Origin of the sequence: Variovorax sp. E3, assembly GCF_016082275.1 — a bacterium.
In the GTDB taxonomy this organism is placed as follows: domain Bacteria; phylum Pseudomonadota; class Gammaproteobacteria; order Burkholderiales; family Burkholderiaceae_C; genus Variovorax.
This window is the reverse complement of the sequence record NZ_MOWM01000010.1, coordinates 55,446-107,218: the sequence shown is the minus strand read 5'-3', so window position 1 is coordinate 107,218 and position 51,773 is coordinate 55,446. Positions and strand designations below refer to the sequence as shown.

49 protein-coding genes and 4 pseudogenes (1 of these 53 only partly in view) are annotated in these 51,773 nt (G+C 68.8%); 27 read left to right on the top strand and 26 right to left on the bottom strand.

The genetic code is table 11. The features are described from left to right. Together BMG07_RS06360 and BMG07_RS06355 are read right to left on the bottom strand one after the other, a co-directional pair. Window positions 1-981: HD domain-containing phosphohydrolase (locus BMG07_RS06360; RefSeq protein WP_198083847.1), on the bottom strand; the 981-nt coding region annotated here is incomplete at its 3' end. 69 nt (window positions 982-1,050) lie between these two features. Then, window positions 1,051-1,819 (bottom strand): annotated as a pseudogene (locus BMG07_RS06355) (alpha/beta fold hydrolase). A gap of 193 nt (window positions 1,820-2,012) precedes the next feature. On the opposite strand from BMG07_RS06355, the gene BMG07_RS06350 reads away from it, so the two are divergent. After that, complete coding sequence (locus BMG07_RS06350; RefSeq protein WP_198083846.1) at window positions 2,013-2,390, top strand: hypothetical protein; 378 nt, start codon at window positions 2,013-2,015, stop codon at window positions 2,388-2,390. Window positions 2,391-2,427: 37 nt separating this feature from the next. Here BMG07_RS06350 and BMG07_RS06345 read toward each other — a convergent pair whose 3' ends face one another. Together BMG07_RS06345 and BMG07_RS41620 are read right to left on the bottom strand one after the other, a co-directional pair. Beyond that, a complete protein-coding gene (locus BMG07_RS06345; RefSeq protein ID WP_198083845.1) occupies window positions 2,428-3,210 on the bottom strand; it encodes a Crp/Fnr family transcriptional regulator in 783 nt (260 codons plus the stop codon). Window positions 3,211-3,395: 185 nt separating this feature from the next. After that, the gene (locus BMG07_RS41620; RefSeq protein ID WP_269758710.1) at window positions 3,396-4,874 is read right to left on the bottom strand and encodes a hypothetical protein; all 1,479 of its coding nucleotides are present in this window, start codon (window positions 4,872-4,874) and stop codon (window positions 3,396-3,398) included. A 54-nt stretch (window positions 4,875-4,928) separates the two neighbouring features. On the opposite strand from BMG07_RS41620, the gene BMG07_RS41615 reads away from it, so the two are divergent. Continuing rightward, a complete protein-coding gene (locus BMG07_RS41615; protein ID WP_269758709.1) occupies window positions 4,929-5,060 on the top strand; it encodes a hypothetical protein in 132 nt (43 codons plus the stop codon). A 52-nt stretch (window positions 5,061-5,112) separates the two neighbouring features. Here the strand turns inward: BMG07_RS41615 and BMG07_RS41610 are convergent, their stop codons facing one another. From BMG07_RS41610 to BMG07_RS06305, 8 genes are all read right to left on the bottom strand, one after another. After that, complete coding sequence (locus BMG07_RS41610; RefSeq protein WP_269758708.1) at window positions 5,113-6,861, bottom strand: hypothetical protein; 1,749 nt, start codon at window positions 6,859-6,861, stop codon at window positions 5,113-5,115. Between the two features lie 1,328 nt (window positions 6,862-8,189). Beyond that, window positions 8,190-9,599: a CsgG/HfaB family protein gene (locus BMG07_RS06335; protein ID WP_198083844.1), complete on the bottom strand. Its 1,410-nt coding sequence runs from the start codon at window positions 9,597-9,599 to the stop codon at window positions 8,190-8,192. Between the two features lie 16 nt (window positions 9,600-9,615). Further along, a complete protein-coding gene (locus BMG07_RS06330; protein ID WP_307866881.1) occupies window positions 9,616-10,125 on the bottom strand; it encodes a hypothetical protein in 510 nt (169 codons plus the stop codon). A 131-nt stretch (window positions 10,126-10,256) separates the two neighbouring features. Beyond that, window positions 10,257-10,460, bottom strand: coding sequence for a hypothetical protein (locus BMG07_RS06325; protein ID WP_198083842.1), 204 nt, complete (start codon window positions 10,458-10,460; stop codon window positions 10,257-10,259). Beyond that, window positions 10,457-11,893 carry an EAL domain-containing protein gene (locus BMG07_RS06320; RefSeq protein WP_198083841.1) on the bottom strand — a complete coding sequence of 479 codons (1,437 nt, stop codon included), beginning with the start codon at window positions 11,891-11,893 and terminating at the stop codon, window positions 10,457-10,459. Before BMG07_RS06320 ends, BMG07_RS06325 begins: the two co-directional genes overlap by 4 nt. A 1,134-nt stretch (window positions 11,894-13,027) precedes the next feature. Beyond that, window positions 13,028-13,291 (bottom strand): hypothetical protein, encoded by a 264-nt coding sequence (locus BMG07_RS06315; protein WP_198083840.1) that lies wholly within the window; start codon window positions 13,289-13,291, stop codon window positions 13,028-13,030. 83 nt (window positions 13,292-13,374) lie between these two features. Then, window positions 13,375-14,064, bottom strand: coding sequence for a Crp/Fnr family transcriptional regulator (locus tag BMG07_RS06310; protein ID WP_198083839.1), 690 nt, complete (start codon window positions 14,062-14,064; stop codon window positions 13,375-13,377). Window positions 14,065-14,342: 278 nt separating this feature from the next. Next, window positions 14,343-14,714: a hypothetical protein gene (locus BMG07_RS06305; protein ID WP_198083838.1), complete on the bottom strand. Its 372-nt coding sequence runs from the start codon at window positions 14,712-14,714 to the stop codon at window positions 14,343-14,345. Window positions 14,715-15,294: 580 nt separating this feature from the next. On the opposite strand from BMG07_RS06305, the gene BMG07_RS06295 reads away from it, so the two are divergent. After that, window positions 15,295-15,654 (top strand): hypothetical protein, encoded by a 360-nt coding sequence (locus BMG07_RS06295; protein WP_198083837.1) that lies wholly within the window; start codon window positions 15,295-15,297, stop codon window positions 15,652-15,654. A 60-nt stretch (window positions 15,655-15,714) separates the two neighbouring features. Here BMG07_RS06295 and BMG07_RS06290 read toward each other — a convergent pair whose 3' ends face one another. From BMG07_RS06290 to BMG07_RS06270, 5 genes are all read right to left on the bottom strand, one after another. Further along, window positions 15,715-16,701 carry a YCF48-related protein gene (locus tag BMG07_RS06290; protein ID WP_198083836.1) on the bottom strand — a complete coding sequence of 329 codons (987 nt, stop codon included), beginning with the start codon at window positions 16,699-16,701 and terminating at the stop codon, window positions 15,715-15,717. Between the two features lie 8 nt (window positions 16,702-16,709). Further along, window positions 16,710-19,067, bottom strand: coding sequence for an RND family transporter (locus BMG07_RS06285; RefSeq protein ID WP_198083835.1), 2,358 nt, complete (start codon window positions 19,065-19,067; stop codon window positions 16,710-16,712). A gap of 12 nt (window positions 19,068-19,079) precedes the next feature. Next, a complete protein-coding gene (locus tag BMG07_RS06280) occupies window positions 19,080-20,726 on the bottom strand; it encodes a DUF1302 domain-containing protein (RefSeq protein WP_198083834.1) in 1,647 nt (548 codons plus the stop codon). A 12-nt stretch (window positions 20,727-20,738) separates the two neighbouring features. After that, window positions 20,739-22,106 carry a DUF1329 domain-containing protein gene (locus BMG07_RS06275; RefSeq protein ID WP_198083833.1) on the bottom strand — a complete coding sequence of 456 codons (1,368 nt, stop codon included), beginning with the start codon at window positions 22,104-22,106 and terminating at the stop codon, window positions 20,739-20,741. Window positions 22,107-22,304: 198 nt separating this feature from the next. Then, on the bottom strand, window positions 22,305-23,228 hold the full coding sequence (locus BMG07_RS06270; protein WP_198083832.1) for a LysR family transcriptional regulator: 924 nt from the start codon (window positions 23,226-23,228) through the stop codon (window positions 22,305-22,307). 245 nt (window positions 23,229-23,473) lie between these two features. Between BMG07_RS06270 and speB the strand changes: the two are divergent. The 6 genes and pseudogenes from speB (at window position 23,474) to BMG07_RS06240 (ending at window position 29,107) form a co-directional block, all read left to right on the top strand. Beyond that, window positions 23,474-24,360: pseudogene (gene speB, locus BMG07_RS06265) on the top strand (agmatinase). After that, the gene (locus BMG07_RS06260; RefSeq protein WP_198083831.1) at window positions 24,357-25,850 is read left to right on the top strand and encodes an aldehyde dehydrogenase family protein; all 1,494 of its coding nucleotides are present in this window, start codon (window positions 24,357-24,359) and stop codon (window positions 25,848-25,850) included. The pseudogene speB and the gene BMG07_RS06260 overlap by 4 nt, the downstream one beginning before the upstream one ends. 31 nt (window positions 25,851-25,881) lie before the next feature. Next, window positions 25,882-26,244 (top strand): cupin domain-containing protein, encoded by a 363-nt coding sequence (locus BMG07_RS06255; protein WP_198083830.1) that lies wholly within the window; start codon window positions 25,882-25,884, stop codon window positions 26,242-26,244. A 58-nt stretch (window positions 26,245-26,302) separates the two neighbouring features. Next, the gene (locus BMG07_RS06250; protein WP_198083829.1) at window positions 26,303-27,556 is read left to right on the top strand and encodes an MFS transporter; all 1,254 of its coding nucleotides are present in this window, start codon (window positions 26,303-26,305) and stop codon (window positions 27,554-27,556) included. After that, the gene (locus BMG07_RS06245; protein WP_198083828.1) at window positions 27,498-28,325 is read left to right on the top strand and encodes a N,N-dimethylformamidase beta subunit family domain-containing protein; all 828 of its coding nucleotides are present in this window, start codon (window positions 27,498-27,500) and stop codon (window positions 28,323-28,325) included. The genes BMG07_RS06250 and BMG07_RS06245 overlap by 59 nt, the downstream gene beginning before the upstream one ends. Further along, window positions 28,232-29,107: a N,N-dimethylformamidase beta subunit family domain-containing protein gene (locus BMG07_RS06240; RefSeq protein ID WP_198083827.1), complete on the top strand. Its 876-nt coding sequence runs from the start codon at window positions 28,232-28,234 to the stop codon at window positions 29,105-29,107. Before BMG07_RS06245 ends, BMG07_RS06240 begins: the two co-directional genes overlap by 94 nt. Here the strand turns inward: BMG07_RS06240 and phnN are convergent. The 3 genes from phnN to phnF are packed head-to-tail and all read right to left on the bottom strand — an operon-like array spanning window position 29,104 to window position 31,161. Continuing rightward, window positions 29,104-29,679 carry a phosphonate metabolism protein/1,5-bisphosphokinase (PRPP-forming) PhnN gene (gene phnN / locus BMG07_RS06235; protein ID WP_198083826.1) on the bottom strand — a complete coding sequence of 192 codons (576 nt, stop codon included), beginning with the start codon at window positions 29,677-29,679 and terminating at the stop codon, window positions 29,104-29,106. The two genes, BMG07_RS06240 and phnN, sit on opposite strands and share 4 nt — an antisense overlap. Further along, entirely contained in the window at window positions 29,676-30,401 is a 726-nt protein-coding gene (locus BMG07_RS06230; RefSeq protein ID WP_198083825.1) for a DUF1045 domain-containing protein, read from the bottom strand. The genes phnN and BMG07_RS06230 overlap by 4 nt, the downstream gene beginning before the upstream one ends. Continuing rightward, on the bottom strand, window positions 30,394-31,161 hold the full coding sequence (phnF, locus tag BMG07_RS06225; RefSeq protein WP_198083824.1) for a phosphonate metabolism transcriptional regulator PhnF: 768 nt from the start codon (window positions 31,159-31,161) through the stop codon (window positions 30,394-30,396). Before phnF ends, BMG07_RS06230 begins: the two co-directional genes overlap by 8 nt. Before the next feature lie 76 nt (window positions 31,162-31,237). On the opposite strand from phnF, the gene phnG reads away from it, so the two are divergent. The 10 genes from phnG (at window position 31,238) to phnE (ending at window position 39,917) form a co-directional block, all read left to right on the top strand. After that, window positions 31,238-31,747 carry a phosphonate C-P lyase system protein PhnG gene (gene phnG / locus BMG07_RS06220; RefSeq protein WP_198083823.1) on the top strand — a complete coding sequence of 170 codons (510 nt, stop codon included), beginning with the start codon at window positions 31,238-31,240 and terminating at the stop codon, window positions 31,745-31,747. Then, window positions 31,744-32,376: a phosphonate C-P lyase system protein PhnH gene (gene phnH / locus BMG07_RS06215; RefSeq protein WP_198083822.1), complete on the top strand. Its 633-nt coding sequence runs from the start codon at window positions 31,744-31,746 to the stop codon at window positions 32,374-32,376. Before phnG ends, phnH begins: the two co-directional genes overlap by 4 nt. 45 nt (window positions 32,377-32,421) lie before the next feature. Then, the gene (locus BMG07_RS06210; protein ID WP_198083821.1) at window positions 32,422-33,507 is read left to right on the top strand and encodes a carbon-phosphorus lyase complex subunit PhnI; all 1,086 of its coding nucleotides are present in this window, start codon (window positions 32,422-32,424) and stop codon (window positions 33,505-33,507) included. After that, complete coding sequence (locus BMG07_RS06205; protein ID WP_198083820.1) at window positions 33,504-34,394, top strand: alpha-D-ribose 1-methylphosphonate 5-phosphate C-P-lyase PhnJ; 891 nt, start codon at window positions 33,504-33,506, stop codon at window positions 34,392-34,394. The genes BMG07_RS06210 and BMG07_RS06205 overlap by 4 nt, the downstream gene beginning before the upstream one ends. After that, window positions 34,391-35,197, top strand: a complete 807-nt coding sequence (phnK, locus tag BMG07_RS06200) for a phosphonate C-P lyase system protein PhnK (RefSeq protein ID WP_198083819.1) — start codon at window positions 34,391-34,393, stop codon at window positions 35,195-35,197. Before BMG07_RS06205 ends, phnK begins: the two co-directional genes overlap by 4 nt. Continuing rightward, complete coding sequence (gene phnL / locus BMG07_RS06195; RefSeq protein WP_269758707.1) at window positions 35,194-35,934, top strand: phosphonate C-P lyase system protein PhnL; 741 nt, start codon at window positions 35,194-35,196, stop codon at window positions 35,932-35,934. The genes phnK and phnL overlap by 4 nt, the downstream gene beginning before the upstream one ends. Then, window positions 35,931-37,094 (top strand): alpha-D-ribose 1-methylphosphonate 5-triphosphate diphosphatase, encoded by a 1,164-nt coding sequence (locus tag BMG07_RS06190; protein ID WP_198083818.1) that lies wholly within the window; start codon window positions 35,931-35,933, stop codon window positions 37,092-37,094. The genes phnL and BMG07_RS06190 overlap by 4 nt, the downstream gene beginning before the upstream one ends. A 108-nt stretch (window positions 37,095-37,202) precedes the next feature. Further along, entirely contained in the window at window positions 37,203-38,072 is an 870-nt protein-coding gene (phnC, locus tag BMG07_RS06185) for a phosphonate ABC transporter ATP-binding protein (RefSeq protein ID WP_198083817.1), read from the top strand. A gap of 68 nt (window positions 38,073-38,140) precedes the next feature. Continuing rightward, entirely contained in the window at window positions 38,141-39,085 is a 945-nt protein-coding gene (gene phnD, locus BMG07_RS06180; protein ID WP_198083816.1) for a phosphonate ABC transporter substrate-binding protein, read from the top strand. A gap of 19 nt (window positions 39,086-39,104) precedes the next feature. Next, window positions 39,105-39,917 carry a phosphonate ABC transporter, permease protein PhnE gene (gene phnE, locus BMG07_RS06175; protein ID WP_198083815.1) on the top strand — a complete coding sequence of 271 codons (813 nt, stop codon included), beginning with the start codon at window positions 39,105-39,107 and terminating at the stop codon, window positions 39,915-39,917. Here the strand turns inward: phnE and BMG07_RS41605 are convergent. Further along, window positions 39,914-40,402: a M24 family metallopeptidase gene (locus tag BMG07_RS41605; protein WP_307866880.1), complete on the bottom strand. Its 489-nt coding sequence runs from the start codon at window positions 40,400-40,402 to the stop codon at window positions 39,914-39,916. The two genes, phnE and BMG07_RS41605, sit on opposite strands and share 4 nt — an antisense overlap. A gap of 350 nt (window positions 40,403-40,752) precedes the next feature. Further along, window positions 40,753-41,619, bottom strand: a pseudogene (locus BMG07_RS41600) (2Fe-2S iron-sulfur cluster-binding protein); the annotation flags it as partial. Between the two features lie 53 nt (window positions 41,620-41,672). Between BMG07_RS41600 and BMG07_RS41595 the strand changes: the two are divergent. After that, entirely contained in the window at window positions 41,673-42,578 is a 906-nt protein-coding gene (locus BMG07_RS41595; RefSeq protein ID WP_269758705.1) for a PLP-dependent aminotransferase family protein, read from the top strand. Then, a complete protein-coding gene (locus BMG07_RS41590) occupies window positions 42,518-43,159 on the top strand; it encodes a PLP-dependent aminotransferase family protein (protein WP_269758716.1) in 642 nt (213 codons plus the stop codon). The genes BMG07_RS41595 and BMG07_RS41590 overlap by 61 nt, the downstream gene beginning before the upstream one ends. Before the next feature lie 27 nt (window positions 43,160-43,186). Here the strand turns inward: BMG07_RS41590 and BMG07_RS06160 are convergent, their stop codons facing one another. Then, entirely contained in the window at window positions 43,187-43,381 is a 195-nt protein-coding gene (locus tag BMG07_RS06160; RefSeq protein WP_269758704.1) for a hypothetical protein, read from the bottom strand. 344 nt (window positions 43,382-43,725) lie between these two features. Here BMG07_RS06160 and BMG07_RS06155 point away from each other — a divergent pair, with 344 nt between their 5' ends. Further along, window positions 43,726-44,421 (top strand): response regulator, encoded by a 696-nt coding sequence (locus BMG07_RS06155; RefSeq protein WP_198083813.1) that lies wholly within the window; start codon window positions 43,726-43,728, stop codon window positions 44,419-44,421. Between the two features lie 41 nt (window positions 44,422-44,462). Beyond that, window positions 44,463-45,599 (top strand): ATP-binding protein, encoded by a 1,137-nt coding sequence (locus BMG07_RS06150; RefSeq protein WP_198083812.1) that lies wholly within the window; start codon window positions 44,463-44,465, stop codon window positions 45,597-45,599. Between the two features lie 22 nt (window positions 45,600-45,621). Here the strand turns inward: BMG07_RS06150 and BMG07_RS06145 are convergent, their stop codons facing one another. The 3 genes from BMG07_RS06145 to BMG07_RS44710 are packed head-to-tail and all read right to left on the bottom strand — an operon-like array spanning window position 45,622 to window position 48,604. Beyond that, the gene (locus BMG07_RS06145) at window positions 45,622-46,827 is read right to left on the bottom strand and encodes a CaiB/BaiF CoA-transferase family protein (protein ID WP_198083811.1); all 1,206 of its coding nucleotides are present in this window, start codon (window positions 46,825-46,827) and stop codon (window positions 45,622-45,624) included. After that, the gene (locus BMG07_RS06140) at window positions 46,824-47,798 is read right to left on the bottom strand and encodes a tripartite tricarboxylate transporter substrate binding protein (RefSeq protein ID WP_198083810.1); all 975 of its coding nucleotides are present in this window, start codon (window positions 47,796-47,798) and stop codon (window positions 46,824-46,826) included. Before BMG07_RS06140 ends, BMG07_RS06145 begins: the two co-directional genes overlap by 4 nt. Before the next feature lie 26 nt (window positions 47,799-47,824). Next, on the bottom strand, window positions 47,825-48,604 hold the full coding sequence (locus BMG07_RS44710) for an enoyl-CoA hydratase-related protein (RefSeq protein WP_374221242.1): 780 nt from the start codon (window positions 48,602-48,604) through the stop codon (window positions 47,825-47,827). A gap of 96 nt (window positions 48,605-48,700) precedes the next feature. Here BMG07_RS44710 and BMG07_RS44705 point away from each other — a divergent pair. From BMG07_RS44705 to BMG07_RS06120, 4 genes and pseudogenes are all read left to right on the top strand, one after another. Further along, window positions 48,701-49,519: pseudogene (locus BMG07_RS44705) on the top strand (LysR family transcriptional regulator); the annotation flags it as partial. A 166-nt stretch (window positions 49,520-49,685) separates the two neighbouring features. Beyond that, window positions 49,686-50,579 carry a LysR family transcriptional regulator gene (locus BMG07_RS06130; RefSeq protein ID WP_198083808.1) on the top strand — a complete coding sequence of 298 codons (894 nt, stop codon included), beginning with the start codon at window positions 49,686-49,688 and terminating at the stop codon, window positions 50,577-50,579. Between the two features lie 99 nt (window positions 50,580-50,678). Next, on the top strand, window positions 50,679-51,659 hold the full coding sequence (locus BMG07_RS06125) for a tripartite tricarboxylate transporter substrate binding protein (RefSeq protein ID WP_198083807.1): 981 nt from the start codon (window positions 50,679-50,681) through the stop codon (window positions 51,657-51,659). Further along, a protein-coding gene (locus BMG07_RS06120; RefSeq protein ID WP_198083806.1) for a succinylglutamate desuccinylase/aspartoacylase family protein crosses the window boundary here: on the top strand, window positions 51,656-51,773 show its 5' portion. Its footprint extends 860 nt past the window's final position; only the first 118 of its 978 coding nucleotides appear in the window; it begins with the start codon at window positions 51,656-51,658; its stop codon lies off the right edge, out of view. Before BMG07_RS06125 ends, BMG07_RS06120 begins: the two co-directional genes overlap by 4 nt.

Below are 51,773 nucleotides of genomic sequence, written 5' to 3'. Positions count from 1 at the left end.
GGCCTCGGCGCGCAGGGTGGCGATGCGCCGCGCCGCGCGCTCGGTCCAGTAGGGCACGAGGCGCAGCCGCTCGGCGTCGGCCTCGCTGCGCGCATCGGGCGTGTCCCACACCGTGTTCGGCACCGACGCGCGGCCGATGCCGTGGATCAGCCCCGCGCGGTACACGCGCTGGCGCTGCGCCTCGTCCAATCCCATGGCGGCGGCGCAGCGCAACGCGGCGTCGGCCACGCGGCGCGAGAAGCCGGTCATCCAGGGCAGCTTGAGATCGATCACGTCGGCGATCAGCTCGAGCGGCGTGGTCGTGGCCTGCAGGGCCGCGGGCGGCAGTTGCGGCTCGGCCGCCGCGCCCTGCTGCTCCATCACGTGGAGCCAGTCGACCGCATGGCGGCGGACCGCGTCGACCAGCGCGGCCGGGTAGCGCGCGTCGGCCCGCTCGGCGATGTAGCGCAGCGCGTTGTTCAGGCCGTGCACACGGGCAAAGATCTCCAGGTCGCCGGCGATGGTGACCAGGAACACCTCGTGCGGAATGCGCGAGGCGTCGAGCCCCTCGGGCTTGCCCTGCCCGTCATAGGTTTCGAAGATGTGGCGCAGCGCCAGCTCCACCGGGGCCGGCATGCCGAGCGTGCGCGCGATGTCGCCGGACACCTCGCAATGGATCTGCGCGAGCGGGCTCACCGAGCTGGCAAAGTCGGCCGCCGCGCGCGCCGACGTGGTCGACAGCATGCTGCGGCGCCCGCCCACGTCGTCGCCCAGCAGGTCGGCGAACTCGGGGGCGTTGGCCGTGCAGCCCGACCAGCGCAGCAAGGCCACGCAGGCCACATGCCCCTGCGTGGCCGCGTCGAGGCCGGTGGCCTCGGCAAGCCGCGCGGCCAGCCACGCGGTGCGCGACGAATGGTCGATGGGCTGCCCCATGCTGAGATCGCCGACAAAGGCCAGCGCGCGGATGGCGTCGAAGACTTGAATGGGGGAAGCAGGCTGCACGTGAAGCGAGAAAAAGTGGCGGATAGGCGCGCCGGTGAAGCGGCGAGCCCCCCGCCGGCACGCGGCACCTTACTTGGATTGGCGCACAGCGTCCAGAATCACTTCGGCCACCTTGGCGGGCTGCGACTGCTGCGGCACGTGGCTGGAGTTGACATGCACCAGGTGCGCGCCGATCTTCTTCGCCATCTCGAGCTGCTGCGCCGGCTGGATCATGTGGTCGCGTCGGTGGTCAGGTACCACGAAGGCTTGGTCTTCCAGGCCGCGTTGCCCAGCTTCTGCTCGAAGGACTTGCCCAGAATCGGGCCCTGCGTCGCCGTCATCACGGCGGTGGTGGCGGCCGGCAGGTCTTGCGCGAAGTGCTTGCTCATGCCCTCCTTGGTGAGCGACAGGAAGCCCGAGGCGTCGGCCACGATGTGCGCGAAGCCGGGCGCGGGCGGGAAGCCCTTGCCGGTTTCGGCGGCGCTTTGCCCGGCGTCGGGCGCGAAGGCGGCAACATAGACCAGCGAGCTGACCTTGTCGTTGGCACCCGCTTCGGTAATGACCGCGCCACCCCACGAGTGGCGACCAGCACGACCTTGCCGGGCTGCGCGTCGATCGCGCGCTTGGCGGCGGCCACGTCGTCCTCGAGCGAGCTCAGCGGGTTCTGCACGGCCACCACGTGCAGGCCCTTGGCCTGCAGCAGCGGAATCACCTTGGCCCAGTCGGAACCGTCGGCGAAGGCGCCGTGGACGATCACGACGCTGGGCTTGCCGGCGTCGGCGGTGGCGGCCACGGCGGAGAACGAGAGGCCGATGGCGGCGGCAGCGGCGGCGAGCTTGAAGCGTTGGATGGTTTTCATTGGGAGTCCGTTTGACACAGGAGGGTTGGGAGAACCCGTACTGTCCGCTTCGGGCGCCGAAGCCGCCATTGGACGAATGTCCGATCCGCGATGTCCGATGGCGGGTTGCCGTCTTTGCGCTGACTTGTGCCCGCCCTAGACTGACCGGTTCGCCGCCGCAACGGCAGGCGACCAGAACCATGGAGGTGCGAGGATGCGCATGAGTTTTCTGTACGGCGTCGCGGCCCTGGCGGCGTGCGGCTTCTGCGGCGTGGCCTCGGCGCAGCCGCAGCCCGGGGCTGAAGCGAGGACGGCCGCGGACAGTTGCGTGGAGGTGGTGGTCAACGGCGAGCGCACGCCTTCCTATGCCTGCCTGACGCAGAAGCTGCAGCCCACCGCGCCGCCGCGCGGGGCCGACGGTGCGCAACCGGGCCTCGCCTCCGAGGCCATCACGCAGCGCCCGTCGAACCAGCTGGGCCTGTTCAACCAGGCCGCGACGAGCCATCGCATGGGCAACACCTTCGGCACGTCGGTCTATCCGCAGCGGCCGCCGGTGGTGGCGCCCTCCTCGCCGCTGATTCCCCGGCCCTGAGCTTCTTCATTCTCCGGGGACGGGCGCCCCGCGAAACTCAAGGCCGGCCGGACTTCCCCGCACCGCCGCGCAAGTCACGCGGCGGCTCGAGCATGTCGGGCGCGAACATCGGCCCTGCCTGGCGCGGCGCGATGTGCGAGAGGTTTTCCTCGATCGGCAGCAGCCCGCCGAAGTCCGTGGTCGCGAAGTCGGCGGCCACGTGCACGCCGTGCTCGTCGCGCCGCACCAGCCCCCGGTTCTCCATGTCGCGCATGGTCTTGTTGACCACCTCGCGCGACAGGCCCGAGTAAGAGGCGATCACCGACTGGGTGATGCGCTTGTCGTAGCCGCCGGTCACGGCCGGGGCCAGTTGCGTCAGCTGGTGCAGCACGCGGCTCACCAGGTCTTCGGACGACAGCGCGGAAATGCGTCGCAGCTGCCCGCGAATGACCGCCATGCGCTTCATGGCCAGGCCCAGCAGGCCGATGGCCACCTCCGGGTACACGCTGCACAGCTTGCGCACGGCCGCCACGGGCACCAGGTACACCGACGAAGGCAGCGCCGCGATGAGCGTCTGCATGGCCTGGTAGCGGTCTTCGGCGAAAGAGGGGCCGAGAAAGAAATCGTCCTGGCGAATGAAGTCGGTGGTGACGTCGCCGCCGTCTTCGCGGCCGTGCGCGACCACGCGCAAGAGACCGCTGGCCACGCAGTAGATGTGATCGGTCCAGTCGTCGGCCATGACCACGATGTCGTTGCGCCGGTACGAGCGAAGCTCGCTGCACTGGACCAGCGCCGCGCGTTCGGCGGGCGGCACGTTGGCAATAAGGGGATGCAGATACATGGCTCTGGTGTTTTTCCTGGCGAGAGGGCAAGCCGGTGGTGTTGCATATCCGTCACCGGCGCTCGACATGCCCAACCCGGCACGGCCCCGCCCCGGGGGCCTGCAACGCCGGACCGCGCGAGCGGCCCGGGCGGAGAAAAAAAGCCCCGGCGAAAAACCGTTCGCCGGGGCTGGAGCCTCGACCCTTAGCGGGCCGAAGCGATCGTCGACACGGCGGAGTTGCCCACCGCCGTGGCGGTGATCTGGTTACCCGCGGCGCGCAGCGTGCTGCCGTTGGTCGCACCCGTCACGCCCACGCCGTAGCTCACGCCAGAAGCCGTGGCGACGATGGCGCCGCTGTTGGTCTGGTAGTTGCCCACAGCGGCGGTCGGACGGCCGACGGCCGGCGCGGCCACGGTCAGCGTGTTGTTCGCGCTGTTGCCGTAGGCCTGCGCGGCCACGGTGTTGCCCGTGACAGCCGCCGTGCCGTTGGTCAGGCCCGCAACGACGCCCACGCTTTGACCGTTGAGCGCGACCTGGTAGGTCCCCGTGGCGTTCGCCGTCACCGCACCCGAGTTGCCCTGGGTGTTCAGCACGGCGGCCGTGGCCTGCGTACCGGCCAGCGTGCTGCCGGCCGTTGCCGCGGTCGAGGCGCCGTAGCTGGCACCGGCCGCAACGTTCAGGGCGTTGTTGGCCGTGTTCCCGCGTGCCAGTGCCGTGGTGCTGTTGCCGTCGATCGTCACGCCGCTGTTCAGCGCCGCCGGAGCCAGCGGGGAGCCGTTCAGCTGGAACGTGGCCGAGGTGCTGGCGTTGGCCGTCACCGCCGCGCTGCTGCTCTGCGTGTTGGCCAGGCCGGCGTTGGCGCCTTGCAGCGCCGCGCCGTTCAGGGCCACGCTGTTGTCGGCGCGGTTGGCGGAGGCTTCGGCCGTCGTGGTGTTGCCGGTGACGCTCACGCTGCTGTTCGCCAGGCCCGTGGTGGCGGTGGCCACCTGGTCCTGGTTGTACAGGCGCGTGTTCGCCGTGCTGCTCACGCTGGTCGAGGCAGTCTGCACGTTGTTCAGCACGTGGTCGCCGGTGGCGGTGCCTGCCACCAGGTTCGCGTTCGCCGCAATGCCGACGGGCGACACGTTGGTGCCGCTCACGGCCAGCGAGTTGGTCACGTCGTTGATCACGCCGAGCGACACGTTCTTGTTGCCCGACAGCGCGACCGACGAATTGGCCACCGCGCCCGGTGCGTACAGCTCCAGGTTCGAGCTGGCCGCGACCGAAGCCGCGCTCGACTGCTGCGACGCCAGGGCCGTGGTGGTCGACACGCTGTTGCCGCTCACCGCGACGCTGTTGACCGCCGTGTTGGCGACGGCGCTGCCGCGCTGGCTGTTGTTCGACACGCTCAGGGTCGCGCCCGAGATGGCGGCGCCCGGTGCGGTGTCGATGGCGTAGGTGCCGAACACGCTGGTCGTGAGACTTGCGCCTTCGTTCACTTGCTGCACGTTCGACAGTGCGTGGTCGGCCTGCGCGCCCGTGCCGGCGATCAGCGTGCCCGCGGTGGCCACGGTGTTGCCGCTGCCCGCGGTGATGTTGCCGCCGGTGACGGCCACGCTGTTGGTCGCGCTGTTGCCGGTGACCGCGCCGTTGGCGGTGTTGCCGTTGACGCTGACCTGCGAGTTGGTGACCGCGCCGCCCACGGCGACAGTGACGCCGCCTGGTTGGGAACTGCCGCCGTTGCGGGCGTGCCGGGGATGATGGCCGAGAAGGAAGCCGCGCCGCCGCCGTTGATCGCGGTGAAAGTCGACAGCGGAATCGTGCCGAGCAACGTGGCCGACCCACTGATGTTGCCACCGGCGGTCGTCCAGCCGTTGGCCACGAGGTAGTCGATCTGCGCGGTCGTAAGGGTCGACGTGGCCACGGTCAGCGTACCGCCCGTCAGGGTGACCTGGCTGTCCGCGATGTTCCCGGCCAGGCCTGTGCCTGTTGCGTTGAAGGTGAACGGCGTGGTCGGCGTCCGGGGCTGCCCGGCGTACCGGCCAGCCCGATCAGCGCATTCACATCAGCACTGGTGGCCTGCGAGTTCTGCAGCGCGCTGGAGCTGGCGATCGCGTTGCCCGCGAGCGTCAGGCCGTTGGTGGCGCTGTTGCTCGTGGCGACGGCGCTGGAGCTGTTGCCGTTCGACACCACGGTGGAACCCGTGACCGAACCGCCGATGGCCGTGCGCACCTGCGCGGCCGTGAGGGCACCCGGGGCGCCTTCCAGCTGGCTGGCCGTGACGGAGCCCGAACCGGTCTGCACGTTCTGCACGCTGAAAGCGGCGTCGGTCATCAGCACCGGGCCGTTCGACGAGGCGCCCTGGCGCGGGACGCCGGTGTTCACGTTGGACAGCGTGTTGCCCGTCACCGCCAGCGTGTTGCCGCCCGCGCGGTTGCCGTTGGCCAATGCCTGGATCTGGTTGTTCGACGTGGACACCGACGACGCCGCGAGGTTGTCCTCGATGTTCGTGCGCACCACCGAACCGCCCGAGGCCGATGCCGAGATGTCGCCCGCCACGTTCTGCAAGTTGGTCACGTTCGCCACCGACGAGAAGCCCGCCGTGGTCACGCCGCTGCCCAGCGCGAGCTTCGCGCCGTTGGTCACGTCGTTGCCGTACGCCGCGCCGACGAAGGCATTGCCTTCGTTGGTGACGGTGCCGCGGGTCACGTTGCCTTCGACCAGCACCTGCAGCGCGCCGACCGGCAGGGCGGAGCCCGATGCCGAAGCCGTCACGTCGCCGAGCGCCGTCTGGTTGCTCAGCACGCCGTAGCCCGCGACCACAGTGCCGCCGCCGGGCACCACCGTCGAAGCGGGCACGCCCACCGCGGCAACGTTGGCGCTGTTGGCCGCCACGTTCAGCGTGTTGGACGCCGAGTTGCCATAGCCGACCGCGCGTTGCAGGTTGTTGGTGAGCGACACGGTGCTGTCGGTCGTGTGCGTGCCGAGGTACGCGGTGGCCGTCGAGCCGAGCAGTTGCGCCTGCACCGGCGAGTTGCCGTCGACGACCTGCACGTTGGCCACGCCCGCGCCCGAACCCACCGTGGTGCCGGTGAGCGACAGCGCATTGCCCGCGCTGTTGCTGACCGCGACCGCTTCCTGCGTATTGCCGGTGACGGTGAAGGTGCTGGCCTTGATGGTGTCGCCACCGGTGCCGCGCGAGTCGGCGGCGATGCCGACGATCGAGCCGGCGTTCGCTGCGCTGACGGCGCCCGCGTAGTTGCCCTGCAGGTTGGAGATGCTCGCCGCGCCGCTCGCCAGGACGTTGCCGTCGGGCGTGCTGCCGCCGGCCAGCACCACCACGCCGCCGCTCAGGGGCAGCGCATTGGCTTCGAGCGACAGGCTCTGGGAAACGCTGCTGCCGTAGGCGGTGGCCGCGGTGCGGTTGCCGCCCACGGTCACGGTGCTGTCGTTGTTGGTGCCGTTCTCGGTGCCCGAGATCACGCCGACCACCGACGGGCCGGTGATGGCCTGCACGGTCGAGCCGTAGTTGCTTTGCTGGCTGGCCAGCGCCGCGGTGGCGTTGAAGGCGGCTGCGTTCTTGCCACTGGCAATGGCGCTGGAAGCCGCATTGCCGGTGGCCGCCGAGGTGATGCTGTTGCCCGACAGGTTGACCGAGCCGCCGTCGATCGACTGCGCCTGCGCGCCCACGCTCGCGCCCTGCGTGGCGCTGGAGAGCGAGACGCGACGTTGCCCTGGCTGTTCAGAATGGCCAGGTCGGCCATGACCGTGCTCGACAGGTTGCCGCCGTTGAAGCTCGCGTTGTTGTTGATCAATCCGCCCGCGCCGGCGACCGACATGCCGTCGCCCAGCACGATGCGGTTGCCCGCCACGCCCGCGGCGCCCAGCGATTCATTGCCGGTGGCCGCGCTGGAGATGGTGTTGCCCTGCACCGAGACGCCGCCGTTCAGCGTGTTGGTCAAGCCCGGGGTGCCGCTGCTGATGGACGCGCCGATGGCCGTGCCGTTGTTGACCGCGCTGTGCACCACGCCGGGTGCGCCGGCCTGGTTCAGTTGCAGGTTCGAGACCACGGCCGAACCGGCGAAGGTGGGCGCGCCGCCGGCCTGGATGCTGGCGGTGCTGGTCGCGGCGTTGCCCTTGAGCGTGGCCGAGACGGTGTTGTTGTCCAGCGCCGGCGAGGAGTTCACCGCGTTGGTGACCGGCGAGGTCAGGGTCAGCGTGACCTGGTTGCCTTGGGCGGTGGCATTGGAGCTGGCGCCCGTGCCGGTTTGCGCCGACGTGATGACGATGCTGCCTTGCGCGTCGGCGGACCGGCTGCCCGGCGTGTAGGCGATGCCGGTGCTGCCGGGCACGGTCGAGGTGTAGTCGTTGGGCACGGTGCCCGCGATCGACGAGGAGCCGCTGTTCAGCGTGGTGCTGGCTGCGATGGTGTTGGCCGTGTTGGCCGCGCCGCCGCTGGTGAAGCCGTTCAGGTCGACCTTCACGACGTTGTTGTTGGCGGTGCTGGACACCACGCCGCTGTTGGTCTGCAGGCCGAGCGAAGCCGAGCCTTCGGGGCCCACGTCGCCGGCGGCGCCGGTCAGCGACAGGTCGATCGAATTGCTGAAGCTGTTGCCGGTGGCGGTGGGCTTGACCAGGTTGTTGGTCGTCGTGTTGCTGCTGCCGGCCTCGGGGCCGACCACGGTGACGCCGGTGGTCGTGTTCGACGTGGCGGCGGAAACGCCCACGATGTTGCCCTGCACGCTCTGCACGGTCTTGTGGCCCGTGGTCGTGACGCTGGGAATCGGCAGGGTGCCGAAGCCCACGTCGGCGGCTTGCGCGCCGCCGCCCATCAGGGTGGCGAGCACGGCAAGGCCGACGCTGCCGAGAACGGGGGTGCCGGCGCTGCGGCCGATGCTCTTGCGGTTCTTTTTCATGAGTGTTCCTTGTTGGATCGGATGACTGTCTTGATTGCGAACGAAATCGATCTGGCGATGTGATGCGTTGTGGTGGTGGTGCGGTGTCGGACTCGGTGTCGGTTACTTCCCTCCGGTTGCGTTCTCCTCGCGGACCGTGCGCGACGGTCCACCCCTCCCCGCGCCCTGCACGCGGAGCTTGGCGATCTCCTGCAGGCCGGGACCGTCGCGATGAATCGACGTGTCCGCCTTGTCAGGCCGCCATGTGACGCTGATGCCGCCGGGCGCGAGCCCGCGCGATGCGAGCGCGGACGTGACCACGCCGATGCGCTGGTCGGTCAGCATGTCGCGCTTGCCGGCGTCCCAGTTCTCGGTGTCGCGCGCCACCAGCACGACCTCGGTCGCGCCCTTGGCGGCGGCTGCCGCGATCTGGTCGAGCAGGTTCAGCGTGCCGCCCGTGAGCGCGGCGGCGCCGAACTCGAACGGGATCTGCACGCTCGAGCCCGACAGGCTGGCGCCGGTCTGGCTGGCGGCATTGACGGCCTCGCCCTGCTGCACCGGCGCACCGGCCGAATCGATCAGCGGGTTGGCGACCTTGCGCATCTTTTCCGCCGGCACGAGCGGCAGCTGGTCGAACATGCGCATGCCCAGGCAGGGGTCGGGATCGACCTTGGTGACGGCGGCCACCAGGCGCACCACGCCCTCTTCGAGCGCGGCGCGCACGCCCATCTGCACCGGCTCCTGGCCCTTGGCGCCGACATCGATGTCGTACAGCTTGCTGCCGAAGAAGCGGAAGACGTTGAAGCCGACTTCGTAGCCGTTGAACTGCTTGGTCAGGCTGATGGTCTTGATGATCATCAGCGTCTTGGTGTCGACGATGCGCAGGTCCACCCCGACCGACTGGCTGAAGGTGCGCGCCTTCACGCCCACCTGGTTCACCGCCACTTCGGCGCCGCCCGAGTTGATGTTGTAGTTCAGCTCGGTGATGCCGCCCACGATGAAGTAGTCGGACTTGTTGATCGAGCCGCCGAAGTACGGCAGCCACGGCACGTTCTGCCCGCCGTTGGGGCCGGCCAGCTGGTGCGTGCGGCCGTCGCCGAGCTGGCGGCGATCGGCGTAGCCCAGTTCGCGCTCGGCGATGACGGGGTCGAAGCGCTCTGCCACCTGCACCGCGCCGCCCAACTTGCCCAGCGCCGAATACACCATCAGCGCGCCGCCCTGCGTGATGGCGTTGCCTTCGTTGATGCTGTACTTGCCGGTGTAGTCCTTCACGTCGCCCACGGTGACGACGATGGGCGGGCGCTGCGTGGCGGCCACGTGGTCGCCGAAGCAGGCGAGCACGGCCTCCATGGGCGTGACGTTCTCGCGCACGGCGGGGCCCAGGACGATGGGTGCCTCCTTCGGCGCCATCTGCTGCTGCGGCGCGGTCACGCAACCGGCCAGGCTCATGACGGCTGCCGCCGCCAGCAGGCCGCGCGACGCGGCCGTTTTCTTGACGCGCGGCAATGCGCGGATCGACTCGAACGTGATCATTCTTTTTTCTTCCCTGTCAGTTGAGCGCGCCGAAGGCACAGGCCGAGCTGCCGCTGATGCTGGCGCTCTGGTTGCCGGTGTTGCTCTGGTTGGAGTTGAGGGCCTGGCTGGACATGCCCTGCACGTTGCTGGCGGTGGAGCCGTTCACGAAGGAGCCCACGGTGCCGGTGTTGGCCTGCCCCGTGGTCACGGTGCCCGCGCCGCCGTAGCCGGTGTTGGCATTGCCCGTGGAGTTGGCGGCCGCGCCGCTGGTGCTGGGCGAGTTGGCGACCGTGCTGTTGGTGCCCTGGTTGCCCTGCGCGGTGGACGTCACGTCGCAGTTGTATTGCTTGCCGACGTAGTTGTTGGTGGTGTAGTTGGCCGCGCCGTAGCTGCCGGCCTTCTTGCGCTGGACCATGTCCTGCACCGCGGCCTGGTTGGCCTTGTCGGCCGAGGTCTGGAACTGCCACGCGCTGTTCTCGCCCACGTTGTTGGCGAAGGCGCCGACGGCCGCGACCACGAAGAACGCATGCACGCCCAACCGCACGCACTGCCGAATCGAAGCAAAGGACAGAAGGCGACGCGGCCGGGATGCAAGCGCGCCAAGGGGAACCTGGACAAGTTGGGTAGGCATAGGATTTCTGCGGGAGAGAGGGAACGTTGAAAGAAGAAGCGGGGTCATGCGCGCGTCACCCGGGCTTCGGGCAAGCGCAGCGCGGCCTCGAGCGCGAGGTACTGGGCCTTGGCGACGATGTCGTCCGGGCTGGCGTCGTCGGACGACAGGCTGCATTGCTGCATCAGCTCGTGCACTGCGCGTTGCAGCTGGATCAGCTCGGTGTTCAACCGGGCCAGGCGAAGTTGCAGATCCGTCGGCATGTTCATGGGCAGTCCACCTGTTGACGCGGCACCGCGGGCGCCGCGGCGGGGCCTTGCGGCTCGCTGCCGCGAACGCTGTAGCCCTGCAGCCACTGGGCACCGGCGCCCAGCGCCACGTGCACGTCGTCCTCGCGCTCGACACCGTCGACCACGACGTGCGTGGCGAAGTGCGCGCACAGCGACAACATGCCGCGCAGGCACTCGCGCCCGAAAGCGCTGTCGCGCGCACGGCGCAGGAAGGACGCGTCGAGCTTCACGATGTCGGGGCGGCAGGCCTGCACGGCGGCCAGGTTGTCGCCGCCCGCGCCGAAGTCGCGCAGCGCGATGCGGCAGCCGCGCAGTTGCAGTTGCATGCAGAAGTCGCGCGCCGCCTCGAGGTCGGGCAGCCCGGTGCCGCCGTTGATCTCGATCACCAGGCGCGAGGCCAGCGTGGGCTCCGCGTCGAGCATCGACAGCAGCGACGCCCACCAGTGGTCGGACTTGACGCTCTGCGCGCTGATGCCCACGCCGATGTGCGCCGAGGGGCGCAGCCGCAGCGCCTCCATCGCGCGCCGCACCGCGAGGCGGTCGAAGGCGCGCGACAGCCCCAGGCGTTGCAGGCACGGCGTGAACACCTCGGCCGTGAGCGACGCGGGCTCGTCGCGGCTGCGCGCGATGCGGGGCCGGCCCTCGCGGTAGAAGATGGTGGCGATGCCGCCCGCCTGCACCACGGGCTGCCATGCGAAGTTCAGCCCTTCGGCCAGCACGGCCTCGTTGACGCGCACGGCAACGTCCATGTCGGCGCGGTAGCGCTGGCGCCATCCGTCCGCCCTGCTCTCGCCGGAATCGGGGAACGGCTGCGCGGTCCACAGCGTGAGCGCGATCTCGGCCGCGCCGAGCTGCTCGGGCGGGCGCACCTCGATCCAGTCGGCATGCAGTTGCACCATGGCGGCGATGCCCTTGGCGCGCACCGGCTCGGCGCCGAGCACCGAGAGCAGCGTTTCCAGTTCGCGGCTCATCGATGCGCCGGCTTGCGGATCGGCCGCGGCGAAGGCGTCGTTGGCCCAGAGCAGGAAGCAGTCGTCGCGCAGGCGGGCGAGATCGGTCTCGCTGGTGCGCAGGAAGCCGGCGCACAGGCGGCGCTGGATCTCGCAGCTCGCGCTCGACGCGAAGTCCTGTCCGTAGGCTTCGGCCAGGTGCGGCAGGTTGGCGATGAAGATGTAGGCGCAGGCTCGGCGCTGCGGCTGGCGCATGAAGAGCTCGGCGGGCACGGTCGAGATGAACGGCACCGCGTCGGCATGGGGAATGCGCGCGTCGTTCGCATCGCGGGGCGCGTCGCGAGGCACGTCACGCGGTGCGAGATCGTTGGCCGCGATGCTCGCCGCCGACGCACGCGGCGCCCATTCGGCGGGCATCTGCGCGTCGAGCGGCCAGGTTGTCAGTGGAGAGAGAGCGGGCATTGCATCCTCGGTCGAAAATTTCTGCGTCGAATTCACACAAGAAGAAAGAGAGGGCTGCCGCGTTTTCTTGCGGCAACAGTCCGCCACCCCGCGTCGCAACGCGGGTTCGAACCGGTGACTGAAAAGTCGACGCGCACGCGACGGCCGTCACGCGTCGTGGCCTCCTTTTCGGAGGGCCTCGCGATCGGCTATCGGGTCACGGCGAAGGGGCGCGCGTCAGGCGAAGAAGGCCTGCGCTGGCGCTGTGGCGGCTAGGAGTGCGGCATGGACGTGGCCCTCGACTCGTCGGCGCCACGCGTTCGTGAGGCAGACCCGCGCGCGGCGTGCCGCGGCTTGTGCGTTCGGAAGAACGAGGATCTTTGAACCATCACGTTGCAAGCTCCGTAGGACATGTTTTGAAACAAAAGGAATACTACGGATTACGGTGGGCCTTGGCATGTGCTTTCAGGCCGCGGATGTGTTCCAGGTCACATTTGTAAACAATGTTTGACCGAACACGGTGAGGTCGACATCGTTTTGCGCGGCGGCACATGGCGTGCGCGCGTGAGTCCACGATGGCCGTACACGCATTTGAATGGCTCCAGCAGACCATCTTTTGCATATTCGATCAGTCGCATCGGCAAAAATGCATGGCCTCATCCCATGAACAGGGGATGCCGCTCGGGTCGAGCAAGAAGTTGAGCAAACGCTCATGAACGCCGGGCGCGCGCAAGCCGATGGGCCGCGCGATGTTTCAGAGCCCGCGCGCTCAAAGATGCTGGGTAACGATCACCACCGCGCCCGCGAGCGAGATGGCGGCGCCGATGATTTTTCTGAGTGTCTTCATGCGTCCATGGTGCCGCGTTTGCCGCCGCCCGTGGGTTGGCAATCTTCATGCGCGGGATAGGAAAAGCCCAAGCCTGCGGGAGCCCGGGAGGGAGCTGCGCGAACTCTGCTATAATCGCTGCTTCGTCCGAATTTTCTTCGGACGTTGCCTGGCCAGGCAAGCCGAATCTCACACCGGCGCGTCGAAGTCACAGCGACGAGAAAAACAACAGGTGGCTTCCGCAAGTGAAAATTTGCCGTAACCGTGGACCGCGTGAGAGTTCACGACCACATTCCAAAGCCCGCCTTGCGCGGGCTTTTTCGTTTCCGTCAGTTCAACAGCATGCGCGATTGCGCGTCCAGCAGCGACAGCCGCTCGCGCGCGAACTGGCTGGCCCGCAGCCGCACCCGTGCAAGCGCGGCCTCCAGCGACGGCTGCTGCATGAACACCAGCACGCCCCACTTGAGCCCGCGCAGGCTCAATTCCGCCACGCCCGCATAGCGGCCGTTGGTGGTTTGCTTGATCTCGATCCGGCTCGTCCAGCCGTCCGCCAGCTCGACCAGAAGTTGTTGATGTTGCAGCGTTGAACTCATGGCCTCGAGAATAGGCCGGGCGGCAGGATCAACCCAGGAACTAGTTCCTTGGTATTCAAAATTGTTTAACTAATGTAAGCAACTTAGGCACTCTGGCCACAATCCTGCGCCTTGCCGCGCCCGGCATGCGGCGCGCCGAATTCCGGCGGCACATGAATGCCCTCCGCGTCGCGGCGCACGAGCCCCCTGCTCTCCATGTCGCGCATGGTCTTGTTGACCACCTCGCGCGACAGGCCCGAGTAAGAGGCGATCACCGACTGGGTGATGCGCTTGTCGAAGCCGTCGGCGCCCGCCGGGGCCAGCTGCGTGAGCTGGCGCAGCACACCGCTCACCACGTCTTCGGACGACAGCGCGGAAACGCGCCGCAGTTGCCCGCGAATGCCGGACATGCGCTTCATCGACAGCCCCAGCAGGCCCAGCGCCACTTCGGGGCGCTTGGCGCACAGCGCGCGCAATGCCGCGACGGGCACCAGGTACACCGACGAAGGCAGCGCCGCGACCAGCGTCTGGGTGGCCTGGTAGCGGTCCTGGCTGAGCGAGGGGCCGAGAAAGAAATCGTCCTGGCGGATGAAGTCGGTGGTGATGTCGGCGGTGTCGTCCCGGCCACGGGCCACGACGCGCAACAGGCCGCTCGCCACGCAGTAGATGTGCTCGGTCCAGTCGCCGGCGACCAGAACGGGGGCGTTTCGGCGGAAGGAACGCAGTTCGCTTTGCTGGACCAGCGCCTCGCGCTCGGCCGGCGGCAATTGGGAAAGAAGGGGATGCAGGTACATGGCGGAAACACTCTTTTCGGGGGTTCGCAGCGAGCGTGGCGTCGCAGGCGTCGAGAGTGCTGGCTCGTCAGGGCGGGACTTGACCGCGCGTCTCAGTCTCCGCACCGGCCATGCCCGGATCCGGTACTTTTTGGCATTTTTGCCAAATTTGTAATCCAAAAGATTGCAAACCGGGGTGCAAGGCAGGCGCTGAAGCCCGCAAAAGAGAAAACGGGCTGCGGCCCGAAAGCTGCAACCCGTCGATCCGCCGTCCGGGCGAAATGCCCGCAGCGCCGCGCTCAGTCCCGGTCTTCGTGGTAGCGGCGATAGTGCTCGCGGCGCTCCCATTCGCGGCGGCGCCATTCACGGCGCTGGGCCCGCTCCTCGTCCCAGCGGGACGCGGGGGCGTAGTACACGGGCGCGGGCTCGTAGTAGGCCGGCGGCGTGTAGCGCGGGGGCGGCGGCGGTTGGTAATACACCGGGGCGGGCTGCGAATAGACAGGCGCCGGGGCGTAGTAGGTGGGCGCCGGTTCGCTGCCCACCACCACACCGGGCACATTCACGCCGATGGACCAGCTGGTGCCGGCGTTGGCCGACACGGCGGCGCACAGCGCGCCCAGGGCCAGCACGCCCGCGGCGGCCAGCTTGAAAATGTTTCGTTGAACGGTCACTTCGTCTCCTGAAGAGCGGGAACAGTCCCGACAGGAAGACAACGCCCGAGCTTCAGCAACCGCGCACATCGCGTTCGTGAAGATCGTTCCCAAATGTGAACGAACAGGTATGGATTGCAACCCGTGCCGGTTCAGTCGCGGGCGCTGGACATCCACTCGCGCACGAAGTGCGCGGCGCGCACGCAGGCGCGTTCGAAGGCGCCGTCCCAGGTCAGTTGCTGGGTGATGACGAGCGCGCACTTCTGCACCCCGGCGAGGCTCAGCCTGGCAATGCCGGCGTAGGAGCATGAAGGGTGCGGACGATTTCGAAATCCGCGGTCCAGCCATCGGGGAGGTCGAGAACGTGGGCAGGTGCTTTCATCATGGCTCGAAGGATAGGAGGAGCCGCGCCACAGGTACAGGAACTAGTTCACAAGTGTTAATTTGTCTTTCCAAAACGCATCAGATCATTAACGTTTGTGAAATACGTCTCGACCGGAACCACTCGTCACATGTCCGCCGATACATCCGTCAACCCGCGTCCGGCCGGCGCGTTGGCAGCAGCATGCACGTGTTTTCGTGTGACCCTCGAGGTGCAATCTTGAAAAAAGCCCTGATCCTGTTGGCCGCTGGTACCGTTTTCACCGCGTCGGTTTTTGCCCAGAAGCCCGCCGCCGCGCCGGCAGCGGCACCGAGCCCTGCCCCCGCCGCGCAAGCCGCACCCGCCGCCCCTGCGGCCGCCCCGGCAGCAGCACCTGCCGCCATGGCCGCCCCCGCCGCCAAGCCGGCAGCCACCACGACCACGGCAGCAGCCCCCACCGCCGGCCAGGTCTGGGTCAACGGCAAGGTCTACCACTGCGCGAGCGACAAGTACTACGGCAAGACCAAGCACGGCTCGTACATGTCGGAAGCCGATGCCAAGGCCAAGGGCGCGCACGTCGCCCATGGCAAGGCCTGCTGATCGCAAGGCAGACTGCGCCCGCAGCAACGAAGCCCTCCTTGCGAGGGCTTTTTCATGCCCTCAGCGGGCCCCGGCCACCGGCCCCGCGCGCGAGAACAGCACCCATGCGCCATCAGCGCCCGGCAGCACCGCCGTCAGCGCGGTGCGCTGCGCCAGCGTCTCGACCTTGAAGGTCGCGCCGCCGTCGGTGCTCGACGCCCTGACCCCGTCGAGCCCCACCGCGACCACATCGCGCCCCGAACTCGCGAGCGCCGTGATCGACCCCTTGCTCGGAATCGGGATCGCCGACCACTGCTCGCCGCCGTCGGTGCTGCGGTACAGCGCCCCGCGCAGGCCGCCGACCAGCAAGGTCTCGTTGCCGTTGGCGTCGACCAGCGCCGTTCCGGCCCACAGGGTGCCCGCCGCACCCGTGCGCAAGTAGCGCCAGTGGCGCCCACGGTCCGTGGAGGCCAGCACGTAGCCTCGCTCACCGCAGGCGTAGAGCGTGCCCTTCGCATCCGCGAACAGGCCGAGCAGGTTCAGGTCGGCCTTTTTCGCGCCCGGCGGCGGCTCCATCGTCACCGGGGTCCATGTGGCGCCGCCGTCGCTGGTGCGCAGGACCAGCGACCACAGCCCCACCGCCACCCCTTCGTTGCGATCGAAGAAATGCACGGCGAACAAGGGCCGGTCTTCCTGCGCCGCGTCGCGTTGCAGCGTCCACGTCTCGCCACGGTCGCGCGTCTGAATAATCGCCCCCCGATGGCCGACGGCCCAGCCGAAGCGGTCGTCGACGAAGCTGACACCGGTCAGCATCGCATCGACGGGCACCTCGCGGGCCTGCCGGTAGTGCCGGCCCCCGCTATCCGACAGCAGCACGACACCGTTGTCCCCCACCGCAACGATCCGCCCGCCCGCTTGCGCCGCGGCAAGAAGGGACGTGTCCACCGAGGCCGGCGTGATGTCGGCCGCGCGCGGCGCGGGCACGCCCGGCTCGCCGGCCTGCGCCAGCCTCAGCGCGCAGCAGGCGAGCACCGCGACCGTCATGGCCACGCGAAAAAAGAAAGTCATCGGGGTCCTCAATGCGTGATGACGCCCAGGGCACGCACCGGCGTCCTGCGCGGAAAGATCTTCTCGAGCCACAGCGCGAGCGCGGGCAGCGCGGTCATCGCCATCACCATGTTCACCATGAACATGAAGGCGAGCAGCTTGCCCATGTCGGCCTGGAACTTCAGCGCCGAGAACGACCATGTCGCCACGCCCACCGCCAGCGTGATGGCCGTGAAGATGGTGGCAGCGCCGACCTCGACGATCGCGTTCTCCAGCGCGGCGGCCATGCCCTGCCCCTGCGCGCGGTTCAGCTGCAGCCGGCTGTAGATGTAGAACGCATAGTCGACGCCGATGCCCACCGCCAGCACCATCACGGGCAAGGTGGCCACGGTCAGGCCGATCTGCTGTTCCTTCATGAACCAGTAGCCGATGAAGGTGCTCACCGTCAGCGGCAGGCAGCAAGCCACCACCGCGCGAATGTCGCGGTACACCACCAGCACCAGCAGCGCGATGGTGGCGTAGACGTACAGCATCATCGGCAGTTCGCTGTGCTCGACCTCTTCGTTGATGGCGGCCAGCACGCCCGCGTTGCCGGCCGCGAGCCGCACCGAGACGCCCTCCTCGCGGTCGCTCGCGCGAAACGCCTTGGCCGCGTCCACCACGCCCTGGATCGTCGTGGCCTTGTGGTCGGCCAGGAACAGGTGCACGGCCGTCATGCTGCAGTCCTTGCGCATCATGCCGGGCAGGCGGCCGATCTCGGTGCTCAGGGCGGCGTAGTTGGCCGCGTCGAGCGGCACCACCGACATCTTCGGGTTGCCTTCGTTGTAGCCCTCGTTGTATTGCCGCAGCCGCCCTGCATAGGACTCGACCGAGGTCACGCCCGGCGTGGTCGCCATGCGGCGCACGAAGCGGTCCTGGTACCAGCCGATCTTCACGTTGCCGCAGGAGTCGGCCGGTGCCTCGAACACCACGGTGAGCCAGTCGAGCCCGGTGTCGAAATTCGCGGCAATCGACGTGGCGTCGGTGTTGAAGCGCGCGCTTTCGCGCAGTTCGGGCGCGCCGGCCTGCAGCGTGCCGACCACGCGGTCCCTGCTCTGCCAGGCGCTGGCTGCAAAGATCATCGCCACAACCCCCAGCGTGAGCAGCGCGGGCACCGGCCGCGCCACGCGCGCCAGCGAGCGCAGCCAGCGGCCGCGCTGCGCGTTGCGGCGCATGGCGGCTTCGGCATAGGCCGCGTCCACGCGCAGGTACGACGCCGCCAGCGGCAGCATCACGAGGTTGGTCGCGATCTTGAACGCCACGCCGAGCGACGCCGTGATGGCCAGTTCGCGCACCATCGGAATCGGGATCAGCACCAGCGTCACGAACGATACGAACGCCGTCACCAGCGCCAGCGTGCCGGGCAGCAGCAGGTCGCGAAAGCTGGCCCGCGCGGCCTCGTCGCTGGAGTGGCCCGCGCAGATCTCGCGCACGATGAAGTTGATCTGCTGCACGCCGTGCGACACGCCGATGGCGAACACCAGGAACGGCACCAGCACCGCCATCGGGTCGAGCCCGAAGCCCATCAGGTGCAGCGCGCCGAACTGCCACACCAGCGACACCAGCGAGCAGAAGATCACCAGCGCCGTGAAGCGCGCCGAGCGGCAGTACCAGTACACCGCGCCCGCCGTGAGCAGCATCGCCACGAGGCAATAGAGCAGCACCGCCGAAGCGCCCTCGGCCACGTCGCCGATCTGCTTGGCGAAGCCGATGATCTGCACCTCGAAGCCGGTGTCCTCGAAGCGCGCGCGCAGTTGCTCCTCGAGCAGGCGGTTGAACTTCACGTAGTCGATCTGCTGGCCGTCGGGCCCGCGCTCTTCGAGCTCGGCCGTGACCATCGCGCCGCTCTCGTTGCGCGACACCAGCAGGCCGACGTAGCCGCCCTGCCGCGTGCTGCGCGCGATGTCGCCGATGACGCGGTCGTCCAGCTTGTCGGGCGTCACCGTGCCGGGTATGACCGGGTCGGCGCGAAAGCCGTCTTCGGTGATTTCGTTGACGTAGGTGTTCGGCGTCCACAGCGACTGCACCGAACCGCGCGAGACGAAAGGCAGCACCGACACCGCCTGCGTCACGTCATGCACGCGCCGCAGGCCCTCGGCCGTCCAGATGACGCCCTTGCGGGCCCGCACCACGACCGTGAGCCGGTTGGCGCCCAGCAGGTCGTCGCGGTACTTCTTGAAGGTGGCGATGTACTCGTGCTGCTGCGGCATCTGCTTCTCGAAGCCCGCGTCCATGCGCAACTGGAGCGCGAAGCAGCCGAGGAACAGCGTGAGCACCGCATAGGCGGCCAGCACGGGAAGGCGCAGCTTGAAGACCCACGCCTCCAGCCCGCGAAGGGAAATGATCATTGCAGCGCCGGCCTAGAAGTTGCGGGAGGCATACATGCCCACGAAATCGCGGTTGCGGTACGGCTGCTGGAACACGCTGTCGCCGCCCCAGAACTTGGCGTAGTTGACGCCGAACTGCCACTTCGCCGGGTTCTGCACGAACGACACCGTGAGGTTCGCCGACTTGGCGCCCTTCATGAACGTGCCCGCGCTCGTCGGCGTGTTGCCGCTCACCGCCTGGAAATAGTAGATCTCGGGAATCACCTGCCAGCCCGGAATCAGCGAGCCGTCGTAGGTCCAGCTGAAGTCCAGGTTGTAGCCCCACGAGTTGCGCGAGCCCTTGGCCATCGGCGCGGCCGTGGGGTCGGTCAGTTGGCCCCAGCCGTAGCCGCCCGCCGCGACGGGGTCGCCGCCGTAGCTGCTCTTCAGGCCCGGGAAGCGGATGGCCACGGCCTCGACCAGCAGCGTGCCGCTGGAGGCGCCCAGCAGTTGCAGCACCTCGCGGCCCGTGCCGCTGGGCTGCAGGTTCAGCGTGCCCGTCAGGGCCCACTGATAGCGCTTCTGGTCGACCCAGCAGTTGCCGCCCTGGCTCGCGCACCCGGACACGGCGGGGTTCAACGCCACCGCCTCCCGGGGCCGGTAAGACAGCTCCGAGCCGATCGCCCAGTCGCCCAGCGGCAGGTTCACGCTGGCGCCGTACATGCGCCGGTTCTCCGGGTACACGAAGCTGGGCGCCAGGCTGCTCTGGTCGAGCCGCAGCTGCGGCGACTTGTCGTGGTAGTTGATCGTGTACAGGCCGAAGTTCAGGCTGGTGCTCTCGGGCTGCATCTTCAGCGCAAGGCCCCATTGCCCCGCGTTGCGCGCCTTCACGTCGGCAATGCCGTACTGCTGGTGGCCCTTGCCCAGGCCGTTGGAGGCCGACCAGTAGCTGCCGGTGGGCGGAAAGTAGTTTTCGTTCCACGCGGCCTGCACGTAGCCCTCGACGTTCATGCCGTGGCCCAGGCCCGAGGCGAAGCTGATCATCGGCGCGGGCAGCACCGCCTCCTTCAGCTGCGTTCCGGGCTGCGACAGCCGCATGAGGTCCAGCGCGTTCGTGGCGTTGATGCCGCCCGGAATGAACAGGCTCTCGCCCCACGAGACGACCTGGTTGCCCACCCGCACCCGCGCCTGCTGGTCGCCGAGGGTGAAGGTCTTGCTGACCCACAGGTCGAGCACGCGCGCCTTGAAGCGCAGGTCGTCGCGCGCGTCCGATGTGAGCCCGCCGTTCAGCGTGAGGTACGGCGGCGTGCCGGCGCTGGTGTAGCCCGTGGTGTTGGTGGCCGCGAAGTCGCGAAGCCAGCTCACGCGCGCCATGGCGCGGATGCCGTCGGGCAGCTGCAGCAGCAACTCGTGGCTTCCCTTGAGGTAGGCGGTGAAGAAGTCGCCGCGCCCGTAGTTCAGGTTGCCCTGGTCGCCGTAGCCCGAAGTCACGGCGAGCGTGCCCATCGGCGCGCCGACGCCGGTCGCGCCGCTGAGCACCGTGCCCGCGCCGGGGCTCTGGGTGCGCACGCCGAAGCCGGCGCTGATGGTCGAGTCGAAGCTGCCCGAGAGGTTCTCGGTCTCGAAGGTGACGGCGTGCGCGCTGGCGGCGCAGGCGGTCAGCGCGGCGGCAAAGGCCCGCGCCTTGAAAGTGATCGTCATGGCGGCCTCCGTTCAGCGTTCGCTCAGGGCGCGCAGGTTGTCGGCGGTGTAGTAGCTCTGCTTGAAGCGCGCCTCGTCGCTTTCCACGAACCACTTGATCTCCGACTTCACGGGCAGCATGTCGGCCAGGTAGCGCCCGGCGATCAGGTCGTACTGCGCGAACGGGTAGAAGTCGCAGCTGCCGGTTTCGTACACGGGGATCGGATAGCTCTCGCGGAACTTCCAGAGCTTGTTCTGTGCGTCGTAGTCTTCGGCGAGCAGCATGATCCAGCTGTCCTCGTCGAAGTAGAAGACGCGCTTGGGCGACGCATGCCGCAGCCCCGGCTTGAGCGTGCCCTCGACCACCCACACGCGGTGCTTCTCGTAGCGACGCTTGTCGGCGTTCACGAACTCGGGCTGCGCCACGTCGTGCAGGTTCGCGATGCGGCTGTAGAGCGCGAAGTTGTTGTACGGCACGAGCATCTCGCGCTTGCCCGCGAGCTTCCAGTCATAGCGGTCGGGCGGACCGGTGAACATGGAGCTCTGGTCAATCGTGTACTGGTTCTCGAAGCCGATCTGCGGCGCGTCGTATGAATACGAGGGCATGCGGCGCACGCGGCGCTGGCCGGGAAAGTAGTAGAAAACCTCGGTCTCGCGGTCGCTGGTGTAGCCCGTCGCCACCAGCCCCTGGCCGGCCAGCGCGGCGGGCGTCTTGTAGCTGAACATCTGCTGTGCTTCGATGGTCAGCGGCTGGGGCTGGCCCGTCGCGCGGCTCGAGCCCCACGGAAAGTACTGCAGTTGCTGCCAGCTCGCCTCGATCCATTCGCTCGCGCCGGGGCGCGGCGAAACGGCGGTCACGCCGTTGGTGTACTCGGTGCCCACGCCGCGATAGCGCAGCTTGAAGTTCCACAGCACCTCCACGCCCGACTTGGGCACCGGGAACGGCACGCCCGGCAGCAGCGCCTGCTTCACGCTCCATCCGTCGGCGGCCATCGACGCGGCACCCGCCGCATTCTTGCGCGTCGCCTGGCTCACGAAGTCAGGCTGCGCGCAGGTGCGCCGCGTAGGAAACACGTCCATGCGATAGCCCTTGAGCCCCTTCAGCAGCGCGAGCTGGCCGGGGCTCAGTTGCGCGGCGTACTTGTCGGCGTTCGATGCATCGATGCTGGCCAGGGACTTGTCGTCCTTGTGCGCGAAGTAGTCGCCGCGCGGCTTGCCGAAGCTCCAGCCGGCCGGTGCGGCCACGGGGCCCGCGTAGGCGGGAATGGAGCCGTCGGCGTTGCCGGCTTTCTCGGCGCCCGCGGGCGTGAGCGCGCCGCCCAGGTCTTGCGCGTCGAGCGCGAAGCCCGATGTCGCGAGCAATGCGCATGCGGCGGCGGCCGCGATCCTGTTGAGCTTCATGAGGCTGCTTTTTTGGGGGGTCGGTGTCATTTGTCGTCTCCACGCCGTGGGGATCCCGGCGGTGGAGGAAAGATATGAGGAAGGCCCCGCGCGTTGAAGAGCGGACACGGAAAGCGAACATCGACATTCATCGATGCGATGCACGGGATTACCCTTTGACGGGCACGCGTGCGCGCGGCAAACGCTGTGTGCGTGGTGTCAGCGCGCGGCCGCGAGGGCCAGCGGCTTCTGCTTTTCTTGACTCAGGTCGTCGAGGAACGCGGCCACGATGTCGCTCCTGCGTGCGGTGCGCTGCAAGACGAGCTGTATCGGCACCTCGTACTTCAGCTCCGCCGCATTGAGCGGCCGCAGCAGCCCCATGGCAACGAACGAGGCAGCCGTGGCCGCGGGCAGGTAGCCGAGGTAGCGGCCCGAGAGCAGGAAGATCGCGACCGCCTCCATGTTGTCGGCCATGGCGCCGATGCCGCCCGTGATGGCGCGCGCGTTCGCTTCGATCACCGGATAGCTGCGCCCCACCCACTCGTGCGAGATGGCTTCTTCCACCGCGATGCTGCCCGCGCGCTCGAACAGCGGATGCTCGCGCCCGCAGTACGCCACCTGCTCTTCGACGAACAGCTCGGTGTAGTCGAGCGAAGGCACGCGGTGCCAGAAGTAGCCGACCGCCACGTCGAGCGCGCCGCTCAAGATTTCGCGCTCGATCTGCTCCGGCGTGCGCAGGAAGATCGAGAACTGCACGTTCTCGTCGCGCGTGCGAAAGCGCGCAATGGCCCTGCTCAGCCGCGCCTGCTGGTCGGGCGGCGTGTGGTCGACCATGCCGATGGTCAGGGTACCCACCAGTTCCTTGTCGATGTCGCGCGCCTGCAGGCAGAAGCCGCCCACGGTCGCCATCAGCTGGCGCGCCGCGCGCTCGAAGCGCTCGCCCTTCACCGTGAGGCGGAAGCCGCCACGGCCGCGCTCGCACAGGCGGTAGCCCAGCCGCACCTCGAGCGTGGAGAGCTGCGCACTCAATGTCGACTGCCCGACATTCAGCGTCGACTGCGCGATCGAGATGCCGCGCGCGTCCACCACCGCCAGGAAAACCCTGATCAGCCGCAGGTCCAGATCTGAAAGATTGGTAAGCATTCGCGTGAACGGCAGCGGTGAAAGTGGCGGCCCGGAAACAAGAAAGGACGGGAGTCTAAAAGCATTCAACGCGCCGCGCAGTACATCGTGCGACATCGAAGTAAACATCTGCGCAACGCTGTTTTTCCCGGCGTGTCCCCGCCCTACGATGAAGCGATGGACACAGAGACAAACACAAAAACACACCCGCTCTCAACCAGCCGGCCAGCGGCAACGCCATGCCCCGCTTCGGCGGCATCGCGACGATGATGCGGCTGCCCTACGCCGCCGACCCGCTGGGCCTGGACGCCTGCTTCGTCGGCGTGCCCTTCGACCTGGGTACCTCGAACCGCACGGGCGCCAGGTTCGGCCCGCGTGCCATCCGCGCCGAATCGGTGCTGCTGCGGCCCTACAACATGGCCACGCGCGCCGCCCCGTTCGACTCGCTGAACGTGGGCGACATCGGCGACGTGGCCACCAACCCCTACAACCTGCTCGACTCGATCCGCCGCATCGAGGAGGCCTACGACCGCATCGTCGACAGCCGCTGCATCCCCATCAGCCTGGGCGGCGACCACACGGTGACGCTGCCCATCCTGCGCGCCCTCGCACGCAGGCACGGCCCGATGGCGCTGGTGCATGTCGACGCGCACTCGGACGCAACGACACCATGTTCGGCGAGAAGATCGCGCACGGCACGCCGTTTCGCCGCGCGGCCGAAGAGGGCCTGCTCGACTGCGACCGCGTGACGCAGATCGGACTGCGCGGCACCGGATACACCGCCGAAGATTTCGACTGGAGCCGCAAACGTGGTTTCCGTGTCGTGCAGGCGGAAGAATGCTGGAATGTTTCACTGGCACCGCTGATGGACGAGGTGCGCAGTCGCATCGGCGACGCGCCGGTCTACCTGAGCTTCGACATCGACGGCCTCGACCCGGCCTTCGCGCCGGGCACGGGCACGCCGGAGATCGCGGGGCTCACAGTGCCACAAGGCCTTGAAATCATTCGCGGCTGCCGCGGCCTGAACCTCGTCGGCGCCGACCTGGTCGAGGTGAGCCCGCAGTACGACGCGTCGGGCGCCACCGCGCTGCTGGGCGCCAACCTGGCGTTCGAAATGCTCTGCGTGCTGCCGGGCGTGAGGTACCGCAAATGAGCGCCCTCGACAAACTGCTGTCGCGCCTGCCCTGCGATGCGCCCACCGAACTGCCGGGCGGCGTCATCCACAACGAGACCGTCGAAGGCTCGGGCGAATTCATCCAGGTGCGCAACCCGGCCACGGGCCAGGTGGTGGCGCGTTTTGCCGCGGCCTCCAACAGGCAGGTGCGCGACGCGCTCGATGCCGCGCGCGCCGCGCTGAAGCCGTGGCGCGCCACGCCCGCCGCCGAACGCTGCAAGTTGCTGGCCCGCGTGGCCAATGCCATGGAGGCAAGGCAGGACGAGCTGGTGCGCCTGCAGCAGCTGAGCAACGGCAAGCCGCGGGCCGAGGCCCAGGCCGACGTGGCCGACGCGGTGGCCACCTTCCGCTACTACGCAGGGCTGTGCGAGTGGCCCGACTTCGACGAAGAAGCGCTGCAGTTGCCCGCCGGCGAATACCGCGCGGTGCGCCGCTACGAATCCTGCGGCGTGGCGGTGCTGGTGCTGCCCTGGAACTTTCCGCTCGTCACGGCGGCGTGGAAGATCGCGCCCGCGCTGGCCGCCGGTTGCACGGTGGTGGTGAAGCCTTCGGAGCTGGCGCCGCTGCCCGAGCTGGCCATGGCGGAGCTGTTCCTCGAAGCCGGCCTGCCGCCCGGCGTGGCGAACTGGGTGTTCGGCGCGCGCAGCGTGGGCCAGGAGCTGGTCAGCGCGCCCGATGTCGAGAAGATCTCCTTCACCGGCAGCACCGTCACCGGCCGCGCCGTGGCGCATGCCGCGGCGGAGCGCATCGGGCGCGTGACGCTCGAGCTGGGCGGCAAGTCGCCGCTGATCGTGTGCGACAGCGCGGACCTGCATTCGGCGGTCGACCTCGCGGTGGCCGGCGTGTTCACCAATGCGGGGCAGATGTGCTCGGCCACCGCGCGCATCCTGGTGCAGCGCCGGCTCTACGAGCGCTTCATGGACCTGTTCGTTGCCACGGTCGAGGCGCTGCAACCCGTTGGCACGCCCGACTCGGGCACCGGCCAGTACGGCCCATTGATCTCGCAAGGCCAGAAGGACAAGGTGGTGACGGCCATCGCCATCGCCGTGCGAGACGGCCTTGCACTGGTGGCCGGCGGCGCCGCGCCCGAAACGACCGGCGAAGGCTACTTCGTGCAGCCCACCATCTTCAGGGACGTGCCGACCGATCACCCGCTGTGGCGCGACGAAGTGTTCGGCCCCATCGCCTGCGTGCGCCCCTTCGACACCGACGAGGCCGCGCTGGCCATGGCCAACGACACCGAGTACGGCCTGGCCGCCACCGTCGTCACCGAGGACAAGGCCCAGGCGCGGCGCTTCGAGGCCGGCCTGCGCGCCGGCATCGTCTGGCTCGACACGCCGCAGCTCGTCTTTCCCGAAGTCGGCTGGGGCGGCTTCGGCAAGAGCGGCATCGGCCGCGAACTCGGGCTGCCAGGGCTGCGTGCCTTCCAGGAAGCCAAGCACGTGGTGTGGCGCGAGACCTCCCTCTAGAAATTACTCCATCAACCACCAGGAAAAAACCATGAAAAAACTCGGCGTTGAAAGCATCCTGAGGCTGGGCGTGAATGTCGGCCGCCCGGTCGTCCCCGTCCTGCCTGCCGGCGTGGACGTCTCCGACGGCTGGACCGAAACCGAATGGCGCGTGGGCGACCGCACCTGCAGCACCTACTTCGGCGGCAGCTGGGAGGGCGAGCCCGGCCACCTGTTCGTCGACTACACCTTCGACGAGTTCTGCTGGATGACCTCCGGGCGCGTGGCGCTGGTCGACAGCGACCTCAACCGCCGCGAGTTCGTCGCGGGCGAAGCCTTCTTCGTGCCGCGCGGCTTCGCGGGCACCTGGCTCACGCTGGAGCCTTCGAGCAAGCACTTCGTCATCATCGAATGACACCGGCCTGAGCCCTTCGCGCACCCCAAAAAATACACAAGAGATCCGGAGACGACAAATGACAGAACAGACCAGCCTCGCGGCCACGAAGGGCCGGCTCTTCGTGCCCGCCATGATCGTCATCAACGCCGCGGCGCCCACCGTCTTCGTGGGCTTCCCGGCGATCGTCGGGCAGGTCATGCGGCAGTGGCACTTCGGCGAGTCGGCGGTGGGCATCTCGGCCTTCGTCGAGATCCTGGGCATCACGCTGGGCACGCTGGCGGCGGCGCTGCTGCTGTCGCGCAAACCCGTGCGCACCACGCTTGCTGTGGCGGCACTGCTCGCGGTGGCGGCCAACCTGCTGACGCCGGCCAGCACGACCTTCAGCGCCTACTGCCTGCTGCGTTTCGTGGCGGGCGTCGGCGCGGGGGCGCTGGGCGGCATCGCGATGCGCTACCTCTCCTACGCGGTGGCCCCGGCCAAGCGCGTGGCGCTGCTCGGGCTGGCGGTGATGGTGCAGGTGCTGTGGGCCATGGCACTCCTGAGCGCCGTGCTGCCGGCCATCGACGCGGCCTGGGGCGCCACCGGCACCTTCTACTTCGTGGCCCTCGTCGCCGCGCTGTTCGTGCCGTGCGCGCTCTTCTTCGCGCGCGGCGAACCGATGGTGGCCGAGGAAGCATCGGCCGGCGGCGTGGTGAACCGCTGGAGCGCGAGCATGACGCTGCTGTCGGTCTTCGCGCTCTATTGCGCGGTCGGCACGCTGTGGACCTTCATCGAACGGCTGGGCACCGAGGCCGGGCTCGACCACGCGTTCATCAACGGCACGCTCGGCGCCGCGAACCTCGTGGCGATGGCCGGCTGCCTGATGCTGCCGCTGCTGATGAAAGGGCGCGGCATCTACGGCTGGACGCTGCTGATGCTGGCCGGTTGCGCCGCCTCAGCCGGCGCGTTCATGTGGCAGCACAGCGCCGCGCTCTTTGCCGGTTGCGTCATCGGCTTCGTGCTGTCGTGGACCATCGGCGCCATCCTGCTGTTCGCCAACATTCCGCGCTTCGACCCCGTGGGCCGCTACGCGACGCTGTCGCCGGCCTTCGTCGGGTTCGGCTACGGCATCGGCTCCATCGTGGGCGGTTGGCTGATCGAGTCGGGGCGCATCCAGGGCGCCATCGAGGTCGCCGCCCTCTTCTGCGTCGCCGCCATGGCACTGCACGCCGCCACCCGTGAACGCCATGCGCTCGCCATGGCTTCTCCTGCAAAAAACCAGCCTGATCCTCATGACGAAAACCAATTTCTGGAGTCTCCACCCTCTGGCCGACCAGGTGGAGGCCCCTGACCCCGCGGGCAAGGCGCTCGAGATCTTCGGCTACACCGACCGCATCTCCTACGCGCCGTGCGAGCGCGTGCGACTGCATGTGCACACCAGCGCGGCGACGTATTCGGTGCGCGTGGTGCGCGACGACCTCTCGGGCGAAGTCCTGCACCGGGCGTCGGGCCTGCGGGGCGTGCGCCAGCAGACGCCGCCGGACATGAGCGCGGCCACCGCCGGCTGCGACTGGACCTGCGGCCTGGAAATAGCGCTGGACGCGCGCTGGCGCCCCGGCCCCTACGTGATCGTGCTGCAGGCGAGCGACGCCAGCGGAGAGACCGTCGAGCGCGAAGCCTTCTTCGTGGTGCGCAACATCGACAAGGAAGGCCGAAGCCACCGGCTCGCGATGGTGCTCACCACCTCGACCTGGACCGCCTACAACGACTGGGGCGGCGCCAACAGCTACCGCAGCACCTTCAACGGCCAATCGGTCGACGTGCTCGCCCCCGTGCTGTCGGTGCGCCGGCCCTGGGCCCGCGGCTTCGTCCGGCTCGAAGACGGCGCACCACGGCACGCCGACGCGCCGGACCTGCCCCGCCACAGTCCGCCGGCCTATCCGTGGGTCGACTGGGCCTTCGACAAGGGCTACACGCGCCACTACATGGATGCGGGCTGGGCCTACTACGAACGCCCGTTCTTCCATTGGGCACTGAAGGCCGGCTACCACTCGACCTGCTCACGCAGGACGACCTGCACACCACGCCCGGCTGCCTCGACGGCTACGCCTCGGCCGTGATGGTGGGCCACGACGAATACTGGACATGGGAAATGCGCGACACCATGGAAGCCTACGTGCAGGCCGGCGGACACCTCGCGCGCTTTGCCGGCAACATGCTGTGGCAGGTGCGCAAGGACCTGGAGGCCGGCACGCAGCACTGCTACAAGGTGCCGTTCGACGACCCGATCTACAAGGAGTTTCCGGAGCGCGCCACCACCTGCTGGGACTACGCGGAAACCGGCCGCCCCGCCGCCGCCACCTTCGGGCTCACCGCGCTGGCCGGCTGCTACCACCGCTTCGGCGCCTGCACGCCGCGCGCCAGCGGCGGCTACACGCTGTATCGGCCCGACCACTGGAGCGTGGCCGGCACCGACCTCTACTACGGCGACATCTTCGGCGCGGGCACCTCGAAGGTGCTGGGCTTCGAGGTCGACGGCGCCGACTTCGGCTTCAAGTGGGGCCAACCGTTTGCCACCGGCGAGGACGGCGCGCCGACGCACATGGAAATCGTGGCGATGGCGCCCGCGACCATGGGCGAGATCGACCGCCACGGCGGCGTGCTCAACGCGCCGCTCGACGAGGCCCTGGGCCTGATGGCGGCCATCCCCGGCATGACCAGGCGGCCGCCCGAAAGCCGCGAGTACGGCGCGGCGATGATGGTCTCGTTCACGAGCGGCAAGGGCGAGGTGTTCAACGCCGGCTGCTGCGAATGGGTGACGGGGTTGATACGCGGCGACGCCGATGTCGAACAGATCACGCGCAACGTGTTCGACCGGTTCCTGCAAAAGCCCGGGCGCTAGGACAGCGCAGCAGCCCTCTGCCCCGGCGCGAGCCCCAACGCTTGGGCCAGCGCTTCGCCGGCCTGCGCCAGCGTGTGGTCGTTGCGGATCTCGATCACGCCCGGGCCGGCCGGCAGGTGTGCATCGAGCGCGCGGCGCACGCGCGCTTCCACCATCTCCGTCGATTCGCGTCCGCGCGCCAGCAGGCGCTGGCGCAAGGTGGCGACGCTCGCGGTGACGTGCACCACGCTCATGCCGGGAAAGCGGCGTGACGCTTCGGCGAGGTAGGCGCGCGAGCCGTTCACGATCACTTGCGCCGCCTCGACATGCGGCGGCAGCGCGGCGCGGCGCACGCCGTAGCGCAGGCCGTTGGCCTCCCACGCCAGGCCGAAGTCGCCCGCCTCCTGCAACCGTGCAAAGCCGGCGACATCGATGCTCTCGTGCTGTTCTCCATCGGCCTGCACCGCACGCGTGATGGTGCGCCGTGCAAAGGCCACGCCGCTGTCCGGCCCCAGCCGCTGTGCGAGCCACGCGAGCAGGCTGTCCTTGCCGGCACCCGAAGGGCCGACCACATAGACGAGGCGCGCGCTCATCGCCCGAGCTCCATCTGTTCGAGGCAATGGAAGTCGCTGCCCGGCGCCGGTTCGGCGAACAGGCTGAGGGCGTCGAAGCGCGGCGGCGGCGCGGCCAGCAGCGGCGCGAAATGCGCCTGCGCCGCTGCGCGCAAGGCGGCCACCACATCGGCATCGGCATCACGCAGCGAACCCGTCAGCGAGATGTGAAAGCGAAAGCGCGCCAGCACGTAGGGGTAGCCCCAGCGCAGCAGCAGCGCGTCTTCCTCGGGCGTGAGACCGCCCGCGCGCCGGCGCTGCAGCTCGGCCGGCGACAGCGGCTCGGCAAACGCGTGCAGCCCCGTGACGCAGGCGCTGGCTACCGCATGCAACGTCACGCTCGGCCGTGCCGGCACCAGCGCCAGGAAGTCGTCGAGCCGTGCGACTTCGAGTGCCGGCATCTCAAAGGGCTCCCAAGCCCGGCACAGCGCGTGCAGCCCGTCGCGCAGCGTGCCTTCGCCGATCTGCGGCCGCAGCGTGAACGGCGCGGCCAGCGTGGCGTGCCAGCCGTAGCGGCGCGGCGCCTGGGTCAGTCGAAGCTGTGCGTCCACGGGCAAGCCGTCGAACACCGGTTGTGCCACGGCGCCGCCGCCCTCGGCCGCATCGCGCCCGAGCCATCGGCTGCCGGCCTCCCACCATGCGTCGCCGATGCGCGGCGCGTAGTAGGCCGCGTAGCGGTGCGCCCTGCCCTTCGGCTCATTCATCGTGCTTCACCGTCAGCGTGGTGCGGTCGCCGGCGAACCATGCGCGCGCGTATTCGATCGCAACGCCCTGCGTGTCGACGTTCACGCTCTCGACGAACAGCACCGGCCGCGCGGCCGACTGGTGCAGTTGCGCGGCCACGTCGGCCTCGGGCATCTGCGCCGTGATGCGGCTCTCGCGCCGCGTGTAGTCGTCCACGCCGTGCGCGGCGAAGGCAGCGGTGATGGAGCCGGTCTCGCGCACCACGGCCTCCAGGCCCGCGAAGCGCGGCAGCGGAAAGTAGCGCTCGCTGAAGTGCACCGGCTGGCGTTCGGCTTCGCCGATCACGTTCAGGCACAGCAGCGACGCACGCGCCGTCACGCCGAGCGCGCGGGCCTGCGCCGCCGTCGCCCGCACGTTGCTGGCCGCCACCACGCGCAGCGTGCCGCGCAGGCCCGACAGCGCCAGGTTCTGGTGATGCCGCGTGCGCTTGGCCACGGCGAGATCGACCGCGAACTCCTCGACATAGGTGCCGCTGCCCTGCGTGGCGCGCAGCAGCCCCTGGCTGATGAGATCGGCCAGCGAGCGCCGGATGGTGTGGCGGTTCACCCCGAACTGCTCGGCCAGCGTGTGCTCCGAAGGCAGCCGCTGCCCCGGCGGATACACGCCGCGCGCAATGGCGTCGGCGATGTCGGCGGCAATGCGGGACCAGAAGCTGCCGCCGGCGGCGCGAGAGGAAGCGGAGGAAACCGAAGCGGAAGAACTCGTTGTTGTGCTTGTCATGAATTCGTCTTGGGCGCTGTCTAAGCTCGCGCTGGTTGTTCAATTTGTCTATACAACTTTCGAGAGTATCACTTCCATGTTTCATGCTTTTGACACGCAGCCGGACGGGCACCCGCTCGACCGTGCGCAGTGGATGGCCACGCTGGCGCGCGCGCCGCTCGACATGATCGAGCCCGCGCTGGGCGCGCATGCGCAGAGCCAGCCCCACTGGCTGCGCGCGCCCGAGACCGGCCTCGTGATGGTGCAGGGCCGCGCGGGCGGCACCGGCGAGCGCTTCAATGTCGGCGAAGTGACCGTCACGCGCTGCGCGCTGCGGCTGGCCGATGCGGGCGCCGGCGCCGCTGTCGGCGTGGCCTACGTGCTGGGCCGCTCGCACCGCCATGCGCAACTGGCCGCCGTGGCCGATGCGCTGCTGCAGGACCCCGACCGCCAGGCCGCATTGAATGCGCAGCTGCTGACACCGGTGCGCCAGCACCTGGCGCAGCAGCGCGCACTGCGCCATGCACGCGCGCAGAGCAGCAAGGTCGAGTTTTTCACCGTGGCGCGCGAGTCCGGCAGCGCCGACGAGGAGGAAGGCGAGGAATGAGCACGCACGATCTTTCGGCGCTCGGCGCCGGCTTCTCCGAAGGCGCGCTGGGCAGCCAGTCGGTATTCCGCGCGGCGCTGCAGGCGCTGTCGCACCCCGGCCGCGTGACCGCGTTGGCGCACGACGCGCAGACCCCGTCGCGCGGGCACGCCGCCTCGGCCGCGCTGCTGCTCGCGCTGCTCGACCCCGATTGCACGCTGTGGCTGTCGCCCTCTCTGGCCCGCAGCGATGCCGCCGCATGGCTGCGCTTTCACACCGGCTGCGTGCTGGTCGACGCGCCCGAGAACGCGCAGTTCGCCTGGGTCGCGCACGGCGACGAATGCCCTGCGCTCGACCGCTTCGCCAAAGGCAGCGACGCCTACCCCGACCAGTCCGCCACCTGCGTGGTCGACGTCGAGGCCTTCGAGGAAGGCACCTCGCGCGGATGGACCTTGCGCGGCCCCGGCATCGCGCACAGCACATCGATTGCCGTGCACGGCCTCCCCGGCACCGACCCGGCTCTCTTCGCCGCGCAATGGAGCGCCAACAACGCCGTGTTCCCGCGCGGCATCGACCTGTTCCTGGCGGCGCCGACACAGATCGTCGGGCTGCCGCGCACCACGCGCATCGACGGCGGTCACGCCTGCTGAACACCCGCCTCCCGACAACAACCCACGCGCGAAAGACCCACTGACATGTACGTTGCAGTCAAGGGCGGAGAAGCCGCCATCCTCAGCAGCTACGACCTGCTGGCCGAACAGCGCCGCGGCGACCCCGCCACGCCCGAGCTTTCGGTCGCGCAGATCCGCGAACAGCTCAAGCTGGCCGTGGACCGCGTCATGACCGAAGGCTCCGTGTACGACCCCGAGCTGGCCGCGCTCGCCATCAAGCAAGCCTCGGGCGACGTGGTCGAGGCCATCTTCCTGCTGCGCGCCTACCGCGCCACGCTGCCGCGCCTGGGCACCAGCGTGCCGCTGGACACCGCGCGCATGCAGCTCGACCGCCGCATCTCCGCCACCTTCAAGGACTTGCCCGGCGGGCAAGTGCTCGGCGCCACCTACGACTACACCCAGCGCCTGCTCGACTTCACGCTGCTGGCCAACGGCGAGCAACCCGCCGCGACGCGTACGGCCACGGCCGCCACGGCGCCCGCCGTCACGCCGCGCGTGGTCGACCTGCTGAACCACGAGGGCCTGATCGAAACGCACGAAGTGCCGGCCGGCGACCCCGCGCCCGTCGACCTCACGCGCACGCCGCTGCGCTTTCCAGCCACGCGCGCCACGCGCCTGCAGAACCTGGTGCGCGGCGACGAAGGCTTCCTGCTGGCCATGGCCTATTCGACCCAGCGCGGCTACTCGCACAGCCACCCCTTCGTCGGCGAGATCCGCGTGGGCGGGGTCGAGCTCGAACTCGCGCCCGAAGAGCTGCCCTTCACCATCTCCATCGGCGAACTCGAACTCACCGAGTGCGAAATGGTGAACCAGTTCGCCGGCAGCAAGACCGAGCCGCCGCAGTTCACGCGCGGCTACGGCCTGGCCTTCGGCCACAGCGAACGCAAGGCCATGGCCATGAGCCTGGTCGACCGCTCGCTGCGCGCCGCCGAACTCGGCGAGCCCGTCGAAGCGCCCGCGCAGATGCAGGAGTTCGTGCTCTCGCACAGCGACAGCCTCGAAGCCTCGGGCTTCGTGCAGCACCTGAAGCTGCCGCACTACGTCGACTTCCAGTCCGAACTCGAGCTCGTCCGAAAGATGCGCGCGGCCGCGCCAGGAGACACCGAATGACCGACACCACCCAGACACCCGACTACAACTTCGCCTACCTCGACGAGCGCACCAAGCGCATGATCCGCCGCGCCATCCTCAAAGCCGTGGCCGTTCCCGGCTACCAGGTGCCCTTCGGTTCGCGCGAGATGCCGCTGCCCTACGGCTGGGGCACGGGCGGCATCCAGGTGACGGCCGCCGTCATCGGCCCGAAGGACGTGCTCAAGGTCATCGACCAGGGCTCGGACGACACGGTCAACGCGGTCAACATCCGCCGCTTCTTCCAGCGCACCACGGGCGTGGAAACCACCACGCGCACGTCCGAGGCCACGCTGATCCAGACGCGCCACCGCATTCCCGAGGCGCCGCTGGCCGAGGGCCAGGTGCTGGTCTACCAGGTGCCGGTGCCCGAGCCGATGCAGCGGCTGGAGCCGCGCGAAAGCACCACGCGCACGCTGCATGCGCTGTCGGAGTACGGCCTGATGCACGTCAAGCTGTACGAAGACATCGCGCGCTACGGCCACATCGCCACCACCTACGACTACCCGGTGCTGGTGAACGGGCGCTATGTGATGTCGCCCTCGCCGATTCCGAAGTTCGACAACCCCAAGCTGCACATGAACCCCGCGCTGCAGCTGTTCGGCGCCGGCCGCGAGAAGCGCATCTATGCGCTGCCGCCCTACACCCCGGTCGAAAGCCTGGGCTTCGAGGACCACCCCTTCGAGGTGCAGCGCTGGGACGCGCCGTGCGCGCTGTGCGGCGCGACCGACAGCTTTCTCGACGAAATCATCACCGACGACAAGGGCACGCGCATGCACGTGTGCTCCGACTCCGACTACTGCCAGTCGCGCCAGCACGCGGCGGGCAGCGACACGCAAGCCGCCGCCACCGACAAGGCCATCGCATGAGCGCTTCTTCTTCATCTTCTCTTTCAGCCGGCGTGCAGCCGCTGCTGCGCGTGCGCAACGTGGGCAAGCGCTACGGCGACCGCGTGGCGCTGCATGACGCATCGTTCGACCTGTGGCCCGGCGAGGTGCTGGCCGTGGTGGGCGAATCGGGCTCTGGCAAGTCGACCCTGCTGAACGCCATTGCGGCGCGCGACAAGCCCGACCACGGCAGCGTCGAGTTCCGCCTGCGCGGCGGCGGCCTGCAGGACGTGTTCGCGATGAGCGAGGCGCAGCAGCGCCTGCTGGCGCGCACCGACTGGGGCTTCGTGCACCAGAACCCGGCCGACGGCCTGCGCATGGACGTGTCGGCCGGCGCCAATGTCGGCGAACGCCTGATGGGCCTGGGCGAGCGCCACTACGGCCGGCTGCGGGAGACGGCGGCCGAATGGCTCTCGCGCGTGGAGATCGACCCCGCCCGCATCGACGACGCGCCGCGCACCTTCTCGGGCGGCATGCGCCAGCGCCTGCAGATTGCGCGCAACCTGGTCACGCAGCCGCGCCTGATGTTCATGGACGAGCCGACCTCGGGCCTGGACGTGTCGGTGCAGGCACGCCTGCTCGACCTGCTGCGCCAGCTCACGCGGCAGATGCAGCTCGCGGCCATCGTGGTCACGCACGACCTGGCCGTGGCACGGCTGCTGGCGCACCGCATGGTGGTGATGCAGCAGGGCCGCGTGGTCGAGTCGGGCCTGACCGACCAGGTGCTGGACGACCCGCAGCACGCCTACACCCAACTGCTCGTTTCCTCGGTACTCACGCCATGACCGCCACCACCCCACAGACCCCTCCCATGCTGCGGCTCGAGGGCGTGTGCAAGCACTTCACGCTGCACCACCAGAACGCGCTCGACCTGCCGGTGTTCGAAGACGTCGCGCTCGACGTGCACGCCGGCGAATGCGTGGTGCTCGACGGCGCCTCCGGGCTCGGCAAGAGCACGCTGCTGAAGATGGTGTATGCCAACTACCGCACCAGCGCGGGCCGCATCACGGTGCAGTCGGCCGCGGGGCCGGTCGACGTCACGCAGGCCTCGCCGCGCGAGATGGTGCGGCTGCGGCGCGACACCATCGGCTATGTAAGCCAGTTCCTGCGCGTGATCCCGCGCGTGAGCGCGCTCGACGTGGTGGCGGAGCCACTGGCGGAAGACGCCGAAGGCGCCGAGAACGCACCCGAACACCTCGAGGCGGCGCGCGAAGAGGCTCGCCGCTGGCTCACGCGCCTGCGCATTCCCGAGCGGCTGTGGCACCTGCCGCCGGCCACCTTCTCGGGCGGCGAGCAGCAGCGCATCAACATCGCGCGCAACATGATCAAGCCCAAGCCGCTGCTGCTGCTCGACGAGCCCACGGCGTCGCTCGACGCGGCCAACACCGACACGGTCATTGCGCTGATCCGCGAGGCCACGGCGCGCGGTGCCGCCACGGTCGGCATCTTCCACGACGCCGAGGTGGGCGCCGCCGTGGCCACGCGCCGCGTGAACGTCGGCGAATTCAGGAGCAAGGCATGACGACGACGGCCACCACCACGGTCTTCTCGAACGCGCGCATGGTGCTGCCCACCGAAGTGGTCTCGGGCGCGCTGGCGGTGTCGGGCGGACGCATCGGCGCCATCAGTTCCGGTCCGACGGCCGAAGGAACGTTCGACCTGGACGGCGACTACCTGCTGCCGGGCCTTGTCGAGATCCACACCGACAACTTCGAGCGCCACCTCATGCCGCGCCCCAAGGTGCAGTGGGGCCCGCTGCCTGCGCTGCTGTCGCACGACGCCGAAGTGGCGGCCGCCGGCATCACCACCGTGTTCGACGCGCTGGGCGTGGGCGAAGCCGACCCGGAGAGCCTGCGCGGCAGCACCTGGGGCCGCACGCTGGAAGTGATCGACGCCTGCGTGGCGCAAGACCTGCTGCGCGCCGACCACCACCTGCACGTGCGCTGCGAGCTGCCCGCGCCCAACACCATCGACCTGTTCGCGCCGTTTCGCGGCCACAGGCGGCTGTCGCTCATCTCGCTGATGGACCACACGCCGGGCCAGCGGCAGTGGGAGAACATCGAGCTGGCGCGCATCTACTACACCGGCAAGAAGGGCTGGAGCGACGCCAAGTTCGAGCGCCGCGTGGCCGAGTCCGCGCAGCAGCAGGCAGACTACGCGGTGCCGCATCGGCGCTTCTTCGTGGACTACTGCGCCGCGCACGGCATTGCCCTCGCAAGCCACGACGACACCACCGTGGCCCACGTGACGCAGGCGCACGCCGAGGGCGCGAGCATGTCGGAGTTCCCGACCACGCTGGCCGCGGCGCAGGCCGCACGGGCGCTCGGCCTGGCCAACGTGATGGGCGGCCCGAACGTGGTGCGCGGCGGTTCGCACTCGGGCAACGTGGCCGCGTCCGAGCTGGCGCGCCACGGGTTGCTCGACATCCTTTCTTCCGACTATGTGCCGAGCAGCCTGCTGGGCGCGGCCATACAGCTGGTGAGCGACGGGCTGGCGACCTGGCCGCAGGCGGTGGCGATGGTGACGCGCAACCCGGCGCGCGCGGTGCGGCTCGACGACCGCGGCGCGCTCGAAACCGGCCTGCGCGCCGACCTGCTGCAAGTGCGCATGTGCACGCTGCCGGACGGCACGCGCCACCCCGTGGTGCGCGGCGTGTGGCGCGAAGGCCGCCGCATCCTGTGAATCCGGGCGGCCACCGGCCATGACATGCCGCTGCCGCCGAAGTGTCGCGGGCACGTCACACAGGCTCGCGAGACTTCACTTGTCTAGACGACTTCACCCTTCAAGACCATGACCACAGCACTGCGGATCCGCCATCTCGACAAGCACTTCGCCAACGGCCGGCATGCGCTGCGCGACATCAATCTCGATGTGGCGCAGGGCGACATGGTGGCGTTGATCGGCGCCTCGGGCTCGGGCAAGTCGACGCTGCTGCGCCACGTGGCGGGCCTGGTGGCGGCCGACGGCGGCAGCGAATCGCTGATCGAGATCGACGGCCAGTGCGTGCAGCGCGCGGGCCGCATCCACCGCGACATCCGCAAGGTCCGCTCGCAGGTGGGCTTCGTGTTCCAGCAGTTCAACCTGGTGGCGCGGCTGCCGGTGCTGGTCAACGTGCTGGTGGGTTCGCTGCACCGCGCCTCGTGGTGGCGCAGCTGGACGCGCATGTTCCCCGCGCACGAACGCGCGCGGGCGCTCGATGCGCTGGCGCGTGTCGGCATTGCCGACTGCCATGCGCAGCGCGCCTCGACGCTGTCGGGCGGCCAGCAGCAGCGCGCGGCCATTGCGCGCGCGCTGGTGCAAGGCGCGAAGGTGGTGCTGGCCGACGAGCCGATCGCCTCGCTCGACCCCGAGTCGTCGCGCAAGGTGATGGAGATCCTGGCGGGCATCAACCGCGAGGACGGCTGCACGGTGGTGGTGTCGCTGCACCAGGTCGACATCGCGATGAAGTACTGCCCGCGCGTGGTGGCGCTGAACCAGGGGCGCATCGTGTTCGACGGCCCTTCGTCGGCGCTCACGCCGGCCCTGCTGCATGAGCTGTACGGCGTGCAGGCCGAAGAGCTGCTGCGGCCCGCGCCGCCCGCCTCCGAAGGCGCCAGCGTGCACGTGCTGACGCCGCCCTCCGCCGTGGCATGGCCCGCCAAGGTGGCGGCCGCAGCCTGAGCTTTCGTTTCCTTCCCTCTCCTCTTTTTTCCTTCTTTCTTCTTCCGTTTCAATTCCGGAGCTTTTCCATGATCAAGAAACTGTGTGCAGCCCTGGCCCTCGGCCTGGGCATGGTCGGCGCGTTTGCGCAGGACATCAACTTCGGCATCATCTCGACCGAGGCGACGCAGAACCTCAAGGGCGACTGGCAGCCGCTGATCGAAGACATGAGCCGCCAGACCGGCCTGAAGATCAACGCCTTCTTCGCGCCCGACTACGCCGGCATCATCGAGGCCATGCGCTTCAACAAGGTGCAGCTCGGCTGGTTCGGCAACAAGTCGGCCATGGAAGCGGTGGACCGCGCCGGCGGCGAAATCTTTGCGCAGATGGTCAACGTCGACGGCACGCAGGGCTACTACTCGCACCTCATCGTGAACCGCGAGAGCCCGCTCAACACGCTGGACGACGTGCTGAAGAACGCCAAAAACTTGAGCTTCGGCAACGGCGACCCGAACTCGACCTCGGGCTACCTCGTGCCCGGCTACTACGTGTTCGCCAAGAACAACGTCGACTCGCGCACCGCGTTCAAGGTCACGCGCAGCGCCAACCACGAGACCAACGCGCTGGCCGTGGCCAACAAGCAGGTCGACGTGGCAACCAACAACAGCGAGAACCTCGAGAAGGTGAAGGAGCGCTTCCCCGAGAAGTTCAAGGACATCAAGATCGTCTGGACCTCGCCGCTGATTCCGCTCGACCCGCTGGTGATGCGCAAGGACCTGCCCGAAGCCACCAAGCAGAAGCTGCGCAACTTCTTCTTCAACTACGCCAAGACCGATGCGCGAGAAAAGGAGATCGTCATGAAGATCTCCAAGCTGTCGGGCTTCAAGGAATCGAGCGACAAGCAGCTGCTGCCGATCCGCCAGATCGACCTGTTCGGCCAGCGCACCAAGCTCGAAGCCGACACCGTGATCAGCGAGGCCGACAAGAAAGCCAAGCTCGCCGACATCGACAAGAAGCTGGCCGCGCTGAACTGATCGACTGAGCGAGCGCCCCATGTCCGCCCTGCAACCCACGGCCGAAGCCAACCGCCTGCCCTTCACGGCGGCGCCCCCGAAGCGCAACCTCGCGTGGCAACTTTCCTGGGCGGCGCTGCTGATCCTGCTGGCTGCGTCTTGGAAAGGCGCCGACATGCGCCCGCTCGACCTGTTCAAGGACGGCGGCAACATGGCGACCTACGCCGCCGAGTTCTTTCCGCCCAACTTCACGCAGTGGCGCATGTACCTGCAGGAGATGGTGGTCACGCTGCAGATCGCGCTGTGGGGCACGGTGCTGGCGGTGGTCACGGCCGTGCCGCTGGCGCTGCTGGCTTCCGCCAACATCGTTCCGTGGTGGATCTACCAGCCGGTGCGCCGCTTCATGGACGCCTGCCGGGCCATCAACGAACTGGTGTTCGCGATGCTGTTCGTGGTGGCCGTGGGGCTGGGCCCGTTCGCCGGCGTGCTGGCGCTGTGGGTACACACCAGCGGCGTGCTGGCCAAGCTGTTCGCCGAGGCGGTCGAGGCCATCGACCCGCAACCGGTCGAAGGCATCCGCTCGACGGGCGCGAGCGCGCTGCACGAGATCGTCTACGGCGTGCTGCCGCAGGTGATGCCGCTGTGGATTTCCTATGCGCTGTACCGCTTCGAGTCGAACGTGCGTTCGGCCTCGGTGGTGGGCATGGTGGGCGCGGGCGGCATCGGCGTGGTGCTGTGGGAAATCATTCGCGGCTTCCAGTACGCCGAGACCTGCGCGGTGATGATCATCATCGTGATCGGCGTCAGCGCGATCGACCTGGTGTCGGCGCGCATCCGCAAGATGCTGATCTAGCCGGCGCCGCCGCTGCTTGCCGCCGAACGCAGCAGCACGTCTTCGAAGAACGCGCCGATCGGACGCTCCAGGTCGCGCACCTGGACTTCGAGCACCCAGATGCCGTCGCCCGGCACGAAGTCGGCCTCGGCCAGGCGGTGCTTGCCGTAGAGCGCATGCGGAAAGTCCGAGACCCGGTGCCCGGCCGTTTCGCGCACGAGCGAACAGCCGTGCGCGCGGGCCAGTTCCTCGGCGAAGTCGTAGAGCGCGCTGCCGCTCAGGCCCTGCGCCCACGCAGCCTGGCTCTGCGCGAAGATGTCTCGCGCGGCCTGCGTGCAGCGCTGGTGATCGGGGTCGGCGCCCATCACGAAGGTGTCGCCGTAGTCCCCTTCGTAGCCGTCCCACACGGGGCCCAGGTCGATGGTGAACACGTCGTCGGCGCGCAGTTTCCGCTGGCGGTCCACCGGTTGGCGCGAGGTGCACTGCGTGTCCGGGCCGAAGCGCACGTAGGTCGGGTGCCAGTTGTAGGCCGCGCCCAAGCTGCGCAGATGCTCGTCGGCGACCGCGATGCTTCGCCCGTGGTCATGCCGGGCACCATCAACGCGGCGATCTGCGGCAGCGCGTCCATGGAGCGCCGGCGCGCATCGAGGATGCCTTCGAGCGAGAAGGCCGCACCGACCTTTTCCCAAGGGTGGCGCACGATGTACGGGGCCTTGTCCTGGTGCGCTTGCGTGGCGGGGAGGAAGGCCTCGGAGAAGAAATTGTCCTTCGGCAAGCCGGCCGCTTTCAGCAGCTCGCGGGCTTCGCGGACCATGGCGGGGTTGCCGCAGGCATAGACCGTGGTTTGCGCCCAGTCATGGGCTGCCGCAAGCGCCTCGTTCTGCACGCGCTGTGTCGACGGCACGGCCGCCCAACGAAAGCCCGCGTAGGCGTCCTCCATCTCGTCGAGCCAGTCGGACGCGTAGCAGTCGGCCGCCGTGGCGCATCCCCAGTAGAGCGTGACCGTCTGGAATGCGCCGCTTGTCAGCGCAGTCTTCAGGATCGCGCTGATGCCCGCGAAGCCCGTGCCCGTGGCGAGCAGCACGAGGTGCGCGACAGGCTCGGAAGGCGCCTGCCAGGTGCACGCGCCGTAGGGTCCGTCGATTTCCAGCAGCTCGCCTGGCCGCAGTTCCGCGAGCTTGTGGTCGGTGAATGCGCCGCCGGGAATGCGGCGGATGTGGAACTCCAGCCGGTTGGCGCCCCCCGTTTCAGCGGGCAAGTTGGCGATGGAGAAACTGCGGCGCTCGCCGTTGTCCATCAGCAGTTGCGCATGCTGCCCGGGCGCGCACTGAAAAGGCTGCGCGCTCTGCAGCTCTACCACCAGCTTCGTGACGCCCGGCGCCACCGCGTCGAGCGCCATGATCTTCGCCGAGTAGCGAGCCGCCGGCCGCGCCGGCATGCGCCAGTGCGCAAAGCGCAGGCTCAGGTCGCTGGTGGCGCGGCACTGGCACATCAGCAGTTCGTCGTCCGCAACCTGATAGGCCGCTTCGGAAGGCGGCGCGATGCGCTCGCTGGTGCCGCCCAGAACCTGCGCCCGGCAGGAGCCGCACTCGCCGCGCTTGCAGGAGAACGGCACCGCGATGCCCTCGGCGAGCGCGGCGTCGAGGATGCTGCCCCCACCCGGGAGAGGAAACCGGAGCCCGTCGGGCGCGATCGTGCAGAAGTGGGGCGTCGTCTTTGTCATGACGGAAAATTTACCGACAATGCGGCCTTGTCCCTAGATCCATATCTGAAAATATGACCAGGCCACTTTCCCGCGCCTCACAGGCCCGTCGCACCGCATCGAGCCTCGACCTCGCGGCGGAACCACCGCGCGAAGGCGAGCTGAAGCAGGCGTGGATCTACCGGCAGATTCGCAGCCGCATCCTCGACGGCGTGCTCGCCAAGGGCGCGCGCCTGCCCTCCACCAGGCACCTGGCGCTGCGCTGGCAGGTGTCGCGCGCAACGGTCGACCTGGCCTATGACCAGTTGCGCAGCGAGGGCTATCTCGTCAGCACCTCCGGGTCCGGCACCTACGTGGCCGCGACGGTGCCGGACCAGTTCTTCGACGCCGGGGCGCGCGCGGCCGAAGCACCGGCGCGGCGCGCGAAGCAAGCGCGCGGCATCGACATCGCGCCGCTCCTCACGAGCGAGATCGGCGAGCCCTTCGTGGCGCGTGTCGCCGACCCCGCGCTGTTCCCGCTCGACGGCTGGCGCAAGGCGCTGCAGGCCGGCACGCGATGCGTGACGGCGGAGCAACTGAGCGACAGGGAGTCATTGGGGCTGGGCCGTCTCCGGGAGCAGATCGCCCGCTACCTGGGCGTGGCGCGCGGCATCTCGTGCGATGCGGAGCAGGTCATCGTGCTGTCGGGCATCCGGCACGGGCTGGACCTGTGCGCGCGGCTGCTGCTGTCGTCCGAAGACCGGGTGCTGGTCGAAGACCCCGGCTACCTGCACGCGGCGCCGATATTCAGCCGGCATGCGCGGGAAGTGGTGCACGTGCCAGTCGACGCCAGCGGCTTCTCGGTCGCGCATGCGCGTCGCCGCGCGGGCGTCCGGCTGGTGCATGTCACGCCGGCGCACCAGGCGCGACGGGCGTCACGATGCCGGTGTCGCGACGCCTCGAACTGCTCGCATGGGCCGAGGAAGCCGACTGCTGGGTGATCGAAGACGACTACGACAGCGAGTTCAGCTACGACAGCCCGCCGCTGCCGGCGTTGAAGAGCCTGGACGCGGCGGACCGGGTCATTCACTGCGGCAGTTTCAACAAGACGATGTTCGCCGCGCTGCGCATCGGCTACGCCGTGCTGCCGAGAAAGCTCGTGCCCGATTTCCGCCAGGCGCGGCTCATCACCGGGCGCTCCACCGGGGTGATCGAGCAGATGGCGCTGGCCCACTTCCTGGAAAGCGGCGCGTTCGCGCGGCATGTGCGTCGCGCGCGCATCGCCTACGCGCAGCGCCGGGACATCGTGATGGCGGCACTGGGCGAAGCCGTCGGCCCCGGCCGGCTTCGCGTCACCGGCGAGCAGGCGGGCTTTCATCTGGCCTGGTGGTTGCCGCAGGAGATCGAACAAAGCGCGTTTCTGACGGCCGCCGCGCAGCGTGGCCTGCGCTTTCAACCGATCTCGGATTTCTGCAAGCGGGCCGTGTTGCCCGCAGGCCTCGTGATCGGCTACGCGGCGCTGGATGACGATGCGCTGCGTCGCCACGCCGATGCGCTGCGACAGGTGATCTCGCTGTTCTGAGAACGGCCCCGAACCTGGGGTCCGGGATCAGACAAGGAGCCTGGGAAGAACGGGCGGCGCCTCGCGAGCGCAGCCGCAGACATACATGTGACGGTGCGCGAAAGCTCGGCGAAAGCACCCCTTCGCGGCGGATGTATCGACCCCGTGCGGTCCGAACCAGTAGGCGAGCCACAGCGCGACGGCGCAGAGCATCGCCAGCATCGGCAGCGTTTCGGCGGTCATGGCGGAAATGGCGGGGATGGCACGCGGACGATGGCGTCCGCTCTTGGCGTTGACAGGCATGGCGCCCGATGCTCCCGCGGCCCCATGGAGACGCGATGCAGCGTTTGTGTGGATTCGCTGAAGAATCGCGCCAACATCCGCCCTGCTCCGCCCCCGCCAGAAATCTTGATCAGATCTTGATCAAACGCAGTCTCGTTCTTCGCATGATGGCGAAAAAATCGCATGCCGCCGACGCAAGGACAGGCCAAAACCCCCCCGCAAGTGGGCGCCGGATAATGCCGTGATGGCCAGCGCCTGCTGAAGGCGCATTCACCCCCCACTCCCAACCGAAGATCGCAGATTCCATGGCCAACGAGCGCATTCTGATCGTCGAGGACGATCCCCAGATTGCCGACGTGCTGGCCGCCTACCTGCAGCGCGACGGCTTTCTCACGGCGCTGTGCCACGACGGCGGAAAGGCCATGCAGATGTTCGCGCAGTGGCAGCCCGACCTCGTGCTGCTCGACTACATGCTGCCGCAAGTCAGCGGCCGGGAGCTCCTGGCCGCGATGCGGCGGGCGGGTGATGTTCCCGTCATCATGGTCACGGCCGTCGACGGCGAGGTCGAGAAAGTGGGCGCGCTGCTCTACGGCGCGGACGACTACGTGGTCAAGCCCTTCAACCCCAAGGAGGTGGTGGCACGCGTGCAGGTCATCCTGAAGCGCTCGCGCGGTGCGCAGCAACGCCAAGCGCAAGCCCGGCTGGCTTGCGGCGCCCTCGAGATCGATCTCGAAGCGGTTGCCGCGCATGTCGCCGGGAATGCCAGGCCGCTCGACCTGACCATCACGGAGTTCAAGCTCCTGGCGACCTTGATGCGCCATCCGCGCAAGGCCTTCAGCCGCGCCGAGCTGCTGGAGGCCTGCCTGCCCGAGAGCGGCGCGCTCGAGCGCGTCGTCGATACGCACGTCCACAACCTGCGCAGGAAGCTCGAGGAGCAAGGCGTTCAGGGCGTGCCGCTGGCGGTGCGCGGCGTGGGCTATCGGCTGGGCCAGGCTGGATGACCTCGCCCCGGCGGTCCCTCTGGGCGTGGCTTACCTGGCGCATGGTCGCCCTGGCCATCGCCGCGACGGCGGCCGTGCAGGCGGGCATGTGGCTTCGCTACAGCTACTGGGACGACAAGGTCGATGCCCAGTTGCCGAGCGCCATTTCCGCCGAGCTCAGGGAGCTCGAGGGCGCTCCGCCTACCGAGGAAAACGCCAGGCGCCTGAGGGAGATCTACGGGCAGTACGGCGATCGCTTCGTCATGCCATCGGAATCCGATGACCTGCTGGTGCAGGCGCTGCTGAGCCTGGCCATCGTTCCTTTTGTCGTGCTGTTCGCGCTCTTCCTGGCGCGCCGCATCGTGCGCCCCGTTCTGGATGTCGCCGCCGCGGCGGAGTCCGTGTCCAAGGGCCACTTCTCCACGCGCGCGCCGGTGATCGATTCGGCGCCCGCCGAACTGCAGCGCCTGGCCAATCACTTCAACACGATGGCGCAGCGGCTGGAAGCCTACGACCGGGAGTTGCAAGACTCCAGTGCCGCCATTGCCCATGAGCTGCGCACGCCGCTCACGGCGGCCATCGGGCGATTGCAGGGCATCGTCGACGAGGTGTTTCCGTTCGAGGAAAAGCAGATCCGGACGGTGCTCGACCAGCTCGGGCAGATCCACCGGATCATCGGCGACCTGCAGGTGCTGTCGCTCGCGCAAGGTGGCCGGCTGCGGCTGGAGATCACGCAGTTCAATGTGCACGATTTCGTCGATGAACGCATCTCGTGGGCACGGCCTTTTCTGCAGGAGCGTGGGCTGGTGGCGGTCAATCATGTCGGCGCCGAAGAGACGATGCGTGCCGACAGGGGCAGGCTGGGCCAGGCGGTTTCGGCGCTCATCGACAACGCCATTCGCTATGCGAGCGATGGCGGCGTCGTGGAGGTCGATTGCCGCGCGGATGCATCCGCCATCGAACTGATCGTTTCAGACCTCGGCAAGAACGCGCAAGGCGAAGACCTGGCGCGCTTCTTCGAGCGCTTCTGGCGCGGCGAATGGTCCCGCTCTCGCCATGCCGGGGGGACCGGGCTGGGGCTGTCCGTCGTGCAGGCGATCTGCAAGGCGCATGGCGGGCATGCGGAGGTGGCGGCGCGAGTGGGCGGCGGGACGGAGATCCGGATCCGCTTGCCGCGTGAAGACAAGTTGACAGCGTAGCGACCGAACTCGTCTCGCGGATTCAGAACGCCGAATCCGCGTGCGCCTCGCTCGCCGACAGCTCCCGCAGGATCTCTTCGGTGTGCTCGCCGAGACGAGGCGCAGCCCGTCCCGCGACGGGCTGCGCATGCAGCCAGCGGGCGGCGGGCTCCAGGCCCATATAGCTGTTGCCCCGCGCGTCGGCATACGCCCGCACCGGGCCATGGCCGCTGTCCCGCAGTTCGCGGATGAGTGCGTCGACGTCGGGAATGCGGGCCACCGGAATGTCGGCGTCTTTCAATACCGCCAGCCAATGCGCCGTCGGTTGCCGCGCGATGCGCTGCTCCACGAACGCATACACCGCGTCGATGTGCTGCGTGCGGCTGGCCATGGTGCGAAAGCGCGAGTCGCCGTGCCACAGTGCCTCCTGCCCCACCAGCCGCAGGAAGCTCTCCCAATGCCGGTCGGTGTAGAGCAGCGTGCTCAACCACCCGTCTTGCGTGCGATAGGGCTTGCGGTAGCGCGACAACAGCCTCGGATTGCCCGGCGGGCCGAGCGGCGGCTCGAAGCTTGCGCCGGCCAGGTGGTCCAGCAGCACGAAGTTGGCCATGGTCTCGAACATCGGCACCTCGATGAACTGCCCCTGCGCGTGCGCGGCATTCCGGTCGCGCTGCAGCAGCGCGGCCAGCACGGTCTGCGCGGCGAACAGGCCCATGGTCTTGTCGGCGATGTTCAGCGGCAGGTACCGCGGCTCGCCGTCTCCGGCGCTGGCCACGAGCGCGGGAAGGCCCACCATGCCCTGGATCAGGTCGTCGTACGCGGGGCGCCCCGCATAGGGTCCGTCCTGCGCGAAGCCCGACAGAAAGACGTAGATCAGCGTCGGGTGGTGGCGCTTCAGGTCTTCCCAGCCCAGCCCGAGGCGCGCGAGCGCGCCCTGGCGCATGTTGGTGATGAACACGTCGGCCGTGCCCACCGCGCGCAACAGCACCTCGCCCGCGCCCGGTGCCTTCAGGTCCAGGCACAAGCTGCGCTTGCCGCGGTTGAGGTTGAGGAAGACCGGGCCCATGCCCTCCTCGCGCACCGGCCCCATGCCGCGCATGATGTCGCCCTCGGGCGGCTCGACCTTGATGACGTCGGCCCCGTACTCCGCCAGCATCTGCGTGGCATAGGGCCCCATGATGACGCTCGTGAGGTCGAGGATGCGCACGCCCGCCAGGGGAAGCGCCGTCTTCACGCCGTTCCCGTTCATTGCGGCTCGATGCGCGCATCGCGCACGATGGCCTGCCACTTGGCGATCTCGCGCTTCACGTAGGCCTCGAAGGCCGTCGCATCCATCGTGCCGGGCGCCGTGCCCTGGCGCGCCAGCATCTCCTTGAACGCAGGCTCGCCCATGGCACCGACGGCAATGCGGTTGAGCTGCTGCACGATCGCGCTCGGCGTGCCGCGCGGCGCGTACAGGCCGATCCAGATCTCCGTCTCATAGCCGGGCACGCCCTGCTCGGCAATGGTGGGCACATCGGGCAACGACGGGTTGCGCTGCGCGGTCGATACGCCGATGGCGCGCAGCTTCTGGCTCTCGACATACTTCACCGCGGTGAGCGCGTCGACGAAGGCCGCCTGGATCTGCCCGCCCAGCACGTCGTTCACCGCCAGCGCCGTGCCCTTGTAGGGCACATGCAGGAACGGCGCCCCGGTCCGGGCCGCCAGCAGTTCCCCGGACAGGTGCGTCGTGCCGCCGGTGCCCGACGAGCCGTAGGACACGCCGCCGCTCTTCTTCGCGAACGCAATCAGCTCCTGCAGGTTCTTCGCGGGCACCGAGGGATGGACCACCAGCACGTTGGGCGTGCGCGCCAGCAGGGCCACCGGCACGAAGTCCTTTTCGGTGTCGTAGGGCAGTTGCTTCGTGATGGCCGGATTGACGACGTGCGCCGTCGTGGTGATGAGCAGCGTGTGCCCGTCAGGGCGCGACTTGGCGACCCGCTCGGCGCCGATGATGCCGCCCGCACCCACGCGGTTGTCCACCACCGCGGGCTGCTTCAGTTCCTCCTGCATCTTGCGCGCAAGCTGGCGGGCCAGCACGTCGGTCATGCCGCCGGCGGCGAACGGCACCACCAGCGTCACGGCGTGGTCGGGGTAAGGGGACGCGGCGGCTGCGCAGAGCCCCGAGGCCAGCGTCAGCGCCAGGGATACGGCGCGCGCGAATTTCGAGATCGGCGTCATGGTTTCCTGTCTCCTTGCGTGTGCGTTCAACCGCGCTTTCTGGCGCGCAGGAAGGCCTCGATGTAGTCCTTCGGTTCGCTCGTGTCATAGGCCCGCACCAGCGCCTCGACGCCGACGGCAATGGCGTCCTGCGTGGGCATCCGTTCCCAGCTGCGGATCAGCGCCTTCTGGTTGCGCAGGGCCTGGGGCGCGCCCGACAGCAGCTCGTGGCGCCACCTCCGGACTTCTTCTTCCAGCGACTCGCCGGGCGCCACCGCCGTGACGAGGCCCCAGTCGCAGGCTGTGCCTGCATCGATCATCCGGCCCGACAGCAACAGGTCGCGCGTGCGGCCCCAGCCGATCAGGCCCGGCAACAGCGCGCCATGGATGACCGAGGGCACGCCGAGCTTCACCTCGGGCATGCCGAAGCGCGCGTCCTTCGCGGCGATCTTCAGGTCGCACACGGTCGCGACCTCCATGCCGGCGCCCAGGCAGTAGCCCGAGACCACGGACATGGTGGGGAACGGCAAGGCGCGAAGTTGCTCGCACAGCGCGAACACGCCCTTGATGTAGGCGTCGATGTCGCGGTGCGTCGCGTCCTTGAGAAACTTGATGTCGGCCCCGCCCACGAAGGCCGTGGGGCGCCCGCGCAGGACCATCAGGCGAACGTCCTCGCGCCACTGCAGTTCGTGCAATGTCTCGGTGTAGATGGCGGCGGCCTCGGCGGTCAGCAGGTTGAGGCGGCCGTTGTCGAACTGCACGCTCGCGACGCCTTCGGCGTCGACTTCGACATGGCAGCAAGGACGGGATTCAGCGGAAATTTCCATGGCGCAAAGAGGTCGGTGATGAGATTGCGCCCGATGGTAGGTAGCGGTCATTGATGCAACAATGGAATTATTCGAATAAACCAAGTCCGCATTGGAATGAATGTCACCATCCGGCAGCTTGAGGTGTTCCTGGCGCTGTGCGACACGCGCAGCTTCACCGCCACGGCCACCCAGCGCCACATGACGCAATCGGCCGTGAGCAAGGTGGTCGCCGAGCTCGAGGCGCAGCTGGGGTTCACGCTGTTCGAGCGGACCACGCGGCGCGTGCAGCCCAACGCGCAGGCCCTGGAGTTCCACCCCTTCGCCGTGGAAATCATCGCGACCATGCGCTCGGCGGCGCGCAGCGTGGCCGAGCTCGCGGACCTGCAACGCGGGCGGGTCGGCATCGCGGCGTCGCCGATGATGGTCTATGGCCTCCTGGCCCCGGTGATCGCCGACTACCGCGAGCGCTACCCCGGCGTGCAGTTCGACCTTCATGAACTCTCGACCGACGAGACGGTCGCGAGCGTCCTGGCCGGGCGGGTCGACTTCGGACTCGGCGCGCTCGACCACGAGATCGCCGGCACCGACACGCAGGTCGCGTTCGAGGAGTCGATGTTCGCCGTGGTCCGGCCGGAGCACCCCCTGGCAGTCAGGAAGAAGGTCCGCTGGAAGGAACTCGCGCGCTGGGAGCACATCAGCCTGCGCAACGTCTACACCGTGCGGCGCACCATCGACGACATCGTGGCGCGCCAGGGCATCGCGCTGCCCAGCGCCATCGAGGTCGGCACCCTCACCGCCGCGCTGGGGCTCGTGCGTGCCGGCGCGGGCGTGGTCGTGGTGCCCGGCTACGCGGCCCGCATCGCGCAGGAATGGGGGCTCAAGGCCTGCGCCATTGCCGATGTCGGTGCCAGGGTGCATCGCATCCACGTGATCCGGCGACAGAAGGCGACGCTGTCGGTCGCGGCTCGCCGATTCCTGGACGAGTTGCAAGCGTCAGCCATGAAGACCGACGTGAAACCCGCGCCCTCCCGGCGGCGCACGCGCCGAAGGACCCCGCGCCACGCGCGCATCCGACCGACCGCTGACCCCATTTCGCACCATGCAACTCAAGTGGATGGAAGACTTCATCGTGCTGGCGCAGACGCGCAGCTTCACGCGCGCCGCCGAACTGCGGCACGTGACGCACCCGGCCTTCGGACGCCGCATCCGCGCGCTCGAGTCATGGGCCGGCACGCCGCTCATCGAGCGCGGCAGCGCGCCGGTGGCGCTCACGCCGGCCGGCGAGAGCTTCCTGGAAAACGCCACCCAGATGGTGCGCGGCGTCGACAGCGCCCGCGAGGAAATGCACACGGTGGCCGGCCGCGAGGCCCGCACGGTGACGCTGGTCACGGGCCGCACGCTCGCGCGAACAGTGATGGCCGACTGGTTGGTCAGGCTGCAGCCGGTGCTGCGCGGCGGCGAGGTGCGCGTGCTGACCGGCGCGTTGGCCGAGACGGTGCGCATGCTGGAACACAACGAGGTCGACTTCTCGCTGATCTTTCACCACTCCGCGCTCACCTTCCGGCTCGACGGCCGGCAGTTCGCGCACGTCACGGTGGCGTCGGACAAGCTGGTGCCGGTGTCGCGCGCCGATGCGCAGGGCCTGCCGACGCACAGCTTCGACGGCCCCGGCGAGGTGCCCTTTCTCTCGTATGTGCGCACGCTGGCCATGGGCCGGCTGGTGGAAGACCTGCTGACCCACAACCCGCACGCGCCACGCCTGAGGCGCCACATCGAATGCGACTCGGCCGACGCGCTCTATGCGTACGTGCTGCGCGGCCTCGGCGTGGCCTGGCTGCCGTGGTCGATGGTGCAGGCCGACTGCAAGGCCGGCCTGCTGGTGCCCACGGGCGGGCGGCGCATGGAGGTGCGCTTCGAAGTGCGCCTTTACCGGCCCAAGCGTCGCCTGGGCACCTTGGCCGAAGCGGTATGGCGCGCCATGGCGGCGCAGTGAGCTGAACCGAATCGGCACGGGGTGGTGCCGTGATGGCACCGCGAAAGGAAAGAGTGGTTCGCAGAATTCGCGGATTCTTTCTACAACGCCGAGGCCGCGATGCATCTTCCCCGCCCTTTCTCCCGTCGCCTGGTCTGGTGCCTCTGCGCCCTGGCTGCATCGGCCGGTGCGCCGGCCCATGCCGATACCTATCCCGGCAAGCCCATCACGCTGGTGGTCGGCTACCCGCCCGGCGGCTCGACCGACCTGACCGGGCGCGCATTGGGCGTGGAGCTGTCGCACCGCCTGGGCGTGCCCGTGATCGTCGACAACGTGGGCGGCGCCGGCGGCGCCATCGGCGCGCAGAAGGTGGCCAATGCCGCACCCGACGGCTACACCTTGCTGGTGGGCGCGAACAACGAGATCGCCATCAACCGGCTGGTGAACGCCAACGTGCGCTACGAGCAGAAAGACTTCACGCCGATCGGCCTGGTTGCCTCGCAGCCGCTGGTGCTGGTGGCGGCGCCGGCGGCGGGTGTGAAGAACGCGAGCGAATTCCTCGCGCTGCTGAAAAAGAACCCCGGCAAGTACAGCTACGGCAGCTCGGGCGTCGGCACTTCGCTGCACCTGGCCGGCGAGATGGTCAAGCAGCAGGCAGGCGTGGCCATGACACACGTGCCCTACCGCGGCGTGGCGCCGCTGACCAACGACCTGCTCGGCGGCAACATCGACTTCGGCGTGTTCGTGCTGTCGAGCGCGCTGCCCTACATCCGCAGCGGCAAGATGGTGGCGCTGGGCACCACCGAGGCCAAGCGCTCGGCCATCACGCCGGACCTGCCCGCGCTGGGCGAGACGCCGGCACTGAAGAACATCGACATCGGCGTCTGGTTCGCGCTGATGGGCCCGGCGAAGCTGCCCGAGCCCGTGGTGGCGCGCCTGAGAAAAGCGCTGGACGAAACGCTGCAATCACCCGACTTTCGCCGCAAGATGGAGGCGACCAGCTCGGTCGTCCCACTGGCGCCGTTGGACATCGAGCGCTTCCTGAGCGCCGAAACCGCCAAGTACCGCAACATCGTGCAATTCGCAAACATCAAGGAATGAGCTTGTCCGCACCCTCCTTCGAACTTCTCCCGCCCGACCTCTCCGACTGGCGCGCCGGCAATACCGGCACCGAGGGCGTCTGGCATTTCGACGCCGGCCTGGCCGGGCACCGCG

Coding starts and splice junctions, on each gene's coding strand:
- phnE (WP_198083815.1), top strand. CDS start 39,105: ATGTCCGCCCTGCAACCCACGGCCGAAGCCAACCGCCTGCCCTTCACG.
- BMG07_RS06190 (WP_198083818.1), top strand. CDS start 35,931: ATGACGACGACGGCCACCACCACGGTCTTCTCGAACGCGCGCATGGTG.
- phnC (WP_198083817.1), top strand. CDS start 37,203: ATGACCACAGCACTGCGGATCCGCCATCTCGACAAGCACTTCGCCAAC.
- BMG07_RS06255 (WP_198083830.1), top strand. CDS start 25,882: ATGAAAAAACTCGGCGTTGAAAGCATCCTGAGGCTGGGCGTGAATGTC.
- BMG07_RS06210 (WP_198083821.1), top strand. CDS start 32,422: ATGTACGTTGCAGTCAAGGGCGGAGAAGCCGCCATCCTCAGCAGCTAC.
- BMG07_RS41615 (WP_269758709.1), top strand. CDS start 4,929: ATGATGGCCGAGAAGGAAGCCGCGCCGCCGCCGTTGATCGCGGTGAAA.
- BMG07_RS06230 (WP_198083825.1), bottom strand. CDS start 30,401: ATGAATGAGCCGAAGGGCAGGGCGCACCGCTACGCGGCCTACTACGCG.
- BMG07_RS06315 (WP_198083840.1), bottom strand. CDS start 13,291: ATGAGTTCAACGCTGCAACATCAACAACTTCTGGTCGAGCTGGCGGAC.
- BMG07_RS41595 (WP_269758705.1), top strand. CDS start 41,673: ATGACCAGGCCACTTTCCCGCGCCTCACAGGCCCGTCGCACCGCATCG.
- BMG07_RS06290 (WP_198083836.1), bottom strand. CDS start 16,701: ATGACTTTCTTTTTTCGCGTGGCCATGACGGTCGCGGTGCTCGCCTGC.
- BMG07_RS06160 (WP_269758704.1), bottom strand. CDS start 43,381: ATGACCGCCGAAACGCTGCCGATGCTGGCGATGCTCTGCGCCGTCGCG.
- phnK (WP_198083819.1), top strand. CDS start 34,391: ATGAGCGCTTCTTCTTCATCTTCTCTTTCAGCCGGCGTGCAGCCGCTG.
- phnF (WP_198083824.1), bottom strand. CDS start 31,161: ATGACAAGCACAACAACGAGTTCTTCCGCTTCGGTTTCCTCCGCTTCC.
- phnL (WP_269758707.1), top strand. CDS start 35,194: ATGACCGCCACCACCCCACAGACCCCTCCCATGCTGCGGCTCGAGGGC.
- BMG07_RS06310 (WP_198083839.1), bottom strand. CDS start 14,064: ATGTACCTGCATCCCCTTCTTTCCCAATTGCCGCCGGCCGAGCGCGAG.
- BMG07_RS06280 (WP_198083834.1), bottom strand. CDS start 20,726: ATGACGATCACTTTCAAGGCGCGGGCCTTTGCCGCCGCGCTGACCGCC.
- BMG07_RS06250 (WP_198083829.1), top strand. CDS start 26,303: ATGACAGAACAGACCAGCCTCGCGGCCACGAAGGGCCGGCTCTTCGTG.
- BMG07_RS06275 (WP_198083833.1), bottom strand. CDS start 22,106: ATGAAGCTCAACAGGATCGCGGCCGCCGCCGCATGCGCATTGCTCGCG.
- BMG07_RS06285 (WP_198083835.1), bottom strand. CDS start 19,067: ATGATCATTTCCCTTCGCGGGCTGGAGGCGTGGGTCTTCAAGCTGCGC.
- BMG07_RS06205 (WP_198083820.1), top strand. CDS start 33,504: ATGACCGACACCACCCAGACACCCGACTACAACTTCGCCTACCTCGAC.
- BMG07_RS06145 (WP_198083811.1), bottom strand. CDS start 46,827: ATGAACGGGAACGGCGTGAAGACGGCGCTTCCCCTGGCGGGCGTGCGC.
- phnG (WP_198083823.1), top strand. CDS start 31,238: ATGTTTCATGCTTTTGACACGCAGCCGGACGGGCACCCGCTCGACCGT.
- BMG07_RS06270 (WP_198083832.1), bottom strand. CDS start 23,228: ATGCTTACCAATCTTTCAGATCTGGACCTGCGGCTGATCAGGGTTTTC.
- BMG07_RS41590 (WP_269758716.1), top strand. CDS start 42,518: ATGCCGGTGTCGCGACGCCTCGAACTGCTCGCATGGGCCGAGGAAGCC.
- BMG07_RS06150 (WP_198083812.1), top strand. CDS start 44,463: ATGGTCGCCCTGGCCATCGCCGCGACGGCGGCCGTGCAGGCGGGCATG.
- phnH (WP_198083822.1), top strand. CDS start 31,744: ATGAGCACGCACGATCTTTCGGCGCTCGGCGCCGGCTTCTCCGAAGGC.
- BMG07_RS06140 (WP_198083810.1), bottom strand. CDS start 47,798: ATGACGCCGATCTCGAAATTCGCGCGCGCCGTATCCCTGGCGCTGACG.
- phnN (WP_198083826.1), bottom strand. CDS start 29,679: ATGAGCGCGCGCCTCGTCTATGTGGTCGGCCCTTCGGGTGCCGGCAAG.
- BMG07_RS06325 (WP_198083842.1), bottom strand. CDS start 10,460: ATGAACATGCCGACGGATCTGCAACTTCGCCTGGCCCGGTTGAACACC.
- BMG07_RS44710 (WP_374221242.1), bottom strand. CDS start 48,604: ATGGAAATTTCCGCTGAATCCCGTCCTTGCTGCCATGTCGAAGTCGAC.
- BMG07_RS06320 (WP_198083841.1), bottom strand. CDS start 11,893: ATGCCCGCTCTCTCTCCACTGACAACCTGGCCGCTCGACGCGCAGATG.
- phnD (WP_198083816.1), top strand. CDS start 38,141: ATGATCAAGAAACTGTGTGCAGCCCTGGCCCTCGGCCTGGGCATGGTC.
- BMG07_RS06155 (WP_198083813.1), top strand. CDS start 43,726: ATGGCCAACGAGCGCATTCTGATCGTCGAGGACGATCCCCAGATTGCC.
- BMG07_RS06335 (WP_198083844.1), bottom strand. CDS start 9,599: ATGATCACGTTCGAGTCGATCCGCGCATTGCCGCGCGTCAAGAAAACG.
- BMG07_RS06260 (WP_198083831.1), top strand. CDS start 24,357: ATGAGCGCCCTCGACAAACTGCTGTCGCGCCTGCCCTGCGATGCGCCC.
- BMG07_RS06345 (WP_198083845.1), bottom strand. CDS start 3,210: ATGTATCTGCATCCCCTTATTGCCAACGTGCCGCCCGCCGAACGCGCG.
- BMG07_RS06350 (WP_198083846.1), top strand. CDS start 2,013: ATGCGCATGAGTTTTCTGTACGGCGTCGCGGCCCTGGCGGCGTGCGGC.
- BMG07_RS06245 (WP_198083828.1), top strand. CDS start 27,498: ATGACGAAAACCAATTTCTGGAGTCTCCACCCTCTGGCCGACCAGGTG.
- BMG07_RS06130 (WP_198083808.1), top strand. CDS start 49,686: ATGCAACTCAAGTGGATGGAAGACTTCATCGTGCTGGCGCAGACGCGC.
- BMG07_RS06125 (WP_198083807.1), top strand. CDS start 50,679: ATGCATCTTCCCCGCCCTTTCTCCCGTCGCCTGGTCTGGTGCCTCTGC.